Source organism: uncultured Dysosmobacter sp., from assembly GCF_947631165.1.
Classification (GTDB): domain Bacteria; phylum Bacillota; class Clostridia; order Oscillospirales; family Oscillospiraceae; genus Oscillibacter.
Map to the genome: position 1 here is coordinate 1 of NZ_CANRKH010000008.1, position 55740 is coordinate 55740.

A 55740-nucleotide genomic window follows, 5' to 3' on the forward strand; every position below is an offset into this window, starting at 1 on the left:
TCCGGCCGCTTGCTGGTGACCTGGATGGCGCCCTGGACCTCGATGTCCAGGATCACGTCCTTCCCCTGCTCCATGGCCTCGTCCACATAGCGCTTCGGGGTGCCGTAGAAGTTGCCCACATACTCGGCGTACTCCAAAAACTGCTCCATGGCAATCCACTTGCGGAAGGACTCCACATTCATAAAGTGGTAATGGATACCGTCCAGCTCGCCGGGACGGGGTTCCCGCGTGGTGGCGGAGACGGAAAAATACAAATTTTTCCGCTTCTCCAGCAGCGCGTTCAGCACCGTGCTCTTTCCGACGCCGGAAGGGCCGGAAACAATAAAGGTCTTGCCTTTTCTCATGCCTGTTCTCTCTCCTCTGTATGTTCCCCGAACCGCTCCGGCGGCAGGGCGGACAGGATCACATGGTCGCTGTCCATGATAAAAATGGAGGCGGTCTTGCGGCCATAGGTGGCGTCGATCAGCATTCCCCGCTCCCGGGTCTCCTGGACCATGCGCTTGATGGGCGCGGAATCCGGACTGACGATGGCCACCAGCCGCTCCTGAGACACCAGGTTCCCAAATCCGATATTGATGAGCTTCATACCGTCACTCCACGTTCTGGACCTGCTCGCGCATCTTCTCCACCTCGGCCTTCAGCCCCACGACCACCTGGGCGATGGCCACGTCGTTGCACTTGGAGCCGATGGTGTTGGACTCCCGATTGACCTCTTGGATCAAAAAATCCATCTTCCGGCCCATAGGCTCGTCGGAGTCCAGCATGGTCCGCAGCTGAGCCACATGGCTCCGCAGGCGGACGGTCTCCTCGTCCACGGCCACCTTGTCGGCGTAGATGGCGGCCTCCATCAGGATGCGCTGGGGGTCGATGGTGGTGCTTTGCAGCATCTCCTCCATCCGGGCGGTCAGCTTTTGGCGGTACTCCGCCACTGTCTCCGGTGAGCGGGCCTCCACCTGACTGGTATAATCCTCGATGTTGGTCAAACGGCTGCCGATATCCTCAGCCAGCTTGGCGCCTTCCACGGCCCGCATGGCATTATACGCCGCCAGGGCCTCGTCCAGCACCTGGCACAGGTCGGCGCTGACGGTCTCCAGATCCTCGTCCGCTTTGGTGACGGACAGCACATCCGGGAACCGGGCCAGCTGATCCGGCGTGACCTTATACGCTGTTGGTCCGCAAAGCTCCGCCAGTTCCTTCAGCGCGGCGGCGTACTGGGCCGCCAGCTCCCGGTTCACCGTGACCTTTGCCACATCAGCGGCAGAAGCGTCTACGGTGATGAACACATCCACTTTTCCCCGGGAGACTGCCCTCTGGACCCGCTGCTTGACCGCGTCCTCCGCAAAGGCATACATCCGGGGCATCTTCACCGCGCAGTCCAGATAGCGGTTATTGACGGAACGGACCTCCACGGTGATATCGCGCCTGTGCAGTTCCTCCCTCGCCCGGCCATAGCCGGTCATACTCTTGATCACGATTTACCCTCCCTTACATCTCATGCCCTCAGCAGGCAAAGAACACCCAACAGCCCTGCCTCCAGGGCTGCTCACGCCAAAAGGGTCCATCAGCAGCAGAACCAGTATCCGCCGCCGTTGCACAGCGACCACAGGCAGCACAGAGGCAGGCAGAGGTTGCCGCCGCACAGCTCCGTGCCGAACTGCCCATCGCCTGGGTGATAGGCGGTCCTGGTGCCGTTTTCCATAAATTCCAGGGCCTGCCGGTACTCCGGATTGCCCGGGTCCATCTGACAGGCCGTCTGATAATACCGTTTGGCTTCGTCCAGCCAGCCCCGGCGGTAGCACACGGCGCCCTTCAGGAAATTCCACTCGGCGTTATGGTCGCCGTAATTGTTCAGCAGGGCCTCCGCCCGGCTGATGTTGCCGGTCTGGATGGCAATGCGGACCTGCTGCAGCACAGACGAGGAACTCTGCCCATACTGCTGCCGGTAGGCGCCGCCATACCCGCCGTATCCGCCGGAGGCCCCAGAGGCTCCGGAGTGCCCGCCGCTGCGCTGCTTGTTGATCTGCTCGTAAGCGGCGTTGATCTCCTTCATTTTCTCCTGGGCCAGGTCCGCCAAGGGATTGTCGTGGTAATTGTCCGGATGATACTTGCGGGCCAGCTCCCGATATGCTTTTTTGATCTCTTCGTCAGTGGCGCTCTCCGGCACACCGAGAATTTGATAGGGATCGTTCATGGGCTTTCCTCAACATTCTTGCTTTTCTTTATATCCTTCCCGCGCGGTCTTGCCCGAAATGTTCCATCCAGCACGGCTTTGCCTACGCGGAAAAGGCCGGTGTAAAGGGTCGTCTCCAAAAGGGGCTGCCAAACGCCGAAGTCCCACAGCTCAAAGGCCGTGGTCATCATGTGGATGGAGTGATCCAGCGTTGCCGCGAATTCCCGGCGGGCCTCCGCCGTCCACACTCCATCCGTCAATCCGAACCGCAGAGCCACCGGATTGTAGTTTCCGGAGGCGGCGTCCTTCTTCAGATCGTCCGCCGCGTCCACGAGATAGACCCAGCGGCCCAGGTGGTACAGCAGCTGCGACAAGACCCGGCGGCGGATGGGATCCTCCACCTCCTGGGCTGCGCTGCCAAGCAGCGCCGCAAAGGCGTCGGCAGCCCGGTCCATGGAATCGCAGCCCGTCTGCTCCAGCTCTCCCAGCGCCGCCAGCTGGCGGCGCACCGCCTGGTCAAAACCGGGACGCCGGGCTGCCGCCTTTCGGCAGGCAGGCTCCAGGACTGCGGAAACGCCCCGGTATTTCAGCCCGTGGAGCCAGTCGTGGTCCGATACGCCGTCCCTGGCCTGCCAATAGGCCAGGATCACGCTCTCGTCCGCCGCCAGCTCCATGGCTTCATCCGGTTCCTGATACGCCCGCTTCCGCAGGGGACTGGCAAAGCACCTTGCCTCCCGGATCTCTTCGGGCTTTCCCTCCGAGAGCAGGATCGCCAGATAGGTGAAGTCATAATTCAGGATGAACCGGGCGGCAGAGCCATACCGTCTGCCCAATGTGTGGCACAGACCACAGTAGGCCCGGCGAAATCGCTCCGTCTCCTCCTCCGGCAGGTCCTGGACCGGCGGCCTCACATAGCCAAACACAGCTCAGAACAGTCGGACGATTGTGAAGGTCAGCCCGCCCTTGTCCCGCAGCTTCCGGTCATAGCGGATGGCAAACAGGATGCCCAGCAGAAAGCCAAGGACGGCGGCCGTGTATTCCACAGCCACGCTGCGGGTCAGTGCGAAAGCCACTGCGTAGCCCAGAATGAACAAAACCACGGGGATCAGGTACACCAGCGCTACGATGCCCAGCATTTTCTGGGTGCTGCTCTCCACCACCACCTTCTGCCCGGGACGGGCGCCGATGGTGTTGACGGCCCTGGCGTGGACCGCTGCGCCGGAAACGCCGCAGCCGGCGCATTCCTCGCAGTCGTGGCCGCAGGCGGATTTCCGGGGAACGGATATCTCGGCGTATTTTCCATCGAGGATACGCTCAACAGTTGCGATCTGGGTCATAAGCTCAATTCTCCTGTATGGGGGCCGCGCGGGGGCCCCGGTCTTTATTCTTCAGGCGTCTCCTCCTGGATCGTGACCCGCACCTGATAGCTGCCGGAAACGCCCACGTCGCCGGAGGCAATCTTCACGGTGGCCGGTACCGTATAGGTGCCGGAGGCGGCGGCATAATCGCTGAGGTCCACCTGTACGGTGACGTCCTCCGCCGTCACGCCCTCCACATCTCCCGAGGCGCCGAAGATATTCACCGGCAGCTCCTCTGTCAGAATGGTGACGGTCTTGCCCTCCGGAATGTTGACAGACTCAAACTGATCGGCAGTCACCTCCATGCGGACCATGTCCTTGAAGGAGACCTGTAAAGTAGCCCGGGTCACACCGCTGAGATTCTGGCAGCCGTCCGGGATGATGATGGAATAGGTGTGATTGGGCACGCCGGTATCCAGAAATTCCATCAGGTCGAAGGTACCCAGGATGATACTGTCCACATTTTTCAGCTGGGCGGCGTCGCCGGAGACCGTGATGGCGGGCGGGTTGACACTGACATTCAGATTCTCCCGCCGCAGGCCGGGATATTCTTTGAAGTTGACGGCAAGCTGCAGCTCCTTGGTCACAAAGACCGGCAGTGTAGCCTGAATGGTATCCACCGTAGGATGGATGCCAGCGCTGTCCAGCAGCTGATCGTTCTGGTCATAGAACTGGATGTCCAGCGCCTCGGAGACAGTCTCCGTGGCGGCCTCGCCCAGATTCAGCGTCACCTTCACATAGCTGACAGGGTCGATGTCCTCCGCCTGGCCGCGGATTTCCAGCACCTCCGCCGACAGCTGCAATTCACCGGCGGAGTAGCCGTCAGCCACATTGCCCTCCAGCTGGCACTTCACGTCCACCACCTTGCTGTACAGCTCGCTGATGTTGACAGTGGCCCGGCTGATGCTTGCCTCCCGCTTGGTAACAGCGTCAGAAAAATCACCCAGGAACCGGATACTATACTGCACTGTCTGGGTCCCGGCGTTTTCAATGTTGGATAGATCAGCGGTCACCTGCACATCATCGGCTGTCATCCTGGCGCCTGTGAGCCGTCCAATGGTGACCTTCAAATCCAAAGAAGCGTCAGTTCCGTCATCCACCAGCATCAAGCCCTTATCCGCCAGGTCTGTGTCCACGCCGGTATAGATGATGGGGATATCGGAGATCAGGTACTCCGTCTGCCGGGGACCGCCTTGATTGCTGGTCTGGTCCGCAGTGAACCAGATGCCCACGGCCACCACGACAGCCAGCAGAAAATATAAAACGCTCCGCTTTCTGGATCTCTCATTCTGCATCATCCGCACCTCCGTTCTTTTTGGCGCGCAGCAGATTCATCAGGCTGGGCTTGTCCTCGTCGGAGCCTTCCTGAGGAAGCAGTTCGTTCCGAAGCAGATTTTCCAGAGTCTCCGGCTTCAGGTGGCGCTTCAGCATACCGCCCACGGCCACGGAGATGGAGCCGGTCTCCTCCGACACGATGACCACCACCGCGTCAGAGTGCTCGCTCATGCCGATACCGGCCCGGTGCCGCATGCCCAGGTCCCGGCTCAGGTTCACATTGTTGCTCAGCGGCAGCATGCACCCTGCGCCCAGGATCCGGCCGTTGCGGATGATGACCGCGCCGTCATGCATGGGCGCCTTGACAAAAAAGATGTTTTTCAGCAGCTCGCTGGAAACAGAGGCATCCAGCACCGTGCCGCTCTGCACCAGATCGTCCAGCAGCATCTCCCGCTCAAACACGATCAAGGCGCCGGTGCGGGTGCGGGACATATCCTCACAGGCCAGCACCGTCTGGCTGATGGTCTGCTCCACAGCGCTGCTGACCTCCGTATGGGTAAACAGGGCAATGATACGCTTGCTCCCCATTTGCTCCAGGACCCGCCGGATCTCAGGCTGGAAGAGGATGATAAGGGCCAGGATGCCCACGTTCACCATGCGGCTCATGAGATAGTTGATGCCATTGAGATGGAAAGCATTGGACAGGACAAGCATCGCCAGGAAAAACAGCAGGCCCTTCAGCAGATTCGCGGCCTTCGTGCTGCGCACCAGGGTCAGCAGCTTGTACAGAACGAATATCATGATGGCGATATCCACGATATCCGTGATCTGAAGGGAAAGCAGATACCGGCCGGCGATGGCGGGCAATTCCACAAAATCAAATTTTGGCATTTTAGCGACATCATCCCTTTCAGGCCATGAATATATTGATTATATAAAATCTGCCAGGTAAATGCAAGGTCAAACCATCTAAAATTCACGTTCTGTTCAGAAAATTGCCGTCCCAGCCGGATCGGAGCGGAGCCTGCGGAAAAATGGGCCGGGCATAGCAGCCCGGCCCACGGTCTCACCGCAGGATCTCCTCCATCACCGCCAAGAGGCGATACACCTCTTCCGGCGTATTGAAATCCGAAAAGCTGAGCCGGACAGTGCCGGTATCCAACGTCCCGGCGCTGCGGTGGGCCAGCGGAGCACAGTGAAGTCCCGTCCGCACGGCGATCCCACGGTCCGCCAGGGCCTCACCCACGGTCTCCACCTCTCTGTTCTCCGGCAGGATGGACAGCACTCCCGCCTGATCCCGCAGGCCCGGCAGGGCAAACACCCGCAGACCGGGCAGTGTCCGCAGCCCCTCCGCCGCCAGCAGCGCCAGCTGACGCTCCCGCAGACAGATATCCCGCAGCCCCCGCTGGCGGACATACCGCACCCCCGCCAGCAGGCCGGCGATGCCGGGCATGTTGTGAGTCCCCGCTTCCAGCCGGTCCGGCAGAAAATCCGGCATCTCCTGCTGGATGGACAGGCTCCCGGTGCCGCCCTCCAGCAGCGTTCTGGTCTCCGCCCCATCACCGCATAGCAGCACGCCGGTGCCTTGGGGGCCATACAGCCCCTTGTGGCCCGGCATGGCGATGAAGGCCGCTCCCAGCGCCTCCATGTCCAGAGGCAGGACTCCAGCGGACTGGGACGCGTCGATCACAAAGGGCACGCCCCTGCTCCTGCAGATGGCAGCGATCTCCTCTACCGGCTGGATGAATCCGAACACATTGGACACATGACTGCACACCACGGCCGCGGTGTCCGGCGTGATCAGCCGCTGAAAAGCCTCGGCCACCGCGGCGCTGTCGAACAGCGGCACTTCCGCCACCGCGATCCGCGCCCCCAGAGCTGTCAGTGGTCGGGTAACGGCGTTGTGCTCATAGCCGGACACCACCACCCGGTCCCCCTCCCTCACCATGCTTTTGACGGCGATGTTCAAACCGTGGGTCGCACTGCTGGTGAACACCACCTGCTCCGGATTTTTCAGGCGGAACAGCTCCGCCAGCTCTTCCCGACAGGCAAATGCCGTGTCCGCCGCCCGCATGGCAGCGGGATGGCCGCCCCGGCCGGGAGAGGACATGGTAGCCAACGCATTCTCCATGGCCTGGGCCACCGTATCGGGCTTTTGAAACGTTGTGGCCGCACTGTCCAGGTAGATCATGGTCCCACCTCCCGGTACATGCCTCTTTGGAACAAAAACACCTGGACCGGGTCCAGGGCTTCCCGGTGCAATGCGATCAAGGCTGGAGACAGGTCATTCACGGCGACCCGCACAGCGTAAGCGCAGCCCAACTCCGTCAGGTCTCTGGGCGCGCGGAATATTTGGCAGCGGATACCCGCCCGGCCCAGCACTCTCTGCATGCGCTGGGCGTAGGTCACAGAGCGGGCAAGGATCAAATAGTGTTCCACAGACACTCCTCCTCTCTATCCATTTTATTGCAGAGAGCGGAGATGGTGAAAGAAAGAGCGAGAAGTGAAAAGTGAGATGTACTGTATTAAGGGTGGTTTCACCATATCAACATTACATTGGCTGGCGGTTCATTTGTGGAAGAATGGCACAGACTGGAAGGGCGGTGATCGGCCAGCAGGAAAGAACCGAAGCGGGAGCGTCCGAGATGAACTGGATGCTCCGTTCTCTTTAATAGGCCCCCAGCTAAGGGCACACATACTCACCACCAGAAAGCTGGCGGTAGTACTGCCTGCGGCAGTCGTGCGCCCTCTGGGGCGGCTCCGCTAGGGGTGTCTGACAGGCTATCAGACGCCACCGGCAGCTTGTGCATCGGGCAGAGCTGCGTCGAAACACTGGGGAGCTTGGGGCCATCGGCCACCAAAAAGCCGCGCCGGATATATAGCGGTGCATTGCTTGCCACCACTATCAAACCTCATAAGAAAGAATTGCTTGTCGGCCTTTAACGTGCTACAATTAATTTTAATTGCGTACAATAAATTATTATTTAAGGATAGAAGGTCAGAAAATGGGTTATCTGGCATATTGGAACCATAACGTAGCGTATTATGACTGGATAAAGAATCGCACAATAGAATGCCGGGACATACTTGATGTTGGATGCGGAGATGGTTCGCTTGTTCGCTACCTAGATGATGGAAGGCGAATGATTATTGGTATTGATGCTGATAAAGAATGTATAAATTACGCTTTAAATAAGTCTGATTCCAACAATGTGCAATTTATTTGCAACCACTTTGAAACTTACAATTTTGAAAAGAAATTTGATGCGGTAATTTTTGTTGCATCAATTCATCATATGGACATGACAGCGGCAGTGCATAAAGCAAAATTCATCCTGAAGCCTGCTGGCGTGATACTAATTGTTGGTCTTGCGAGACCCTCAACACTTATAGACTGGGCGGTAGAAATTTTTCGTGTTATTCCCTGCATAATAATGTCTAAAATTAGGCATATGCAGTCAAACGAAAAAACGAACATGCCAGTATTATATGATTTTCTTACCATGGATGAAATTAGGACTATCGCTGATGTTTTACTGCCTTCTGCTAGGATTAGATATGGATTATATTACCGATACCTTTTATGGTGGAAGAAACAATAGCAAAATTTCGGCCTGTCAGTGAAATTGCCCCTGACAAATACTCTCCTGACAATTTATTTTAAGGAATCTTATCGAATGAAAATATCTCCACTCTTATTCTTATACTAATACTAAAAAAACAGCGGAACGCTTTGCGTCCCGCTATCTTTTTTCGATCAGTACCACCGCGTGGGCCGCCATGCCGGAGCCGTCACCAGTGAAGCCCAATCCTTCTTCAGTGGTGGCCTTCACGTTGACCCGCTCCCGGTCCACGCCCAAGACAGAGGCGATATTTTCCTCCATGGCCTGCTTGTAAGGCCCCACCTTGGGAGCCTGGGCCAACAGCGTGGCGTCGATATTCACCACATCAAAGCCCAGCTCTGTCAGGCGGCGGCCCACCTCCGCCAAAAGAAGCAGGCTGGAAATGCCCTTATAGGCCGGGTCTGTATCCGGGAACAGCCTGCCGATGTCCCCCAGGCCCGCCGCACCGCAGAGGGCGTCCATAACAGCATGGACCAGAACATCAGCGTCAGAGTGGCCCAACAAGCCCTTTTCCCAAGGGATCTCGACTCCACCCAGGACCAGCCTCCGCCCCTCCGCCAGCCGGTGGACGTCATAGCCGTGTCCGATCCGTAAAGCAGTCATTACCGCTCCTTCCTGTCCTGGATGATCGCGTCGGCCAGGATCATATCCATTGGCGTGGTAATCTTGAGATTCTCCTCGTCGCCCTCCACCAGAAAGACCACCTTGCCCAGCCGTTCCACCGCAGAGCAGTCGTCAGTCACCGGTGCGTCCTGCTCCACGGCACTTTGCAGAGCAGCCTTCAGCAGGCTGGCCTCAAAGACCTGGGGCGTCTGCACGGCGCGAAGAACGGTCCTGTCCAGGGTCCGCTCCACAGCGCCGCCGTCCCGGATCTCCTTAACGGTATCTTTCACAGGCACCGCTGGCGCCGCGGCGCCGCAGCGGACAGCGGCGGTGACAACCCGGTCGATCAGTTCCGGCGTCACCAGCGGGCGGGCGCCGTCCTGCACTGCCAGCAGCTCCATATCGGGCGAAGCCTCCAGCGCCGCCAGCAAAACGGAGCGAACGCGGTCCTCGCCGCCCCGGATCACCTTGGAGCACTTGCTGATGTTGTAAGTCCGGCACAGGTGGGAGATCTCCACCAGATCCTCCTCCCGGACGGCGACGACGATCTCGTCTACCTGCCGGGCCAGCTGAAGAGAAGTCAACGTCCGCACCAGCACCGGAACGCCGTCCAAAGGCTCCAGCAGCTTGTTGATACCGCCCATGCGGCTGGAGCTGCCCGCAGCAGCCACCAGCGCAGCGCAGCGGGGCCGCCGGTCCTCCCGAAACTTTTTTAAAAATGGCAGCATAGCGCAGTTCCCCTCTCAAAATAGAATTTGCGGAGAGCCCTGTTCGTAATATTATGACGCGGGGACCTTCAGCATAGCCCGGTCCAGGCTGGCCTCCGCCTCCTGATAGGAGCAGTCCTCCGCCAGCACCATCTCGGAAATGATGATCTGTCTGGCAGTGTGGAGCATCTTCCGCTCTCCTGTGGACAGCCCTCTTTTCAGATCCCGCTGCGTCAGGGCCTTGACAACCCGGGCCACCTCATACAGATCGCCGCTTTTCAGCCGCAGCATGTTTTCCTGATAGCGCTTGTTCCAGTTGGTGTTGGACTCCACTGTCAGCGTGGGGATAGCATCCAGCAGTGTTTGAAGCTCGTCGCAGGACAAAACGGCGCGGATGCCGATCATTTCGGCATTGGCAATGGGAATCTTCAGGACCAGGCCCCCCATGGGCATTTTAAAAACATAATATTCCTTTTTGACCCCTGCGGTCTTTTCCTGAACGATCCCATCAATGATACCAGCGCCGTGCATGGGATGCACGACCAGATCCCCAATGTTGAACATGATCCTACCCTTTCCTATCCGTGCGGTTCCTGGCCCCGCGATTCCCCCGTCACCTTTCGTTTAATACAAATTTATTATAAATCCTTCTTTTTTCGTTTACAAGCATTTTTTGAAAAAAGTGCACATCTTTTTCAAAAAAATAGGTAAAAAAATGACGGACGACCCCAAAAGCCGTCCGCCAGATGAAATTTTCCTGTTATTTACTTCTTGTTGGAACGGCGCCAAATGTGCATTTTTTCCGCCGCGGCGATCAATTCCTCCCGGAACTGGGGATGGGCAATGTTGATGAGGCCCTCGGCCCGTTCCCAGGTAGACTTGCCCTTGGCATTGAACTTGCCGTACTCCGTCACCAGCCAGTGAAGGTTCGTGCGGGTGCAGGTGGCAATGGAGCCTTCCAGCAGGGTCGGCCGGATGCGGGACTTCAGCTGGCCGGTCTTTTTATCCAGGAAGGAGGAAGAGCAGCAGATGAAGCTCTTGCCGCCCCTGGCCAGATACGCGCCCATGACGAAGTCCTGCTGGCCGCCGGCGCCGGAGATGTGGTTGGTACCGGAGGATTCGGAGGACACCTGGCCGTACAGGTCGATATCCACCGCGCCGTTGATGGAGATGAAGTTGTCGATCTGGGACACCCGGGCGATATCGTTCACATAGCTGACGGGCGCGGCCATGCACTCGGGATTGTTGTTGATGAAGTCATACAGCTTCTGGGTCCCGGCCGCGAAGGCGTAGGTCTGGCGGCCCCGGTCAAAGGGCTTGCAGGCGCCGGTGATGCGGCCCGCCTTGGACATATCCACAAAGGCATCCACATACATCTCGGTGTGCACGCCCAGGTCCTTCAGATCGGACTCAGCGATCATCTTGCCAATAGTGTTGGGCATGGAGCCGATGCCCAGCTGCAGGCAGGCGCCGTTGGGGATCTCAGGCACCACCAGGTTGGCCACGGCCAGATCCACCTCGCTGGGTTCGCTGGCCCCGCCCAGAGTCTCCATGGGGGGATTCTCGCCTTCCACGATCATGGTCACGTCGCTGATGTGGACGCAGTTCTCAAAGCCGCCCAGGCAGACGGGCATATTTTTGTTGACCTCCACGATGATGGTTTTGGCACACTCGCAGACGGCCTTCAGGTGAGAACCGCCGGGGCCGAAGTTGAACCAGCCGTGCTCGTCCATGGGCGCCACCTGGAACATCGCCACATCCAGGGTCTTGATGCAGTTCCGATAATAGCCGGGCAGCTCAGAATAGCGCAGAGGGATGTAATAGGCAAAGCCCTCCTTGATGGCTTTCCGCTCGATGCCGGACATGTGCCAGGAGTTCCAGGCAAAGTGGTCCGCGGCGTTGGGAACGTCAAAGATCGCGGGGCGGCGGGTCAGGATGCCGCCGCGGATATTCACGCCGGTCAGCTCCTCCATCCGTTTTGCCAGGGCCTTATCCAAAGAATTGGCAGAGCAGATGCTCCAGCCGTAGTCCAGCCAGTCGCCGGACTTGACGACTTTGACAGCCTCCTCGGCGGAGGTCAGTTTCTGCTGGTATTCATCCCGATAGCTCATAGTAGTTTCCTCCTGTTAAACCTCTGTTTTGTGGTATGACATCGGTGTGCCGTTGTATGCTCGCATATCGTTAGAATTATAACATGCCATTTAGACGATTGCAACGGAAACGTGAAAAAAATCACAAGTTTTTTCAAAACAGGAATATCCTGCCTTCTTCCCCGTCCTTCATAGCTCTGCATACACCATAGGCTCCCTTGTTTGAACGAGCGGCACGCAAAGACAACCGTCCGTGTCAAAAAAGGAAAGCCGCTGAAAAGCCTAAAAGACTCTTCAGCGGCCAAAGAGATACTTATTCCTCCACAGGAGCCTCTTCAGCTTCCTCGACAACAGGAGCCAGCAGCGCACGGATGGACAGGGAGATCTTTTTCTTCTCCTCGTCAACAGCGGTGATCTTGGCATCCACCATCTGTCCCTCGGACAGCACGTCCTCCGGCTTATCGATGCGGCGGTCAGCGATCTGAGAGATGTGGATCAGGCCGTCCACGCCGGGAACCACCTCGGCAAAAGCGCCGAAGGTCATCAGCTTGACGATGCGGACATTGGCCACATCGCCCACGCTGTAGGTATTCATGAAGTTGGTCCAGGGATCCACGCTGTGGTCCTTCACACCCAGAGAGATCTTGCGCTTCTCGGGATCGAAGGAAATGACGTACACCTCCAGCGTGTCGCCCACCTTGCAGACCTCAGAGGGGGTCTTGATGCGGCTCCAGCTCAGCTCGGAGATATGTACCATGCCGTCCACGCCGCCGATGTCCACAAACACGCCGTAGCTGGTCATAGACTTGACGGTGCCGGTATAGTGCTTGCCCACTTCGATGTTGGCCCAGACCTGCTCCTGCGCGGCCTTGCGGGCCTCGTCGGCCACGGAGCGGATGGAGCCCACCACGCGGCGGCGGGCACGATTGACCTCTGTGATCCGCAGCTGGACCTTCTGGCCCTTCATCTCAGACAGATCGGCGCCCCGGGGCATACCGCTCTGGGAAGCAGGCACGAACACCCGCACGCCCTTGACGGAGACCACGATGCCGCCCTTGTTCTCCTCGGTGACGGTGCCTTCCAGCACGGTCTTTTCCTCAACAGCGGTCTCGATATTCTCCCACACCTTCACAGCGTCCAGACGCTTTTTGGACAGCTCGGCATAGCCCTCCACGTCGTTGACGCGGACGATGTAAGTCTCGATCTCATCGCCCACCTTCACGATATCCTCGGGCTTGGCGCTGGGATCGTCGCTCAGCTCGCTGAGCTTGATGTAGGCAGCCTGCTTTGCACCCACATCCACCTGGACCTCAGTGGGGGTGATGGCCGTTACAATACCGGTGACCTTCTCTCCTGTATTTAAAGTTTTGAAAGACTGATTCAGTAATTCCTCGAAGGACTCCTCTTTGCCCTCGGCCGCTTTGATTTCTTCGCTCATCGTTGCATATACCTCCTTAATAATGCCCGCAGGTGTGGAGGCACCAGCCGTAAGGCCCGCAACAGAACAACCATTGAAAAAATCCAGCGAGAGCTCGTCCGCGTTTTCGATCTGGATCACGCGTGAGCATTTCTTCGTGCAAATTTCCGTCAGATGTTTGGTATTGGCACTTTTACGGTCTCCCACCACGACCATCACGTCCACCTGAGCGGCGATAGCGGCCGCTTCAGTTTGGCGCTTATGCGTAGCATTGCATATTGTATCAAATTTTTTTACGTTTGTACACTCTTTTTTTAGGATTTTCCAAGAAGTTTCAAAAAGTTCACGAATACAGGTGGTCTGCGCCACCACAGTCAGCGGTGTTTCCCGGTTTTGGGAGTCCTGTGACAGCCACATCTTTACTGCTTCCGGTCCGTCGAACACCAGTGGCTCCCGGCACCAGCTGGCCACGCCCATGACCTCCGGGTGACGCGGCTCGCCGATGATCACGCAGCGCCGCCCCTCTCTCTCCGCCTGGGCCACTAGATTCTGGATGCGGCACACATTGGGGCAGGTAGCGTTGACACATCGGACTCCCTGGACTTCCAGCGCGTCCAAAACCGTTTTCAGCTCTCCATGGGAGCGGATCACCACGGTGTCCCCCGGGCCAAGCCGGTCGATATCTTGAATCTTTTGTACGCCTGTCCGAGCCAGTTCCTCCACCACATGGGCGTTGTGGATCAGATCTCCCAGCATCCAGCAGCCGCCGGACCGTCCGGCCTCCCGGGCCAGGTCCACGGCCCGCTGGACGCCATAGCAAAAGCCGGCGCTCTTCGCCAGTATCACCTGCACAGCGGCTTCCCCCCCACTTCCTGGCCGCCCAGCGCGTAGGCCTCCGCCAGAATGTCGTCAGCGATCTTCTGCATTTCCTCCGAAGTCCCATGGCGGCCAGAGTACACCGGCGTATAGGGCTTGCCGAAAATGATGCGAGTGCGGTGAAACAGCTTCTTCTCCCCGTCCATGAACACTGGTATCAGCGTAGCTCCCGTGCGGACGCCGATCACGGCGACCCCCGCCTTGGCGTGGGCGGGCAGGCCGTCCACATAGCCGATGCCGTCCCGGATCACGGTGCCCTCCGGAAAAATCAGCAGGTTGTCTCCGTTCTTGATCGTTTGGATGGCAGTCTTGACAGACTGGATATCCGAACCACCCCGGCTGACGGGAAACGCGCCCAGCTGCCGCAGCAGCCAGCCCAGGAGAGGATTTCGAAACAGCTCCTCCTTGGCCATGGCGAACAGCCGGTAATTCACCGGCAGACGGACACCCAGCAGCAGCGGGTCCCAGTTGCTGGAGTGGTTGGGGCAGAGCAGCACGCCGCCCTCCGGCAGATCCTCCAGTCCCTCCACGGTGGTGGGGTGCAGGATGGATACGACCAGCTTGATGAGGTAATACGCCACCGTAAAAAGGGGCGTAGTAGGCTTTTTCATAGACGCACCTTCCCCTTGACGATCTCCAGCAGCGCTGCCTCGCTCTCCTGGAAGGTCAGCTCCGTGGTATCCAGCAGAGCGGCGTCCGCCGCCTGCCGCAGGGGCGCTATGGCCCGGTGGGAATCGTTCCAATCCCGTTCCTGGATATCCGCCAGGATCTTTTCAAACGGCTCCGGGGTCCCCCGCTGTTCCAGCTCCAGCATCCGGCGACGGGCGCGGACTTCTGGAGAAGCGGTGAGAAACACCTTCACCGCCGCATCCGGCAAAACCACGGTGCCGATATCCCGTCCATCCATGATGACATTGTTTTTTCGGGCCAGCTCACGCTGCGTCTCCAGCAGATAGGTCCGCACCGTCGGATGGGCGGAAACAGCAGAGGCGTACATGGAGATCTCCGGCAGGCGGATCTCCCGGGTCACGTCCCGGCCGTTCAGCAGCATGTGCTGCAGTCCGTCCGTCCCGTATGTCAGTTCGACCCGAATGTCTGGCAGCGCTGCGGACACGGCGGCCTCGTCCTTGGGGTCCAGACCGTTGGAAAAGACATAATAGCCGATGGTCCGATAAATGGCCCCGGTATCCACATATAAGAAGCCCAGCTTGGCGGCAAGGCTACGGGCCAGCGTGCTCTTTCCCGCGCCGGAGGGACCGTCGATGGCGATGCTGATGGTCTGCATTTCACTCTCTCCTGTTCTCATTCTTGTCGTGCCGCCGCGATCCCGGCGGCACTGCCTGTGGCCCAGGCGATCTGCAAATTGAAACCGCCGGTATAGGCGTCCACGTCGATCAGCTCCCCCGGCAAAGTACAGTCCCCTGACCAGCTTCGACTCCATGGTGGCCGGGTCGATCTCCCGTACCGCCACGCCGCCGGAGGTGACGATGGCTTCCTCCACCGGGCGAGGGCCGGTGATCTCCACTGGGAAATGCTTCAGCAGGGCCAGCAGGTCCCGCCGCTGCTCCCGGGTTATCTCGTGGACCTTCTGCCGGGCAGGGATGTGGGACAGCGTTACCGCTGCGTCGATCAGTTTTTTTGGCAGCAGCTCGTCCAGGGCATTACAGAAATCGCTGTTGGCATGCTTTTCAAAATCAGACAACAGCCGCCTATCCAGGGTCTGGTCGTCCAGCGCCGGCTTCAGGTCGATCTCCATCCGATAGTTCTTTTTGTCAAAATGCCGCATATGAGCCGAAGCTGACAGCACCAGCGGCCCGCTGACGCCGAAGTGGGTAAACAACAGCTCGCCGAAGTCGGTATAGATCTTTTTGTTGTTTTCAAACACCGTCAGGCCCACATTCCGAAGGCTCAGGCCCTGCAGCCGTCCGCAGGGCAGTCCCGGGCCTAGAATGCCTTCCAGCGGCACCAAGGAGCCTTGCAGGGGCGTGACCGTATGGCCGGCCTGGGCCGCCATGCGGTGGCCGTCGCCAGTGGAGCCGGTGGCGGGATAGGAGACGCCGCCGCTAGCCAGAATGACGGCATCGCCGTCATAATGCCCCCATTCCCCTACAGCGCCGCGAACCGCGCCGTCTGTGATATCCAGGGATACGGCCCGGTCCCGCGCCAGTGTGACCCGCAGCGCCTTCAGCCGACGCTCCAGGGCGGCACTGACATCAAAGGCCCGGTCGGACACCGGGAACACCCGGCTGCCCCGCTCCGTTTTCAAGGGAACTCCCAGACGCTCGAAAAAGGCCATGGCATCCCGCCCGTCAAAGCGGGAAAAGGCGCTGTACAGAAACTTTCCGTTTCTGGGCGTGTTGGCCAGCAGCGTTTCCAAATCGGCATTATTGGTCACATTGCACCGGCCCTTGCCGGTGATGTTCAGTTTTTTCCCCAACCGCTCATTGGGCTCCAGCAGCGTGACGGCGGCGCCCTGCTCCGCCGCCCGGATGGCGGCCATCATACCGGCCGCGCCGCCGCCTACCACAATGACCCGCTTATTCATCGTCCACCTTTCCAAATACACCGTACTTGTTCCAGATATCCTCCAGTTCTGAAAAGGTGGCGGACACGTCCGTTCCCAGCCGATAGGCCAAGGCCACCAGCAGGGCATTGATGATGGACAGGGGCGCCACCATGGAATCCACGAAGGAGATCATTTCACAGGGGGCCAGCAACGCCGCATTGGACATCTGATACACCGGAGACAGCTCGTTGTCCGTCACCGCTACGATGGTTGCCCCCCGGTCCTTGGCAAACTGCACGGTGTTCAGGGTCACCGTGGAATACCGGGGAAAGCTGATGGCGATCATCGCATCCCCGGGACCGATGCGGAGCAGCTGGTCGAAGATCTCGCCCGCCGCGTTGGACTGCACCAGCGTCACATTTTCAAACAGCATATGCATGTAAAAGTTCAAATATCCCGCTACGAAAGAGGATGACCGGACGCCCAGGATGTAGATATGCCTGGCGTTCATCAGCAGCCCCGTCACATCGGCAAAGGCGGCGCGGTCGGCCTCGTTCACCACCTCCCGCAGCTTCTCGATGTCCGATTGCAGCACAGCTCCCAGCACGTCCTGGCCGGAGAGCCGGTCCCCCGCCTGCTGGATCCGCTGGGTGGAGGTCAGGCGGCTGCGGATCATCTCCTGCAGCGCCCTCTGCATACTGGGATAACCGTCGTAGCCCAGCTCCGAGGCAAACCGGACCACCGTGGACTCGCTGACATCCACCAGTTTGCCCAGCTTGCTGGCAGTCATGAAGGCCGCCTTGTCGTAGTTTTCCAAAATATAGTTGGCGATGCGCTTCTGCCCTTTGGAGAAGCCGCTCATACCGCTTTCGATCACATATAGAATATTCTTCGCCACGGTCCTATCCTCCGCGCTTTTCTCATTTGATGCCGCCGTTTTCCAGCAGCGGCTCCATTGTAGCACAAAACCAAGCGGAAGCAAATGCTTTTTGCAGGATTTTTTCCCTGGCTTGCAAAAAATGACCGCGGTGTACGCGGTCATTTGATATCTTCTTTTAACGCCCAGACCTCTTCCTCCGTCAGATACCGCCACTTTCCCGGTGGCAGGTCTCCCAGCTCCAGTGTGTGCTCCCGGACCCGCCGCAGCCGCTTGACGGTAAGGCCGCAGGCGGCGCACATCCGGCGGACTTGCCGGTTTTTCCCCTCGTGGATGGTCACTGACAGCTCTGCGGTCTGCCCGGTCTGCCGCAGCATCTCCACCTGGGCAGGGCAGATAGCCTCCCCCTCCAGGTCCCGCAGGGCGGAAAGCCGCTCCGCCGCCCCCGCCACCGGACCGAAAACAGATACGTGATAGGTCTTGGAGACCTCATGGCTGGGGTGCAACAGCTTTTGGGTCAGGTCTCCGTCGTTGGTCATCAGCAGCAAACCTTCCGAATCCAGATCCAGCCGTCCCACGGGGTAAACCCGCGCGCCGCAGTCCGCCACCAGCTCCGCCGCCGTCCGGCGGCCCCGCTCGTCAGAGAGAGTCGTTACATAGCCCCGGGGCTTGTTCAAAAGCAGATAAACAGGCTCCGTCCTGGAGGCCAGGGGCTTTCCGTCCACCTGGATCACGTCCCGGTCCGGGTCGGCCCGCTGCCCCAATTCCGCCGGGACGCCGTTGACCATGACCCGTCCGGCGGTGATGTAAACCTCCGCCGCCCGGCGGGAACAGATCCCGGCGGCAGAGAGAAGTTTTTGCAGTCGTTCTTCCATGTTTATTCCATTCCGATCCCCAGCTTCAAGCTCCTGAAGGCGTCTTCTACCTTCGGCATCACCGGTGCGCCGCACAACAGGCCGATCCGCCCTACTTCCCTGCCATTCAAGGTAAATACCGCCTGTCCCACTGGAGTCCCGGCGGTCAGGGGCGCTGTCAGCGGTTTGTCCAGCTCTATGCGGCTCTGAAGCGTCTCCCCTTCGGCCACCGGCCAGGCAAAGCTCTCCGCCGCCACCAGCGGGACCGTGTCAGACAAGCCTCCCTGGACCTCCGCGCTGCCAAATACCTTGCCCAGGGACGCCATCCGCTGGGCCGGGTAGGTGGAAAAGCCGTATTCATACAGGGCCTGGTGATCCGCCCAGTCGTTGCCGTCCTGAAGCGTCACCGCCACCAAGCGCTGGCCGTTCCGCTCCGCGCAACTCACCAGCGTCCGTCCTGCCGCCCGGGTATATCCGGTCTTGAGGCCGATACATCCTGTCTGATAGGACAGCAGCTTGTTGTGGTTGCTCATAGTCCGCCCGCCTATGGTGATCGTACGGGTCGACGCGATGCGGACCAGCGTCTCATTTTCCATAGCCGCCCGGGCCAGCACCGCCATGTCCCTGGCAGTGGAATAGTGTCCCTCCGCGTCCAGCCCGTTGGGATTCGCGAAGGAGGACGAATCCATGCCCAATTCCCGGGCCGTCTCGTTCATCATCGCCGCGAAACCCGCCTGGCTGCCGCCCACATGGTCCGCGATGGCCACGGCGGCGTCATTGCCAGAGCAGAGCATCAGGCCATAGAGCAGCGTCTCCAGCGTCAGCTGCTCTCCCTCCTTCAAATACATGGAGGAGCCTTCCGTCAGCGCCGCCTCCCGCTTCACTGTCACCACGTCCGACGGGTCGCCCTTCCGGATAGCCACCAGTGCCGTCATGATCTTGGTGGTGCTGGCGATCAGCATCCGCTTATCGGCGTTCTGTTCATACAAGACCCGCCCGCTGTCGGCGTCCACCAGAATGGCTGATGTGGCCGACGTGCTGACAGCCAACGCCTGACAAGGTAAAATACTATATAATATCAGCAAAGAAAACGCCCAGCAGCACAGCCGCTTCGGCATACTACCATCACCTCACGATGCTGGTAGTATACCCCGGTCAGAGAGTTTCTTTTGCTTCCTTCTTGTCGAAAAATTTTTCCACTTTATCCACCACATCGGGGACCATATCCACGATGCGGTCCACCGTGGAGGCGGGCGGGACCGCTACCGGCAGGACCCGGGTGATGCCGTCCTTGATGACCAAAAAGGCCACAGGGTCGATCTTCACGCCCGCGCCTGCGCCGCCTCCGAAATTCTCCTTAGGTGTCTTGCCATAGTCGCCGCCCCCACCGCCAAAGCCGAAGCTGACTTTGGAAATAGGGATCAGGGTCACACCATCCGGCGTATTGATGGGCTGTCCCACGATGGTGTTGGTATCCACCATCTCACGCACCTTTTCCATGGTGGAACGCATCAGATCGTTCAGCTTGTTGTCCATAGTATCCTTCCTTTCTCACGCAGCCGCGTGCTCCGGCGCCTGAGCCGGTTTTTCTTGTTTCTTCCGATATCGCAGGAACCACCGCAGCGCCGGGACACCAACGCCCAGTGCGGCCGCCAGCAGTGTGCCGACCCGGGCGGTGAGGCCCGCCTCTCCCTCCAAGGCGGTGGCCTCCGCCGTAAAATCGACGCCGATGTGGATAGCGGGATCCGGGATATCCATCAGCTTTTCCAGGACCGGCATGGCCGTCCAGACACCGGCATGCAGGTAGCCGTACAGCTGGGCCGCGGCCGCCGGATCCTCCCCGCCGCCCACAGTCAGGCTCAACCGCAGAGGGTCTATCCGGATGTCCCGGCCGATCCGGCCCAGGGCGCGTTTCAGAGGCGGTGCCAGCGTGCGGACCGCATCCTGAATATCCGCCAGCGTAGGCTTGGGGAAAGCGGGTTTCTTTTTCTCCGGCTTTTCCGCCGTCTGCTTTTTTTCTTTTTTGGATCTTTTCGTTCTTTTCTGTTTGGCCGGCAAGACCTGGAACTGGAACAGGCCGATCTTCACATCCAGGGTGAGCGCGTCTCCAAATGCCGCGTATACGCCGACCCGTGTCCAGCACAGCAGTCCAATCAGCACTGCTAATATGCCCAATATCCATAGCCAGAGCAACGACAACACCCCCTTTTATGGTCTGCCCGTCCCGGTCATTCCTCCGGCGTGTCCGCACCGGTGATCTCCGCCTGCTCGGCAGGGTCCACGATCTCGCCGTTCTCTGTCAGCCGCATCTGGCCCTCGCCGCCCAGATCCGGCATCTCCGGCAAGTCCTCCAGGCTGGTCAGGTGGAAGGCCCGCAGGAATTGCTTGGTGGTGCGATACAGCCGGGGGCGGCCTGGCACCTGTAACCGGCCGCACTCCTCGATCAGCTTCCGCTCCTGCAAAAGGCCCATGGTATAGGAGCTGTCCACGCCCCGGATCTGGTCCACATAGGCCCGGGTGGTGGGCTGGTAATAAGCGATGATCGTCAGTACCTCCAAGGCAGGCTGGCTCAGCTTCGCCGGCTTGCGGATCTCAAAGGCCCGCCGGATCACGTCGGCATGGTCCGGTGCGGAGCAAAGCTGCCAGCTATCCTCGATATGCAGCAGGCGGACGCCCCGGCGCTCATAGGCATAATAATCCATCAGCCGCTGCAGCACCTGCTCCACCGTGGGGCGGTCCATCTCCATGGCCATACAGATACGGTCGATATGAACCGGCTCGCCGGAGGCGAACAGGATGCTCTCAATGGCAGCTTCAATTTCTTTCATCTCCATGGTCTCCATGGCGGAAATCTCCTTACAAAGTCATATTCTCCGGCAGCTCGCCCTCCTGGCGGACCGTGCAGTCTGTCTCCGATCCGGCCAGATGCAGCACATGAGCGCGGCATAGCTCCAGCACGGCCAGGAAGGTTGCCACGATCTCGCTGCGGCTGCGGTTGCCTCGGAACAGCAGCCGGAAGCGGGTTATCCCGTGCTCCTTGAGCTGGCGGATGATTTCCCGCGCCTTGCTCTCCACTGGATACGGCTCATGCCGCACGATCTCCTGAAAGGCGGCCTTGGGAGGCGGCAGCGACCGCTCCGCCCGGCTTTGGATCTCAGCCATAGCCAGCACCAGGTCGGCCTTCTCCTGGTCATACTCATAGATCTTGCCCCGCTGGACAGGCTCCGGAGCACGGGTTACGATGTTCCGGCCAAATTCCCCCATGGGACCCAGCTTCAGGGCCACCGCCTTCACCAGAAGGTATTTTTCACTGCGGCGGCGCTCTTCCAGAGATTGGATCAGGGCCTCCATCTCACTCTGGGCCTCCTCATCCTCGATAGACAGCAGCATCCTAGTCTTGATATACACCAGATGAGAGGCCATCGCCACAAACTCGCTGGCCACCTCCAGGTCCATCCGCTGCCTCTGCTCCAGCCAGGCGAGGTACTGATCGCAGATCAGTGAGATGGAAATGTCCTGGATCTCCATCTTATTTTTGCCCAGCAAAAACAGGATCAGGTCCAGAGGGCCTTCAAAGTCCTGCATCTCCTCCGCCTTGGAGCGGACCACCTTTTCCAGTTTGAATACGGGATTTTCCAAAGGATCACACCTCAATAGATCAAGTTCAAAAGCGTGCTGTAAACACCCATAATAGCGCCGCTGATCCAGCTCCCCGTCAATCCAAAATAGCTGAGGGCCAGCAGCGCCAACAAGCCGTACCGCTCATAGCGCATCAGCCGCACATAGGCCTGGTCCGGCAGAAGCACCGCCAGGACCTTGGAGCCGTCCAGCGGAGGGATGGGCAGCAGATTGAACAGCCCCAGACCGATAGACAGCGGTGCCAGGGTATACAGACAAAACACGAAAGCCGTCTCAGCCCAAGGGGAATCAGCGCAGTAAAGCAAAATACCCTTACTGATAACAATTGTCACCAGAGCCAGCAAAAAATTAGACGCCGGGCCTGCCAAAGCGGTAAGGGCCATCCCCTGCTTGGGCTTTTTGAAATACCTGGGGTCCACCGGCACCGGCTTCGCCCAGCCAAAGCCCGCCATGAACATCATGAGCAGACCGAACCAGTCGATGTGCCGCAGTGGGTTCAGAGACAGCCGGTGCATGGACTTGGCGGTGGGATCTCCCAGCGCGTAAGCCGCCAGACCGTGGCAGGTCTCATGGATTGTCAGGCAGATGAACACAGCAGCGACTCGCAGTGCGGCATCCCGCAGAGAGTTCACGTCCAACGCCTGGAATAGGGCTTGTAAATAATGCAGCATGATCTTCTCCAGTCATAATGCTCCAATATACTGGATGATTATATCAGATTTTTCCGTAAAACACAAGGGAAATCCCCTGACGTTCTGCCTACGAGAGAAAATCGGCGAAAGCTCGGCACGCCTGCGCCCAGATCTCCCTCGTTTCTTCCAGTCCTGGGCAAGTGCAAATACACGGGCAAAAAAGAGCGGACGCAAATGCGTCCGCTCTTTGGATGTTCAGGGGATCAGCCCTTCACCAGAGAGGCGATCTCATCGGCGAAGTTCTCCTGCTTCTTCTCGATGCCCTCGCCCTTCTCGAAACGCACAGCGTCCTTGAAAGTGATGGTGCCGCCCTGCGCCTTGGCCACAGAAGCGATATACTTCTCCACGCTCATGGAGTTGTCCTTGACAAACTCCTGCTGCATCAGGCAGTTCTCCACATAGAACTTGTTCAGCTTGCCCAGCACGATCTTCTCCCGGACAGCCTCGGGCTTCCCGGCCATTTTTGGATCATTCTCCATCTGGACCATCATGATCTTCTTCTCTTCGGCCAGAACGTCCTCAGTCACCTGAGACTTGTCCCAGAAGCGGGGATTCAGCGCAGCGATCTGCATGGCGGCGTCCTTGCCGGCCTCTTCCACCTTCTCGGCGGGCAGGTCGGTCTCCAGGTTCACCAGAACGCCGATCTTGCCGCCGGCGTGGACGTAGGCCACAGACACGCCCTGATCAAAGCGGGCGAAGCGGCGGACTCTGATGTTCTCACCGATGACCAGCACCATTTCCTGCTGCTGTTCCAGAACAGTCAGCTCACCGCCGTCATACTTACAGGCCATCAGAGCATCCAGGTCGGCGGGAGCCTCCTTGGCGACGGTGGCGGCCACGCCCTTGACAAAGTTCACGAACTTCTCGTTCTTGCCCACGAAGTCGGTCTCGGCGTTGACCTCGACCACCACGCCCACGCCGTCGATCACAGCGGCATAAGCCATACCCTCGGCGGCAATACGGCTGGCCTTCTTGGCAGAGGCAGCCATGCCCTTCTCGCGCAGCCACTCCACGGCCTTATCCATATCGCCGTCAGAAGCAGACAGCGCCTTCTTGCAATCCATCATGCCCACGCCGGTCATTTCGCGCAGGGTCTTTACATCAGCTGCGGTAAAAGCCATTTTCGTTTTCCTCCAATATTGTTGAATTCAAAGCACAGCGTGCCTGAAATACCGAATCACTCGGCATCCTCGGTCTTTTCGGCCTCGGCGGTCTGCTCACCCTGCTTTCCCTCCAGCATAGCGTTGGCCATAATGGAAGAGATCAGCTTGATGGCGCGGATGGCGTCGTCGTTGCCGGGGATCACATAATCGATCTCGTCAGGGTCACAGTTGGTATCGGCGATGGCCACCACAGGGATGCCCAGCTTATGGGCCTCAGCGATGGCGTTGCGCTCCTTCCGGGTATCCACGATAAACAGGGCGCCGGGAAGCTTCTTCATATCCTTTACGCCGCCCAGATACTTTTCCAGCTTGGCGATCTCGCCCAGGTGCTTCATGACTTCCTTTTTGGGCAGCATGTCGAAGGTGCCGTCCTCCTGCATGGTCTTGAGCTGGTTCAGCCGGTCCACGCGGGTGCGCATGGTCTTGAAGTTGGTCATCATACCGCCCAGCCAGCGGGCGTTGACATAGTACTGACCGCAGCGGGTAGCCTCCTCGCGGATGGCCTCCTGCGCCTGCTTCTTGGTGCCGACGAACAGCAGGGACTGGCCGCTCTCGCTCAGCTCACGGACAAAGCTGTAAGCCTCCTCCAGCTTGCGGACGGTCTTCTGCAGGTCCACAATATAGATGCCGTTGCGCTCGGTATAGATATAGGGAGCCATCTTGGGGTTCCAGCGGCGGGTCTGGTGACCGAAGTGGACGCCTGCCTCCAGCAGGGCTTTCATGGATACGACGTTAGAATTAGCCATGTGTTTGAGTTCCTCCAAATCAATTTCGTTTTTTACCTCCGGCGGCTTCATCCCTTCCGCTGACCCATTTTGACCTGGGCACGAACGGAAAGTCGACGCACCGTGCGGAATGCTGAAATATAATACCACAGCAACTGGGACTATGCAAGTAGTTTTTCCAAAAAAACTGGTAAAAAGCCGGCATTCTCCCGGCTTTTCCCCTTCTATCAAAATTTCCGCCGCCGTTTTCGCTCCAGCTCCGCATCCCGGCGCTGGAAGGGCTTGTCGATAAGGATGATGTCATCCCCGACCCGCTGAATACAGTCCCAGGGGATGTAGTATTCCTCCCCCCTGCCGAACAGGCCGAAAAACCGGCAGGGACCATTGACCACGATGGCGATTACCTGCCCCTCTGGTATCCGGATGTCCGCGTCGGAGACAAAGCCAAGGCGGCAGCCGTCGCAGATATTGATAACCTCCTTGCGCCGCAGATCCCTGATCCTGCACTGCATAAGCATCCCTCCCTTCCGACCCTATGCGAAAGGGTGGCTGTCCTATGCGCCCACAAAGCGACAAAACCTCTCAGTATAGGAAAAATCGCCGAGGGAAATACTGTCCTCATCAGAGAGAGCAGGGGGCGCATTCATGCAGGGAAAAGTAGAGATCTCTGGGGTCAACACGGCGAAGCTGAAGGTCTTGAAGAACGACGAGACCATGGAGCTGCTGCGCCGCACCAAGGAGGGGGACCAGGAGGCCCGCCGCCAGCTGATTGAGGGCAACCTCCGGCTGGTGCTGTCTGTGATCCAGCGCTTTGCCAGCCGGGGAGAAAACGCCGACGACCTGTTTCAGGTGGGCTGCGTGGGGCTGATCAAGGCCATCGACAATTTCGATATCTCCCAGCCGGTCCGCTTCTCCACCTATGGCGTTCCTATGATCATCGGCGAGATCCGCCGCTATCTCCGGGACAACAGCGCCATCCGTGTGTCCCGCAGCATGCGGGATACCGCTTACCGGGTCCTTCAGGTCCGGGACCGCCTGGTAGCCGAGACCCAGCGAGAGCCTACTGTGGAACAGATCGCCCAGGAACTGGGCATCCCCCGGGAGGAGGTGGTGTTCGCCATGGACGCCATCGTGGACCCGGTCTCCCTCTATGAGCCGGTGTACTCTGACGGCGGAGACGCCATCTGTGTCATGGACCAGGTCAGCGACATGAAAAACACTGACGAGCAGTGGACAGACCGCATTGCCCTAAAGGATGCCCTGAAGCGGCTGGACGAGCGGGAGCGGCGCATCCTCTCCCTCCGGTTTTACGAGGGCAAAACACAGATGGAGGTTTCCGCCGAGGTGGGCATCTCCCAGGCCCAGGTGTCCCGCCTGGAAAAGGGGGCCATCAACACCATCAAAAAGAACCTGTGACAGCGGCAGATTGATGAAACAGGCGCAAAGGCTTCTCCCTCAGAGCTTTCCAAGAAAAAATTGACCTTTTCGTGGAAAAAGCGTACAATATCCTTAATGTCTGATTTCATCGGAAGCACGCCTTGCACTCTTTTCGGCCACGCTGACGATGCAACGGCCAGACCGAATAAGGAGATGCCGCCATGAACTTTCAGAAGATGCTGGAATTCCGCAACGCCAACAATCCCGCCGTGACCCGGCTGGGGATCTTTGTCCGGGAGCTGTCCTCCGGCTACGCGCGGGTCACCAAGACCGTGGAAGCGGAGGACATGAATCCCCTTGGGGTCCCCCACGGAGGCATCTACTTCTCCATGGCCGACACGGCCTGCGGCTCCGCTGTCGCCGCCACCTATGGCCGTATGGCCGTGACCATGAGCGCCAACTACAATTTCTTCCGCAGCAGCGCCTTGGGTGACGCCTTGACCGCCGAGGCCCGGGAGGTCAAGGCCGGCAAGACCATCTGCGTCTACGAAGCCCGGATCACCGACCAACACGGAACGCTGCTGGGGTCCGGGACCTTCACCTTTTACTTACTGGAAAAAGAGATCGTATTGTGAGTCTGCCATGGGGATAAAAAACCTGGCGCTGGAAGCAGCGCCAGGTTTTTGTTATTTTTTGAAGCTGTCCTTCAAGGACACGCTGCGGTTGAACACCAGATGGCCTGGCTTGGAGTCCTTGCTGTCCAGGCAGAAGTAGCCCAGGCGCATGAACTGGAAGCTGGCGGGAGCCGCGGCGTCCTTCAGGCCCGCCTCCACCTTGCAGCCAGTGAGGACCTCCAGAGAGTTGGGATTCAGACACTCCAGAAAGTCCTTGTCCGCCGCGTCAGGCGCCGCATCCAGAAACAGATCGTCATACAGCCGCACCTCGGCGTCCACGGCGGTGGCGGCGTCGACCCAATGGATGGTGGCGCCCTTCACCTTCCGGCCGTCGGCAGGGTCGCCGCCCCGGCTGTCAGGGTCGTACTCGGCGGCGATCTCCGTCACATGTCCCGCCTCGTCGGTCTCGTAGCCCACGCATTTGATGAGATACGCGCCCTTCAAACGGCACTCCGGACCATTGGGATACAGCCGCTTGTACTTGGGGACCGGCTCCGGCAGGAAGTCGTCGGCTTCCACCCACAGCTCTCGGGAGAAGCTGACCTCCCGGGTCCCGGCAGCGGGGTCCAGGGGATTGTTCTCCACAGTCAGGGTCTCGTGCTTGTCCGCCGGATAGTTGGTGATGACCAGCTTCACGGGCCGGGTGACGGCCATGATACGGGGAGCCGTCTCGTTCAGGTCCTCCCGCAGGCAGTGCTCCAGGAAGCCGTATTCCACCACATTGGCGGATTTAGCCACGCCGATCCGCTCGCAGAAGTTCCGGATGGACTTGGGGGTATAGCCACGGCGGCGCAGGCCGCAGAGAGTCGGCATCCGGGGATCGTCCCAGCCGGAGACTTTGCCGCCCTCCACCAATGCCCGCAGCTTCCGCTTGCTCATGACGGTGTGGTCGATGCCCAGGCGGGCAAACTCGATCTGCCGGGGCTTGGCAGGCAGGTCACAGTGCTCCACGACCCAGTTGTACAGGGGCCGGTGGGCCTCAAACTCCAGGGAGCACAGGCTGTGGGTGATGCCCTCCAGCGCGTCCTGGATAGGGTGGGCAAAGTCGTACATGGGATAGATGCACCACTGGTTCCCATAGCGGTGGTGGGGCATATGGTTAATGCGGTAGATCACCGGGTCCCGCATGTTGAAGTTGCCGCTGGCCAGGTCGATCTTGGCCCGCAGGGTCATGGCGCCGTTGGGGAACTCCCCTGCCCGCATCCGGGCGAAGAGGTCCAAACTCTCCTCGATGGGACGGTCCCGGTAAGGAGAGGTGGCAGGCACGCCGATATCGCCCCGGTGGGCCTTGAACTCCTCGGGGCTCAGCTCGCAGACATAGGCCAGCCCCTTCTTGATGAGGCCCACCGCCTGGCGGTAGTCTTCCTCAAAATAGTCGGAGCCGTAGAAGAACCGGTCCCCCCAGTCGAAGCCCAGCCAGTGGATGTCCTCCTTGATGGCCTCCACGAACTCCTCGTCCTCCTTGGTGGGGTTGGTGTCGTCCATCCGCAGGTTGCACAGGCCGCCGTACTTCTCAGCCGTGCCGAAGTCGATGGTCAGGGCCTTGCAGTGGCCAATATGCAGATAGCCGTTTGGCTCCGGGGGAAACCGGGTATGGACCGTCATGCCCTCGAACTGTCCGCCAGGGGCGAAGTCCTCTTCGATAAACGCATGGATAAAGTTCCGGCTCTCCGCCGGTTCCTCCTGCATAGTCTTGATCTCATCTGCCATGGGTATTTGTCCTCCCTGTGCAAGTTTTCAGCATAGAATCATATTATACAGAATTCCGCTGTAAATTGCAAGGAAAATCCCCCGGCATTACGCCGAAAGCCAGTCCTCCACCACATCCCGCGCCGCCGCAGGCGTCACCCGGCCCCGGATCATCCGGTTCAGCAGCGTCTGGACGCCGTTTCGGGAGGGCGCGATGGCAGGCACCTCCTCCCGCTCCCCGGCACGCTCCACCATAACGCCGTACTCCCACCTGCCACGCATGTCCTGTTCTGTCAGCAGATAATAGCGCACCGCCGCGCCGCGGCACCAGATCCTTCCCATCAATCGTCTCCGCAACTCTCTTACCTCCCAATATGATCCTCTCCGCAAGGCGATCAGCGGCCGCAGCCGCCGGAATTGGATGCAGTATATCATCTCTTGTCCGTAAAATTTGTCGAATCCTGTCGAATCATCCGGGAAAGCATCATCAGCGCCTCTCTGTTTCTCTTTCAGCCGGAAAGCCGCTTTTTTGGAAAAAGAAAAAACCGGCATAGCCTGAGCGATGCCGGCCCTTTGTGTTTTGATGATACCCGCGCCCCACAAGCGGCGATTATGGAATGGTCTCCATCTCCCGCCGCAGCGTCTCCAGATCGTACAGCAGGTTCAGTGCCTCCAGCATCCCATTGACGGTGAGATGCTCCGGCAGCTCCAGCCGCTTCAGCAGCGCGCGGCGGCGGGCGGCACTGTCCTGACCGCCTGTAAGGCCCAGGTCGAATAGATCCGCCTTGGTAATGGGGATTTTTTCCGGGGCCTGCGCTTCCGCCTCGTCCAAAAACGTAGCCCCCGCCCGGCGCAGGACCTCCAGCAAAACGTCGGGCCGCATGCCCTCCACGCCCAGCTTCCCCTCTTTGCCCCCATGGCGCTTGCGGCGCTCCTTGCCCTGGATGTCCGGGATGTACGCCTGCTTCACCTGTTCCTTCGGCAGGGCGCCTTTCAGATAATTGCGGATGACAAAGCCCGCGCCATCGCTGTCCGTCAGGACGATGAGGCCCCGGGCCTCCGCCAGCCGCCGGAGAAAAGCCAGCTTTTCTCGATCATTGAATACGGAAAAGCCCCCTAACGTGACGACGGTGGCGTCTACCACCTGAGAGAGGGTGTTTTTATCGTAGCGGCCCTCCACCACGATGACTTCCTTGATCCGCCTCACTTCCGCCGCGCCCCCAGCCGCACCAGCAGCAGCTTCAATTCGCCCACGCTGTCGATGCCCTTTTCGCTCTTCATCCGGCGGTCCAGGGTCTGGCACATCTTCACCGCGTCGGCACACCAATCGGCAGTGGTCCGCCTGGCGGCGCTCAGCAGGAGCTTTGCCGGGTAGTCAGACTTCATGTCCCACAGCTCCATGAGCCAGTATTTGTCGTGACCGCTGTCAATGGCCAGCCGGGCGGTGTAGATGCGCCGGAGCTGGCTGCCCAGGGCCGCCAGGATCATGATCGGCTCCGTCTGCATTTTCAGCAGGTCCCCAAGGATAGACGCCGCCAGATCGTAATTGCCCTGCAAGACCGCGTCGGACAGCTTGAACACCTCCGCCGACAGCACCGGGTCTGCCACTGCGTCGATGTCCTTCTGCGTGATGGCCTTCCCCTTGGCGTAGGCGCCGATCTTGGCGATCTCCGGCACCAGGCCCGTCATCAAACCGCCGCAGGTAAAGATGAGATACTCCGCCGTCTGGCGGTCGATCTCCTTCCCCAACGCCTTGAAGCGCCGGGCGATCCAGGCCACCAGATCACTGCTGTCCGCTGCCCGGAACTCCACCGTTTCCACGTAGTCCGTGATAGCCTTGCACAGCTTTTTCATGGTCTTGTTGGGCTTGTACTCCACCGTATCATAGACGAACACCACACAGGCGTAAGGCGGCACGTCCTCCAAAAAGGCGATCAGCTTTGCCCTCTGCTCCTCGTTCAGCTTGAAAATATCGAAGTCCGTCACCACGATGAGGGTCCGCTCCGTCATCATGGGCATGGCCTCCGCCATCTCCGCCAGACTCTGGACCGTCAGGTCCTTCCCCTCCAGCCTGTGGTAGTTGAATTCTTCAAATCCCGGCGGAATCAGCTTTTTCCGCAGGTCCCCCAGATAATACTCCCGGAGATAGCTCTCCTCCCCGTAAAAAATATAGGCGCAGCCAGGCGTTCCGGCGGACAGGTCCGCCTTCAGCTTTTGAAACGCCGCGCTGCTCTTGGGCGCTTTCTTCCCGTATGCCATGTCAGTCTCCTCGCTTTAATGATAGGTGGATGGTCCCCTGCAGATCCGTACGGTAAACAGCGCAGCCGTGGTCCGCCAGCCGCCGCAGCGTCTCCTCCGCCGGATGTCCATAGCTGTTGCTGCCCACGCTGACGCAGGCCGTCTCCGGCGTCAGGGCTTCCAGCAGCTCGCCGGAGGTAGAGGACTTGGAGCCATGGTGGCCCGCCACCAGCACCTCGATATCCGGCAGCTCGTAAGCCTCCAGCAGCTTTCGCTCCGTAGATGTTTTCATGTCGCCGGTGATGAAGGCGTCCGTCTCTCCGACGGAAGCCAGCAGAGCCAGTCCCCGCTCATTGTCCTCCCCGCCGCCCAGCGGCGGATACGCCGTCAACACCGCCTGGCCCAGCGGCAGTTCCCGCACCTCTGAGAGGACCCATACCTCCGTCCCCCGCGCCTCTGCCGCCGCCAGCACGCCGGCGCCCATGCTCCCCGGCTCCGGGGCCTCCGGCACCACCAGCGCCGTCACCGGGAGCTGTTCCAGGACCCTGGCCGCGCCGCTGATATGGTCGCTGTCATAGTGGGTCAGAATCAGATAGTCCAGCGTCCGGCAGCCCATGGTCCGCAGCTGGTACAGCGCCTTTTTAGCGGGATCGTTCCAGTTGTTGGCGCTGCCGCAGTCCGTCAGGGCATAGTGTCCGCCGGAGGCCAGCAGCACGCTCTGTCCCTGGCCCACATCCAGTACCAGCATATCCAGCGGGTTTTGATACCTGGCCCGGCCCAGATATACCGTCAGCGCCAGCGCCGCCCCGCAGCAGCCGAAAGCCACCGCGAATTTCCGGCGGCTCTTGGGCTTGCAGAGATAAGCCAGCGCAAACAGCAGATAAACGAACAGGAGCCAGTATTTCAAGTAGGGATTGGCTGTGTAGACCGCGTGATAGGGCAGCTTCGCCAGCAGGTGCGCTATGGTCAGGATATACCGGGCGAACACCGCCGGGACGATCCCCAGCAGCCGCCCCAGGGGCGGACAGAGAAAGCTCAGAAACACCGCGATCAATCCGGTGATGAACACCACGCTGGCCGCCCACAGGCACAGCAGATTGCTGATGGGCGACACCAGCACCACCAGGTCAAAATAGTAGGCCGTCAGGGGAATGGTGAACACCAGCGCGCCAGCAGTAGTGGCGATACCAATAGCTATAAAGTGAAACACCTTGCCATGCTTTTCCTGGCACAGCAGGATCTTTCTCAGCTTCGGCGTCAGCCAGAAGATGCCCGCCACGGCGCCGAATGACAATTGCAGGCCGATGGAGGCGGCGGCAAAGGGATTGACCAGCAAAATGAGAAACAGCGCCGTCAGCAGCGATGTGGGGGCGTCGCTCTCCCGCCGGAACAGCGGCGCCGCCAGCAGCAGCACCAGCATCACGCAGGCCCGCACCATGGATGGCCGCGCCCCTGCCAGAAGGGCGTAGCCCGCCAGCAGCACCGCCGTGGTCCCCGCCAGCAGCACCGCCGTGGTCCCCGCCAGCAGGCGGCGGCGGTGGCGGCCGATCAGCCCCCGGAGGAGCAGCAGCAAAAAGCCGCAGTGCATCCCGGACACCGCCAGGATGTGATACATCCCGGCCTCCGAAAGATCCCAGGCGGCCCCGTCGGACAGGACCGTGGTATCCCCTGTCAGGATGGCGGTGAGAAATCCCGCCGCGTCGCCGCCCATCATCCCGGCGATCCGCTCCCGCATGGCCCGGCCCAGCCGGACCGGCCACCACCGGGGCGAGTCCATGTTCCCCCGGCCAAAGGTCAGCTGGTCCCGCGCATAGGCCAGCAGGAACACGCCCTTGGAGGTAAAGACCGACACGCCCTCATCCCGGATGCGGGCGGAGGTCTGGAGCCGCACCGTGCCTCGTATCGTCTGCCCGGGCTGGAGCACCAGCAGCGTTTCGTCGCCGTAGCAGACGGCCTTTCCCGGCAGACCCTGGAGCCTGACCGTGGCCTTGGTGCCGTAAGCAGCCGGCTCGGCGTAGTCCAGCAGCGTCATGGTGACGGCGGTCTCTGCGCCCGCCATGGCCTCCATGGGCCGCTGGACCTGCCGGGCGTAGAGCCAGTTGTAGCCCAGGCCCAGAGCCAGCGCCGCGCCGATCAGCACGCAGCGGCGGCGCTTCTCCCAGGGCAGCCGCAGGGACAGGCAGCCCAGAAGCAGGCACAGGACCGCCGCCGCCAGCTGCCAGCCGCCGGGCAGGAGATACTGGGCCAGAAAAACGCCCAGCGAAAATCCCCCGGCAAAAACCGCCAGCTTTCTCATTTTCCCCTGGGCGGCGTGGGGTCGTCGGTGCGGCCCAGCAGGTAATCCGTGCTGACCTTGTAAAAGTCGGCCAGCTTAATAACTGCTTCTACCGGAATCGCACGTGTTCCCTTTTCGTAGCGGCGATACACAGTCGGGTCCATGCCCAGATATTCAGCAACCACTTTCTGCTTGATGTCATGATCTTCACGCAATTCATAAATTCTGCGAAAATACAACCCGATCACCTCAAGTTGAGGTTACCATTTGGTTGCTTTTATATGCGGAAAGCAAACTATTTGGTTTGCTTTCTGTCATGATACCACATGAAAAGCAAAAAATCCAGCGTTTCAGCCGGATTTTTAAAACCACCTATACAGTACAGATTTGTGGGTCCGGGCGTTACCGCTTCATCTATTCATCAGGACGGATGATACCCCCAGTGGACAAAGGGCAACACCCCTGCGCCCTCTTTTTCCAACGGGGTCCATACCGCCAATTTACTTTCTTTACGCCTTCTCTGCTTGACGCGGTACCGCGCTTGGATTATGATAGAAAAAACGGCGATCCGCCGTCATTTTGAAAGGAGCAATCTTATGAAGCGTTTTCTGACCCTCCTGTTCACCGCACTGCTGCTGAGCGCTGCGCTGTGCGTGACCGCTTCCGCCTCCGATTTTGATGGGGCGGCGGAGGACCTGTCCGCCATCGGCATGTTCCGGGGCACCGCCAGCGGCTTCGAGCTGGACCGCGCTCCGACCCGCAGCGAGGCCGCCATCATGCTGGTGCGGCTCTATGGCGCTGAAGAGGAAGCCAAGGCCGCCTTTGAGGCCGGAGAGATCAAGCACCCCTTCACCGACGTCAGCGAGTTCACCTCCCCCTATGTGGCGTGGCTCTATACCAAGGGCATCGCCAACGGCACCACTGCCGATACCTTCGGCTCCGCGGGCAAGTGCAGCCTCCAGAACTACGCCGTTTTCCTGCTGCGCGCTCTGGGCTACAAGGACGGCACAGACTTCCAGTACGCCGACGCTCTGACCTTTGCCCAGGAAAAGGGCTTCTGTGATCCCACGATGTTCCCCGGCGAGTTCCTGCGGGACGACCTGGCGGGCCTCACCTATCAGGCCCTGGCCGCCGACATGTCGGATGGCAAGACATACCTGCTGGACAGCCTGGTGAAGGCCGGCGCCATCGACGCCAAGGCCGCCCAGCCCATGACCGACAAAATCACCGCTTACCGGGCCATGCAGGACGCCATGGCTGAGATGGACCAGAACGCCATGGATGTGGATATCGACATGAACATGGACATGACCATGGCCGGTGTGAAGGTCCCCTCCAAGACTGCCGGCAGCATGAAGGTGCTGGTGGAGGACAAGGATATCCAGATGGCCTGCACCATGAATACCGCCGTGGAGGGCGAGACCATGGACATCGGCATGTGGCTGAAGGACGGCTGGATGTATATGTCCATGGGCAGCGGTGAAGAGTCCACCAGCGTCAAATATCCCGTGGAGGACCAATTGGCTGCTGTGGACGAGATCCAGATCGTGGATGTGGACGCCATGAATGTCAGCGGCCTTGCCATGATCGACTCCATCACCGCCAAGAAATCCGGCAGCGACACCGTGTACACCGTAGTCATCGGGGACGGCATGGGCGGCATGATGGACAGCCTGGCCTCCGCTGTGACGGCGGAGGAGGATACCGCCAGCGTGGCCCTGGACATCGGCAAGATCACCGCCGACTATACCGTCGGCTCCAACGGCAAGCTGAAGTCCGTCGCCATGGTGTTCTCCGCTTCCATGAAAATGACGGTGCCCGGCGAGGACGGCAAGCCCGTCTCTATGGACGTGGCATACGACTACGACATGACCATGAAGGTCAACGCCCTGGGCAAGGACGTGAAGATCACCTATCCCGACTTCTCCAAGTTCCAGGAGGTCGATCCCAACAGCTTGAACGCTGCCTGATTCGTTTCCACAAAAAACAGCGCCTCGACTGAGGCGCTGTTTTTTGTGCACGTATGTCTTTCCCGCCCCCCACTCGCGGCAAAACCCAGCAAAGCGGATTTGCCGCGAAAGCGAGGCGCAAGGAAGCGAACGCAGTTTTCACCACCGGGCAAAAACGAAGGGACTCTGCGGCGAGCTCAGCCCGGGGGCCAGGTCATATCCCGGCCGGACAGGACGTGGAAGTGCAGGTGCGGCACGCTCTGGCCCGCCTGTTCGCCGATGTTGGACACCACACGGTAGCTCTCGATGCCCATCTCGGCGGTGATCTTGGCGATGACCTCAAAGATGTGGGCCACCACGGCGCTGTTCCCGGCGTTGACGCCGGAGACAGAGGCGATGTGCTCCTTGGGGATCACCAGGAAGTGGGTCGGAGCCTGGGGGGCGATGTCATTGAAGGCATAGCACAGCTCGTCCTCGTAGACCTTGCTGCTGGGGATCTCCCCGGCGATGATCTTGCAGAATAAGCAATCAGACATGGTTCAAACCTCCTTTTTTATAAAGTATTTTTCCTTTACAGATATTGATGCTGCTGGCAAGTATGCTTCTGTGCTCTGGGAACAGGCTCAGGATCCCCGCTCCAGTCCCAGCACGTCATAGTACTCGTCGGAAAAGGTCAGACAGGCGGGATCAAAGGCCCTTTGCAGTGTCTTGACCTTCTCGTAGGGGTCGGCTGGCTCCAGGCCAAAGGCGGCGGACACCGCCTCCAGCGCCGCTGCCTTCTGCGCAAGGAACGCCTCACAGCCGTCCCAATGGGCCCCGGCGTCCTCCCGCAGGAGCTGGCGGAACCGCTCTTCAGTCATCCAGTAGATCTGCGACAGGGGATTGGCGTCCCGGCAGAACAGCACAAAGGACAGGAACTGCCGGAAGCTCTCCGCCACTGGAAGGACATAACGCCCTTCTTCCATAGCCATGGGGTCCACGCAGAATACCCGCTCGTCCCCCGGCAGGAGGACGAAGTGCACGCCGTCACAGCCGATCCAGCCGATATACTCTGCCCCCACCGGAGTACAGAAATAGGCCGCGTTCTCCACCTGTGCCAGACCAATGGCGGAAAAGTCGATATCCAGCGCAAAAAAGCGCTTCAGATCCTCCCGGCCGGCCATTTCAGCTCAGTTTGGACGCCACGAAATCGTCCACGCTGGCCAGCGCGTCGTCCAGCTTCAAAAGGTCGCTGCCGCCGCCCATGGCGCTGTCGGGCTTGCCGCCGCCTTTGCCGCCGCAGATGGCGCAGACATTCTTCACCAGCTCGCCGGCCTTGACGCCCTTCTTCACAGCCTCGGGGCCGCAGACGGCCAGGAAGGTGATCTTCCCGCCGTTGACGGAGGCCAGCACCGCCACGGCGGCAGGCTCCTTGTCCCGCAGGAAGTCGCCCATCTGCCGCAGGGCATTTGCGTCCATGCCGTTCCTGGTGGCGGTGAGGACCTTCAAGCCGCCCAGGTCCTTGGCGCTCATCAGGAACTGCCGGGCCTCGCCCAGGGAGGCCTCCGCCTTGAACTTGTCCAGGGCGTGACGCAGCTCCTTCATCTCATTCATCTGCTGCTCGATGCGGTTTTCCAGCTCACCGGGATTGGTCTTGAGCATCTGTGCCGCATGGAACAGCACCTGCTGGTTGCGGTTCACGGTCTCCAGTGTCAGTCTGCCCACGGTGGCCTCGATGCGGCGCACGCCGGAGGCCACGGAGGCCTCGCTCTTGATGCGGAAGGGACCGGCCTTGGCGGTGTTGTCCAGGTGAGTTCCGCCGCAGAACTCCATAGAGAAGTCGCCCATCTCCACCACACGGACGACGTCGCCGTACTTCTCGCCGAACATGGCCACAGCGCCTTTCTTCTTGGCCTCCTCGATGGGCAGGACCTCCGTCACCACAGGCATGCCCTCCAGGATAGCGTCGTTGACGATGCGGTCGATCTCGCTGAGCTGGTCCGGGGTGATAGCCTCGAAGTGGGTAAAGTCAAAGCGCAGGCGGTCCGGCTCCACCAGAGAGCCAGCCTGATGAACGTGGCCGCCCAGGACCTTCTTCAGGGCGGCGTCCAGCAGATGGGTCGCGCTGTGGGCGCGCATGATGGCCCTGCGGCGCTCCATGTCGATGGCAGCGGTGACGGTATCGCCCACCTTCAGTTCACCGGAGACCACCTTGCCGTAGTGCATGAACTTTCCGCCCTTGTTCTTCTGGACGTTGGTCACTTCAAACTTTGCGCCGCTCTTGGCGGTGATGATACCGTGGTCGGCCACCTGGCCGCCCATCTCGGCATAGAAGGGGGTCTGGTCCAGCACCAGAATAGCGTCGGCGCCGGAGACTACCTCGTCCCGCAGTTCCTCTTCCGCCACGATGGCCAAGATCCTGCCCTGGGCCTCGCTGTGGTCGTAGCCCACAAACTCCGTGGCAGGCATCTCGCTGCCGAACTCAATGCCGGCCCAGCCCAGGTCGCCCAGGGCCTCCCGGGCCTTCCGGGCGCGGACGCGCTGGGCCTCCATCTCCCTGTCGAAGCCCTCCCGGTCCAATGTCATGCCCTCGTCGTCCACCATCTCGGCGGTCAGGTCGATGGGGAAACCGTAGGTGTCATACAGCTTGAAGGCGTCGGCGCCGGAGAACTGGGTCTCGCCCTTGGCCTTGTGGGCCGCCAGCAGGTCGGAGAAGATCTTCATGCCGCCGTCGATGGTCTTGGCGAAGTTCTCTTCCTCGGTGCGGACCACCTTGGTGATATAGCCCTGCTTCTCCCGCAGGTCGGGATAGGCGCACTCGTTCTCATGGATGACGGTGTCCACCACCTCGAACAGGAAGGGCTTGTCGATCCCCAGCAGCTTTCCGTGGCGGGCGGCCCGGCGCAGCAGGCGGCGCAGGACGTAGCCCCGGCCCTCGTTGCTGGGCAGAACGCCGTCGCAGATCATCATGACGGAGGAACGGATATGGTCGGTGATGACCCGCAGGCTCACGTCGGTCTTGTGGCTCTCGCCATAGTGGGCGCCGGTGATCTCACTGACCTTATTGGTGATATTCATCACAGTGTCCACATCGAACAGGGAGTTCACGTTCTGGCACACACAGGCCAGCCGCTCCAGACCCATGCCGGTGTCGATGTTCTTGTTTTTCATCTCCTCATAATGGCCCTCGCCATCGTTGACAAACTGGGAGAAAACGTTGTTCCAGACCTCGATATAGCGGTCACAGTCGCAGCCCACAGTACAGCCGGGCTTGCCGCAGCCATGCTCGGGGCCGCGGTCATAGTACACCTCAGAGCAGGGTCCGCAGGGACCGGCGCCGTGCTCCCAGAAGTTGTCCTCCTTGCCGAAGCGGAAAATGCGCTCGGCGGGGATGCCGATGTCCTTGTTCCAGATCTCGAAGGCCTCGTCGTCATCCAGGTAGATGGAGGGATACAGGCGGTCGGCCTCCAGACCCACCACCTTGGTCAAAAATTCCCAGCAGAAGGGGATGGCCTCCTTCTTGAAGTAGTCGCCGAAAGAGAAGTTGCCCAGCATCTCAAAATAGGTGCCGTGGCGGTCGGTCTTGCCGATGTTCTCGATGTCGCCGGTGCGGATGCACTTCTGGCAGGTGGTGACGCGGTTGCGGGGAGGCTCTTCCTCCCGGGTGAACCAGGTCTTCATGGGAGCCATGCCGCTGTTGATCAGCAGCAGGGATTTGTCGTTCTGGGGGATCAGCGAGAAGCTGGGCAGCCGCAGGTGGCCCTTGCTCTCGAAGTAGCTGAGGAACATCTCCCGAAGTTCGTTCAGCCCGTAATAGGGATGTGCCATGGTGTTTCTCCTCCTATGTTGTCATAGATTTATTTGGTCATATCAAAAAAGCCTCCGCCCCGGATTTAGGGGCGAAGGCTTGCTTCACGGTACCACCCTAATTATCTTTCCCAAGGAAAGCATCTTAGTCATCCTGTAACGGGGATGGGCCGTTCCGCTCGTCACGGACTGCTCCAAAGCGGCTGCTGGGCGGCGTGGACAAGGGGCTTGCACCGTCTCCCCTCTCGCTTCCGTCTGTTTCGCCAAGCTGACTTTTTCACAGCGTTTACTTATTGAACGAAAATATTATATCCTTTTTGTGCCGTTTGTCAAGACGGGTCCTGCTTTTTTTCGCTCTTTTTCCGCCGGGACTTCTTTTTCAGCACACACTCTCCGGTCTTGGCGCACTCCCCGCATCCAATGCAGGAGGTCGCGCCGCTTTCGTGGTTCTGGATCTTATAGACGAACACGATGGCGGCTCCCAATCCCAGCGCCAGAATGATCCATGTATACCAGGCCATATTCCCGTCCTCCCTTTTTTAGTTATTATAATATTACCAGAAAAAGGTCCCGTCTGTCAGTGGCATCTGCAACAGGCGCAGTCCCAGCAGCGGCAGCAGTTCCTCCGCCTGTCCCGGCAGGTCCGGCAGCGGGAATTCCTGTGGCTCCACCACTGCCCCATCGGGTCTTGGCAGCGTCCGCTGAACGCATAGCACGGGTTCCCGGAGACTGGACAGAGTGATGCTGTCCCGGGCTGAGAGGCCATAGGTCACCACTCGCTCCGCCGCCAGCAGGGACAGCATCTCCCGGGGACAATCTCCCGGCACCAGCAGGACCTGGCACCGGACCGGCTCCGCCAGCAGACGCCGGACGCCGGAGACTGTCAGGGCCAACAGAGGCCATTCTCGCCCGCTCAGCTCCGCCGGCTCCGTCAGCCGGAGAATGCCCTCCGGCAGCGGCCATTCCGCCGGACAGGCAAAGATCGCGCCCTCCATATGCAACACCTCCCGGCTAGTTTCTGCCGTCCGGGGATTTCCATGCAAATTTCCACTCGTCTTTTTTCCGCCGGCGTGTTATACTGTTTCTCAGAATCAAAGGATCCGAGGTGAAGCGCCTTGCATATCTGGGCACATTTCAAAACCGTACACCGCCATCGGACATTGGTGCGGAAATACTGCTTCCGTCTGGGCCTTTACTGGCAGGGACTGACCCACGACCTGTCCAAATACGCCCCGGTGGAGTTTCTGGCGGGAGCAAAATACTTTCAGGGCGACCACAGCCCCAACGACGCGCAGCGGAAGGAATTTGGATACAGCGCTTCCTGGATGCACCACAAGGGCCGCAACCGCCACCACTTCGAATTTTGGACGGATTACGGCGCCAACGGCGAGGGCATCATCGGCGTGGAGATGCCGAAAAAATATGTGGCGGAAATGTTCTGTGACCGTCTGGCGGCCAGCAAAGTATACCGGGGCAAGGATTTCGACCCCGGAGACCCCTACAAATTCTTTCTGCGGGGCAAGAGCAAGCGGCTGCTGATCCACCCCAACACCTCCGATCTGCTGGAAAGCATCCTCATCAAGCTCCGTGACGAGGGCGAGGACGCCGCGTTTGAATATGTGCGGCATGAGGTTCTGGGAAAATGATATGGCCATACGCGGCGCATCACCAGCTCCAAGGCGGGCCGGGGGGGCGCCGCGTATATTTTTTCTATTTCCTTGCAGCAATTCCGCCTTCTGGACAGTATTCCCCATAGAAGGATGTGATCACATGACTGACACCACCGGCGCGGTGGACCGCTGCGGCCAGGCGGTCTACCGGCTGGCCTACGCCCTAACCCGGTCACGGCACGACGCCGACGATGTATTTCAGGAGACCTTTCTCCGCTATCACCGCTCCGCCCCAGCCTTCGCGTCAGCGGAGCACGAGCGGGCCTGGCTGCTGAAGGTCGCCGCCAACTGCGCACGGTCGTCTCTCTCCTCTCCCTGGCGGCGGCGGACCGTGGCGCTGGAGGACGTATACGCCTACCAGGACCCGGAAGCCTCCGCTGTGGACGAGGCACTGGGGCGGCTATCCGCCAAGTACCGGGCCGTTATCCACCTGTTCTATTACGAAGGCTATCAGACGGAGGAGATCGCCCGAATTCTGGGCCGCTCCCCCTCCACAGTCCGGGCGCAGCTGACACGGGCGCGCCAGCAACTGAAAGAATTGCTGAAGGAGGAACTTTGATGTTTTCCGAGACCTACCAAAAAATGAACGAGTCCGTCACTCCCTCTCCGGAGCTGATCCAGCGGACCTTGCAACATGCCCAAAAGCGCCGTCAGCCGCCCCTGCGCCGGACCGCTGCCATTGCCGCCGCCCTGACAGTGCTGCTGGCGACTCCCGCTCTGGCGGCCCGAACGGAGATCGGCTATCAGGCCCTGTACCTGATCGCTCCCGCCGCCGCTCAGTTCTTCCAGCCGGTGCGGATGTCCTGCACGGACAACGGCCTCACCATGGAAGTGGAAGCGGTCCGGGTGGAGGGCGACACCGCCCAAGCCTATATCACGCTCTCCGGCGATGCTGTGGACAAGACCTGCGACCTGTACGACAGCTATGATTTCCACCTCCCCTTTGATCAGGAAGGCCACTGCGAGCAAGTCGCCTATGACGACGCTTCCCATTCCGCCACCTTCCTCTGTACCGTCAAGACCATGAGCGGGCAGGCCATCCCCACCGGCGGGAAAATGACCTTCTCCGTCCGGGAATTTCTCTCCGGAAAGACGGTGCTGAAGGACGCCGTTGTGGACCTGGACCTGGCGGACTATGATGCCGAGGCGGCGACAGCCCCCACCTGGAGCCGTCCCAGCGAAAAAAAGCCCAATGCCTTCTACTGCACCGGCGGAGGCGGCACAGGCGGGCTGGAGAACATCCCCATGCTGCTCCCCGGTGATCCTCTGGCGAATCCGATCCCCAGCATCTCCGTCTCTGCCGCTGGGTATGCGGACGGCCTGTTCCACATTCAGGTCCAGCTGAAAAACCGCATGGAGACCGACGCCCACTGCTTTTTATGGCTGGAGGACAGCGACGGGAACCGTCTGGCCCCCCTGAACGATGTGTATCACACCCGGGGCCAGGGCGCGGAGCAGGAGGATTATCTGGACGCCGTGTTTGACATCTCTCCCGCTGAACTGGAGCACTACACCCTCCACGGCGATTTCATCGCTTCCTCCAAACTGACCCGGGGAAACTGGCGGGTCACCTTCCTGTTGGAAAACACCTTCACGGAGGAAGCGCTGACGGAGATCAGCCAGGGCCACCGCACCGGCAGCTTTGACCGGCAGGATACACTGCTGACCTTCGTCTCCCAGTTGGAACAGCAGGAACAACGGACTATCCGTGGGCCGGAGGGCTACGACTACGCCTTCCAAGAGGACACCGGAGACGCCGCTCTGGCGGTATTCACCTGTCCCGACGGTGCGCAGCTCCAGGTGCGGCTAGAAAAAATCCCCTACGAGGACACAACTGGCCTCTGGCAGGTGACCGCCTACGGCTGGCAGGAAAAAGCAATTGCGTAACATGTGGATGAGAACGCCACGGCCGCTGGCCGTGGCGTTCTGTGTGTCTGTTTACTGGATATGTGCGCCGAGTGTGCTCAGAAGCCTCATCAAAGGCGGCCACAGCCCTGAATCGTGGACTGTCAAAAAAGCTTCTACCTCTTCCCTGCTCAGTCCGCTGCCCCACAGCAGCACATGGATTCCGGAGGCTTCCCTGCCCACCGCCACCGGAGCCGCCGCTGTCACGCCCACAGCCACTCTGGCTCCGGTGGCCGCCACGCCGCCGGCACAGACCCCCACGGCAGAGATCCCCAGGGCCGCATATCCCAAAGCCGTCAGGCCGACGGCCCCAACGCCCAGGGCCACACCTCCCAGGGCCAGCAATCCAAAGGCGATGATCCCCAAAGAAACCACACCCAGCGAGATCAGTCCGACACTGAAAACGCCCACGGAGAAGTTTCCCACAGCAACGATCCCCACGGCGGTGTTGTTCCGGGTGGGGTGCCGGTCATGGCCGAAGCAGACGCTGACCAGGGGCAGACCGAACAGCCTTGCCCGGCTGGTGTAGCGAAACACGTTGCCGAAGCTCCGGCGGTAATCCAGGGTCAGCTGATCCACTTTCCGTTCCAGCCGATCTGCCTGATGGGAGGAGACCTCCTCCACGCCGCTGGGAAACTCCGGTTCCTCCAGCCGGTCCTTTACCAGATAGTCCACGCTGACGCCGAACAGTTCTGATAAGGATATCAGCTTTACAAGCTCTGGCATAGCTGTGCCGCTCTCCCATTTGCTGACAGACTGCCGGGTGACGCCCAATCGGTCTGCCAGCTGCTCCTGGGACAGGCCCTCCCGGCGGCGGAGGTTCATCAGCTTCTCTGAAAATTCCATGGTCCAAGCTCCCGCTTTCCTATTTGATGGATACAGCATAAACCACCCGCCGCGTTTTTGCAAGAACGCGGCGGGTGGAAGTTTGTCAACCCTGGGTTGCTGGCCTTGCGCCCCAAGGGGTACGGCGTTTTCAGTCAATTCCCGGTATACAGCAGTTCCTCCGGGACGCGGAACGCTCGCCCCCAGGTGCCGCCGTTTTCATCCCGGTAAACGGCAAGAACACAGGTCTCGTCATCATGGCTCCAATAGGATACCCTGGCATACCCATCCTCCGCGAAGGTCAGGTAGTCGATTCCAAAGCACCTTTCCCCATAAACATTTTGATAGACAAACTGATCTGTGACCGGCTCGTTGTGGATCATCTCACAGTCCGACAGGGAGAGCGTTTTGAGATAGTAGTCATCCCGCCGCTGCTGGAGGTCTGTCAGTTCCCCGCCGCCCGATTCGGCAGTGAAAGTCATACCGGTGTCGGTAAATCTGAATTCTGTTTTCCCGCCTGTCTCCGGCTGTTCAGGAGCCGGGGCGGGATCGCTGTCCGCCCCAGGGCCAGCATCCTTCTCCAGCTGGGCGGCTGGCAGGTCTACGAACGGCGGCTCATCGCTGATGGCAGGGATATTCTCGTCCGCCTTTGGCTCTCCCCGGCCATCCAGGGGGATCTCCGCGTTGCCCCAGTACAGGGCGGCGGCCTGGCTGAGATCCACGGGCTTCGCGAAGGAAACCGTGGCGGTCTCGTTGCCGCCGGGATGGCCCAGGATCATCTGACCGGGCGCAGGCTCCACAAGGCTTCCGTCCTTCATTTTCAGCGCCGCATAGATGACCGGCTCGTTCGTGCCGTCGAAGCGGTACTGCCACCAGAGGCCCAGGGGCGAAACACTGATAGCGTCCAGGGTAAAGGTCCCCTGCTCCGTCTCCACAGTCACGCCCTCCGCCTGGGGCTCCAGCGTATGGTTCCCGGTCAGGTCCTCCGGCAGTGGGATCGTCCACTCCCCCTCAAAGATCCACTCATCCTGGCCCCGTTCCTTCCAAAGGCTGAGGCCCATGATCGTCAATGTTCCGCCCCCCAGGTCGCAGGAAGAAGTGACCTCGTAAACGCCGGTGAGCACATTGGGGGCCTCTGTGCCCGCCTCCAGCACCGTGAAGCGGCTGGTATAGGAAGCCATCTCTGTTACTTCCTTCGGCTTCGTAGAGGCCAAGAGGACATACCGGCCCCTCTCCGCTGAAAAGGTCGTGCCCTCCGGCGCCCGGATCTCCAGCGTGATGTAGAGCCGGTTGCCGGACCCCAGGATGCTCAGGGGCGTGATGGTCACGCCCTCTGCCTCCGCCGCCGCGGGCAGGCTGTCCTTGCCGGTCTGCATGGCGTCCACCACCGCCTGCTGCTGTTCATCCAGGCCGCCGAAGAACCGCATCCACAGCGGTGTGGCGGCGGCTGCGGCTGCCGTCACCAGCAGCGCCGCCGCCAGAACGGCCACCAGTCCTCTGCGGCCCCAGCGTCTCCGCTGCCTGGGCTGCTCCGCAGTCCGTGCCTCCATCAGCGCCTCTACCAGCGCTGTCCGGCCCGCATCCGTATAGCGGACTTCATTCAATTCGTCTTTATACGCAGTCGGTTTCATAAGCGCCTCCCAGCATCGTTTTCAGCTTTGCTCTCCCCCGGCAGAGATAGGTGCTGACCTGCGGGACCTTGACCCCCATCAGCTCCGCGATCTCTCCCAGCTCGTATTCCTCGTAATACCGCAAGTAGACGGCCTGCCGGTACTTCTCCGGCAGCGCCTGCACCGCCTGCAATACCGGGCTGTCCTCCAGATCCGGCATGTGGACCGCCGCTTCCGGAGCATTCTCCAACGGGACCCGCCGCCGGTTCCAAGCGGATCGTTTCCAGTCCTTGCAGCAATTGACCGCAACCCGGATGACCCAGGCCCGCTCCTCGCCCGGCACGGTGAAGCGGCGGGGCGAGGTCAGCAGCTTCAGAAGGACCGTCTGGCTGATGTCCTGGGCGTCCTGCGCGCTGCCTGTCCAGGTGTAGCCGATGCGCAGTACAGTGTCCGACCAGCGGGCCACCAGGGCCTCCGCTTCCTGGCGGGTATATGTGATCTCTTCCGTAGGTATCATCTCCTTTTTGATCGGCGCCTTCTACCCATAAAACGAATCTGCGGCCGCAAATCTGGCACTTTCATAAAAAAAGCCGCCGAAAATTTTTCGGCGGCTTTTAATGTGTGCGGGTCAGCCCTCTTCCGCGATCTTGCGGCCCATGAGAACGCCCATGATGGAGGCCATCATCAAGCCCCGCGTCCAGCCGGAGCTGTCGCCCAGGCAGTGGAGGCCCTGGAGGCTGGTGTTGAAGTCCGTGTCCATCTTAACCCGGTTGGAGTAAAACTTCAGCTCGGGAGAATACAGCAGCGTCTCATAGGCAGCAAAGCCAGGGACCACATAATCCATGGCCTGGATGAAGTTGATGATGTTGATCATGGCCCGGTAGGGCATGGCGGCGGTGATGTCGCCGGCCACGGCGTCCGGCAGGGTCGGCTTGATGTTGGACTGGGCCAGCTCCTTCTGCCAGGTACGTTTGCCGTCCAGAATGTCGCCGAAGCGCTGGACCAGGATGTGGCCCGCGCCCAGCATGTTGGTCAGCTCGCCCACCTTCTGGGCATAGGCGATGGGCTGGTTGAAGGGGACGCTGAAATTGTGGGAGCAGAGGATGGAGAGATTGGTGTTGTCGCTCTTCAGGTCCTTGTAGGAGTGGCCGTTGACCACCGCCAGGTTATTGTCGTAATTCTCCTGGCTGACGAAGCCGCCGGGATTCTGGCAGAAGGTGCGGACCTTGTTCTTGAAGGGCCGGGGATAGCCCACCAGCTTAGATTCATAGAGGACCCGGTTCACCATCTCCATGACCTCGTTGCGGACCTCGACCCGGACGCCGATATCCACGGTGCCGGGGGCGTGGGCGATGTTGTGCTCGGCGCACAGCTTTTCCAGCCAGTCGGCGCCCCGGCGGCCGGTGGCCACCACGGTGTGCCTGGCGTAGATCTCCAGGTCCGTCTTTCCGTTGGAGATGGAAACGCCCTTGCAGATCTCATTTTCCAGGATCAGGTTGCTGCACTCATAGCCGAAATAGATCTCCACGCCGTTTTCCAGCAGGTACTTTTCAATGGCCAGATAGATATCCTGGGCCTTTTCCGTACCCATGTGGCGGATGGGGCAGTCCACCAGCTTGAGGCCCGCGTGGATGGCCCGCTTGCGGATCTCCTTCCGCTCCTCCTCATGCTCCAGGCCCTCAATGTGGGTATCCGCGCCGAATTCCAGGTAGATCCGGTCGGCGTAATGGATGGTCTCCTGGGCCAGGTCCTCGCCGATCAGGCTGGGCAGGTCGCCGCCCACCTCATAGCTGAGGGACAGCTTGCCGTCGGAGAAAGCCCCCGCGCCGGAGAAGCCGGTGGTGATATGGCAGTAGGGCCTGCAGTTCACGCACTTGCGGGTCTTGTCCTTGGGGCAGTGGCGGTTTTCAATGGGCTGTCCCTTCTCCACCATGACGATCTTCTGTTTGCTGCCCTTTTTCAGCATCTCCAGCGCGGTAAAAATACCGGCCGGGCCGGCACCGACGATCACAACATCTGCGTTCATACTCTGTCTCTCCTTATTTGGCTGATAGTTCTACCGCGCGGCGCACCAGCGTGCAGGGCGGCACCGCCCGCGGCAATTTCATATGGAAGGTCATCTGCGGGGTCCGGGGCTCCTCCAGCGGAGCGCCCTCCCCGTCTGTCATCTCCGGCACGGTCATGACAAAGGGCCGCAGATCCGGGCCGACCAGCTCGATCTCGTCTCCGACACGGAATTTGTTTCGCAGGGACAGTACGGCGTTTCCCTCCCCATCACAGTCGGTGACAAGGGCTGCCACCTGCCACTCCCTGATATAGCGGGAGTTGGCGTAATACTGGCCGGGCTGGCCGTAATAGAAGCCGGTGGAATAGGGCCGGTGGCTGACATGCTCCACCTCATCCCGCCAGACGGGGTCGATGGGCCGTCCCGCCGCCGCGTCGTCCAGGCAGTGGCGGTAAGCCCCGGTGACGATGGCGGCATAGTAGGCGGACTTGGCCCGGCCTTCGATCTTCAGACTGCTGAGGCCCGCGTCCATCAGATCGTCCAGATGGTCGATCATGCACATGTCCCGGGAATTCAAAATGTACGTACCCCCCGCGTCCTCCTCGATGGGAAAATACTCCCCGGGGCGCTTTTCCTCCATTAGGGCGTATTGGTAGCGGCAGGGCTGGGCACAGGCCCCCCGGCTGGAATCCCGGCCGGTCATGTAGTTGCTGAGGAGGCACCGTCCGGAATAGCTGACGCACATGGCACCGTGGACAAACGCCTCGATCTCCAGGTCCGCCGGCGTCTTTTCCCGGATAGTCCGGATCTCCTCCAGCCCCACCTCCCGGGCCAGGATCACACGAGACGCGCCCAGGTCGTACCAGGCCCGGGCGGTCTCGTAGTTGCAGATACTGGCTTGGGTCGAGATGTGCCGCTGGCAGCGGGGAGCATATTTGCCCGCCAGGGCAAAGGCTCCCAGGTCCGCCACGATCAGAGCGTCCACTCCGGCGTCGTTCAGCAGCTCCAAATGCTCCGGCAGGTGGGCGATCTCGTCATTCCGGGGCATAGTGTTGATGGCGCAATGGACCCGAACACCATGGTCATGGGCAAAGTCCACCGCCTGACGCAGCTCCTCCGGGGTAAAATTCCCGGCGAAGGCCCGCATCCCGAAAGCAGTTCCCGCCAGATATACGGCGTCGGCGCCGTACAGCACGGCCATCCTTAGCCGCTCCATATCCCCCGCCGGAGCCAGCAGCTCTGGCCTCATGCGCTTATCCGCCATACTGACTGCTGTTGATAAAGGCGGTATGGCTGGCATAGTCAGTGAAGAAGTGATGGCGCTTATCCGTGCCCAGGGCGTAGTAATAGTAATCCGTCTCTTCCGGCTCCAGCGCGGCCTGGATGGCGTTCATGCCCGGATTAGCGATGGGCGTGGGCGGCAGCCCGGCGTACTTATAGAGATTGTACTTGGAATCCGTCCCCTTATCCTCATTGGTGATGGCTCCCTCGTGATCCGGCAGACCGTACAGCAGCGAGGCGTCGATCTGCAGCATCCCATAGGTACCGCCCTTGTCGCCGGGGCCTTCCAGACGGTTGTAGATGACGGAGGCGATCTTGCCCTGATCTGTACCGTCCGTCTCCTTCTCGATGAGGGACGCAATGGTGACGATCTTCTTCAGGTCGTAGCCCCTGGCTTCCGCCTGCGCCAGCAGATCGTCCTCCAAACGGCTGTTGAATGTGGAGATCAGCTTGCCGAACGCCTCCTTGCCCACCTGGTCTGCGCTGGTGATATTGGCGTAAAACTCATAGGTGTCTGGGAACAGGTATCCCTCCAGGCGGCTGATGTCCTCTGTGGTATTGTCGATGAAATCATAGTCGAAGTCATAGGTCTTGGCCGCTTCCAGCAGAAGCTCTTCCGAGGCCACGCCCTTCTCCGCCAGCAGCTTGATGATCTGCGCCACGGTGAAACCCTCGGGGATGGTCACCGTCACGGTCTCGGCGGTCATATTGCCAGAGCCGCTCCGCATCCCCCGGATCAGGGACTTGTAATCCATATCCGTGTTCAGCTCATAGGTACCCATGCCGATCTTTTCCTCGGCATGGTCGATCTTCGCAAAGATGCGGAAGAACCACTTATATTTGATGAGGCCAGCATCCTGCAGCTTGTCTGCCACCGTCCGCACCGTGTCATCCGCCGTTACCTGTACGGTGGCCTTTTCGATGGCGCCCCGATTGAAGGCGCAGAGGTCCGTCATCAGCAGCCAGCCGACCCCCGCCAGCATGGCCGAGACGATCAGTACGAACAGGATATACAGCAGCGGATTCATCCGCTTTTTCCGGCGGCGCTTCCGGACTGTGGTCTGGCGGGGACGCCGCTCCGCCTCGCCGCGGCGGACCTGCTCCGCATCCCAGCTGGCAGTATCTCCCTTTTTGAAATCAGACATTGAAACCTCCAAATTCTCCGGCCACATAAAACGGCGCGGTGCTTCTGCGCTTGTGCAGAAAATTTTCACGCGGTCAGGCCCTCCTGGGGCGCCTTCCGCATAGAATGTGTCAAAGCGAGGTGACAATCATGTGGTTCAACAATGGAAACAGCGACTGTTCCTGCCTGTGGCTCATCATCATCGTCATCCTGATCGTCTGCTGCTGCGGAAACAGCGGCAACTGTGGCTGCAATTGCAACTGTAACTGCGGCAGCGGCGAAAGCTGCTGCTGAGACAAAGTGGGGCGAAATGCCCCATTTTGTCTGACCGGCGGCGGGACAGGCTCACAACAGCCCCTCCACGATCTCCGCCACCTGCCGGTGGATATCCTCCGGCGTGCGAGGCATACCTCCCTTTGCGCAATGGATCACGGTCCAGCCGCATCCCTCCGCCACTGTCCTGGCACCGACGCGGCACCGTTTCAGATACTCCACATCTTGTTCGTGGATGTCGGCATGCGTTCCAGAGCCCTTCTCCCGCTGGCGCATCATCCGCTCCGTGATTTCCGTGGGCATGTCCAGATAGAGCACCAGATCCGGCTTGGGCAACCCTAGCAGCCGGTATTCCAGATCGAACAACCAGTCCAAATAAGGCTTCCGCTCCGCCTCCGGCAGCTTGGACGCCTGATGGACGGCGTTGGATGTGGTATAGCGGTCCGCCACGATCAGGCCCCCGGCCTCGTAAAAGCCGCCCCAGTCCTGCTTATAGGAGGCGTAGCGGTCCATGGCGTAAAACAGCGAGGCGGCATAGGCGTTCACATCGCCGGGCCGCTTGCCCAGGTTTCCGTTCAAGTACTCCTCCACCATGGCGGCGGAGGGCTCGCCGTACCGGGGAAAGTCGATCTCCCGGTGGTCTATCCCTCTCTGGGACAGATATTTGCACAGCAGCCGGGCCTGGGTCGCCTTGCCGGAGCCGTCCGTTCCTTCAAATACAATCAGTTTTCCACTCATTTTTTCCGTTTCTCCTGTTTTACATGCACCAAAAACAGCGGCAGCTTCATCATGCGGCCAATGCGCTTCGGCTCCCTGCACAGGCGGTAAAACCACTCCAGCCCATGGTCGGACCAGAACTTCGGAGCGCGCTCCACCACGCCGGCGAACACGTCCAGGCTGCCGCCCAGGCCGCACAGCAGCCGGGCGCCGGTGGCTGCGCCGTTTTTGGCCATCCACTTTTCCTGCTTCGGCGCCCCCAGGCACACGAACACCACGTCCGCTCCGCTCCGGCGGATGGCCTCCACAACAGGACCGTCCTCCTTAAAATAACCGTCGTGGGTACCGGCGACGGCCAGACCGGGATACTGGTCCGCCAGATGCTTCGCCGCCTGCTCCGCGATGCCGGGCTTGGCCCCCAGCAGGTACAGGGACTTTCCCTCGCCTGCCATTTTCTCCATCAGATGGGCCGCAAATTCGATGCCGGGGGTCTTTTCCTTCAGCGGAGTACCCAGCATGGCCGCCCCCTTTACGATACCGATGCCGTCAGGCAGCACCAGGTCCGCGCCGTTGACGGCGGCTTTCGCCTCCGGGTCCTCCCGGCAGACCTCCACGATCTCCGGATTGGGCGTCACCACATAATGGGTACCCTGGCTTTGCAGCAGGACCATGCCCCGCTCCACAGCCTCGTCCATCGTTACATTGTCAAAACCCACGCCCAGCACGTCGATCCGCATGATACCACCTCGCAACATACTCATACAGTTTTGCATTATAGCATACAGGACGGCCTTTGTCCAATCCCAAATAAAACGGGGATGTAAATTTTACATCCCCGTTTTATGTTCAGGTCATCGCAAAGCCGCTTCTCCCCGCTTGTCCGGCAGCTGCGCCAGGATGACTGCCGCAAACATCAAAAGACAGCCGAAATACTCTTTCCCACTCATCCGGTCCCCCAGGATAATAGCGCCTGACAGCGTGGCAAACACAGATTCCAGGCTCAGCAGCAGAGACACCACCGTGGGGTCCGAGTCCTTTTGGGCTAGGATCTGCAGCGTATAGGCTACACCGCTGGACAAAATCCCCGCGTACAGGATAGGCCCGATGCACAACCACAACGCCTCCCAGTCAGGGGATTCCCAAAGCAGCATACCAATGCAGGACAGCACCGCCGCCACCAGGAACTGCACGCAGGACATCTCCACGCCGTCCACCTTTTGGCTGAAATGATCGATGATCAGGATATGGCCGGAAAAACAGAAGGCGCACAGCAGAATATAGAAGTCGCCTGTCGTGATGCGGAATTCCTCGGTGATGCAGAGGCAGTAGAGGCCCGCCACCGCCAGGGCCACGCCCAGCCAGATGGTCCTGGGTGCTTTCTTCTTTAAAAAGACGCCCACAATGGGTACAATGACGATGTACAACGCGGTGATGAAGCCCGCTTTGCCGGATGTGGTGGTCTCCAGCCCCTTCTGCTGAAAGTAGGAGGCTACGGTCAGCGCCGCACCGCAGCAGACGCCGGCGGTGATCAGCTCCCGCCGGGAAGCCGTCTGCGCCGCAGGCGCACCGCTCCCCTTCCGCACGGCCCGCAGGATCAGGCACAGCACCAGCAGGAACAAAAACGCCACCGCCGAGCGGGCAGCATTAAAGGTAAAAGGCTCCACATAGTCGGCGCCCACGCTCTGGGCCACAAAGGCTGTGCCCCAAATAAACGCCGCCAGCAGCGGCAATACATTCTGACGGATCCGATTGGTTTTCATATGACTTGCTCCATGTTCTCTTCTATGATATACTAAATAAAAATATCGCTTCCCGCGGAATGATCCGCAGCGGTCATTTATTGTAGCACTGAGGTGAAAAAATGGCAACCCTTTCCCGACAATTCTATGAGGGAGATACTGTGGAGACCGCCCAAAGGCTGCTGGGCAAGTATCTGGTCCGCAGACTGAACGGCGGGCTGCTGGCGGGCCGCATCACAGAGACGGAGGCCTATGTGGGCCGGTGCGACAAGGCCTGCCACGCCTATGGCCTCCGCCGAACGGCCCGGACCGAGACGCTGTTCATGGCCCCCGGCCACGCCTATATCTACCTGATCTATGGGATGTACAACTGTTTGAATTTCGTAACGGAGCCGGAGGGCGAGCCTGCCGCCGTGCTGATCCGGGCGGTGGAGCCTGTGGCCGGGATCGAAACCATGCTTCATCTGCGGTATGGGGACAAGCCCCTGACCTCCTATCGCCGCAGGAACTTCATGAATGGGCCGGGCAAGGTCTGTAAAGGGCTTTCCCTGTCCAGATCTGAAAACGGCTTGGATCTGACCGGCAATGTCCTGTTTGTCTGCGACTCTCCGGTGGATCTGGGGCTTCCCTGTTCCCCGCCCTTCCAAGAGCGGATCTGCGCCGGTCCCCGGATCGGCATCGACTATGCGGAGGAGGCCAGAGACTTCCCTTGGCGCTTCTGGCTGGAAAAGGAGGAATAGACCGTGTTTTTATTCGATATGGATGGGACCCTGATCGACTCCAACGGCATCTGGAAAAAGGTGGACCGGGAATTTCTGGCCCGGCGGGGCCTGCCATATACCCACGCCTATTACGAGGGCGTGGCCCACACCATCTTCCCCCTGGCGGCCAAGTTCACCAAGGAGTTCTGCGGCCTGCCGGAGAGCTGCGAGGAGATCATGGCGGAGTGGATGGAGCTGGCAAAGGACCTGTACGCCCATGTGAACGTCAAGCCCGGCGTCCGGGCCTATCTCAAGCAGTGCAAAGCGGAGGGACGGAAAATGGCGGTGGTGACCTCCAGCGTGCCGGAGCACTGCCGCACCGCCCTGGGGAAGCTGGGCTTGGAAAAGTATTTCGACGGCATCACCTTTGCCCACGACCTTGGCCTGGAAAAGAAAAAGCCGGACATCTGGCTGCTGGCGGCCAAGGAGCACGGCGCCCGGCCGGAGGACTGCACTGTGTTTGACGACAGCCTGGCCGCCTGCTGGGGCGCCCGGGCCGCGAAGATGCGGGTCGTGGGCGTATACGACGGCTTCTTTGCCCAGGATGAGCGGGAGATGCGGAGCTTCTGCGATGTGTATATCAAGAGCTTTGAGGAGCTTCTGTGGCTGCCGGAGCAGAAAGCGCGGCGGAAATGACGCCTTTGGAAGCCGCTCTGCTGGACGCCCGGGAGCAGGACGCTCCCCTGCGGCTCCTGACCTTTGACCGGGAGGCCGTGGAAGGTCTGGATTTTTCGGAGACTGAATGGGGCCAGGCCGTCTTTCGCGGCTGTCAGTTTACCGCCTGCGATTTTTCAAAGGCCGCCTTTTACGACTGTGTGCTGGATGCCTGCCAGTTCACCGCCTGCCGTTTTGCCGCCAGCTATTGGAAAAACAGCCGCCTGAACAGCTGCAAGGCCGATGGAGCGGACCTCCGCAGGAGCCGCTTCAAGGGCTGTACACTGCATGAAACACTGCTGCGCTATGCCAACCTCACCGGGAGCGTGTGGGAGAAGTGTACTGTCACAAGCTGCAATCTCACAGAGGCCGCCTTCTCCGAAGCCCGCATCCAGAAAACGGTCTTTGAAAAAGTGGCCCTCACCGGCGCGGAGCTGTTTCGCACCAGCTTGAAAGGCATGGACCTGTCCTCCTGCACTCTGGACCGTATCTCCCTGTCAGAGACCTGTGCCGAGCTGCGGGGTGCGAAGATCGACGCCAGTCAGGCCGCTGTGGTGGCCCGTATTCTGGGGATCGAGGTCCTGCTGTAGACTGCGTCCAACTTTTGAATATGGCAGGAGCGCTGAAGGATCTTACCTTCAGCGCTCCTATCGTATTTACCACTTGTTTATCTCAATTTTCAACGTCTCTGCATCTGCAAGATCATCTGCACCGCCTGCTCCAGCTGCCTTCCCCGAGCGGAGAAAAACGACTGATATGCCTCACAGTAGAAATTGCGGTCCACCAGTCCGTCCTCCAGCACCACCCGGTCTCTCCGGCAGCCATTCCGACAGATCCCATATAAATGGCAGACCCGGCACTTTTCGGGCACTCTGAAAGACGCCTCGACGAACTTCCGGGCCGCTTCGCTCTCCTGCATCTCCGCAAAGGTCGTCTCCCCTACCGTTCCCATCCGCCATTGGTCCAGCACATAAAAGTCGCAGGGATATACGCCGCCGTCTCCCTCCACTACAAATTGCACGGAACAACGTCCCATCATATTACAGGCTTCCGGGCACTCCCCCAGCAAAATGCTCATCCAGTTATCCAAGTGACGAATGCTGATGTATTCGCCCTGCCGCAGATCTGCGAACCACAGGTCAAATATCCGAATCAGGAACTCCCCATAGGCCTGACTGGAAAGGTGGTATTTCTCTTTGCCCCGTTCCTGTTCCAGCGGCTCCAGGCAGGGAATAAACTGCAGCCAACGAAAGCCCTGTTTTTTATAGAAGCTGTAAATCTGCCCGATCGAACGGGCATTTTTCCCTGTGACCACGCAGAGGATGTTGTAATCCACATGATACCGGTCAAACAGCTTCGCCGCGTGCAGAACACGGTTGAATGTTCCCTTTCCCTGGTGATCCCTTCGGTTCAGATTATGCAGGTCTGCCGGTCCATCCAGAGAAAGCCCCACCAAAAAATGATTCTCTGCGAGAAATGCCGCCCACTCTTCATCTATGCAATAGCCGTTCGTCTGGATCGCGTTATGTATCTGCACTCCAGGACGGGCATATCTTTTCTGAATCTCCACAACGCTCCGATAAAAGTCCAGTCCTGCCAGGGTGGGTTCTCCTCCCTGAAATGCGAAGGAACATATCCCCTCCGCATATTCCATGCCGGAGGAGATCACCTTCTCCATGCGCTCCAACGAGAGCATCCCCTCAAACGCCATTTCCCGATTGGCCGCCACATCCTGATAAAAGCAGTATGCGCACTGCATGTTGCAGGCAGATGAAGCCGGCTTTATGAGAATATTGACAGCGGGCATAAAACGCTCCTTTCACAGTCGATATGTCAAAATTTATATTTATTTTCATGTTTCCAGTACCTTTTGATTCGAAGCAGATGAATATTTATAAATTTCCACCTCTAAAACAACTTATAGATCATTTTTGCAAGCTGGAATTTGAACATCTCAATCATCAATTCGTTCAAGACATTTTTTCAGCGCGTCCTCATTTTCTGGCAGAACGATATGGAATGTGATTTTATCTCCATTCAGAGTCACAGCACCTACGTTGTGGCTCTGATTTGATTTGGATTTTGCAGGCGCCGACTATGTGCAACACGCACATTGGGCGCAGCCCGTTTGAAAAATCGCTTGCAATTTTTCAAGTTAATTGACTAGATAAGGGCCGCAAACCGACATGCGTTATAGATACAGATCAAAATAATGACACACATCAAGCCCGCAAACAGTTTATCCACCACCGCCGCAGAAAGTTTCTTGTTGACCCGTGTTCCAAGCAGTCCGCCCAGAACACCCGCAGTTACCATGACGATCAGATACCCCCAGCTGAATTCCGGGATCGTCCCACGAACACAGGACGTGCAGAAACTGGCGATCTGGGAAAACATGATGATGTACAATGAATTTGCCGCCGCTTTTTTTGTATCCATGGAAAATATGAAATACAGCACCGCCAAATTGATCGGCCCGCCTCCAATTCCCAGGAACGAGGACAATATCCCCATGATGCCGCCCACACCAATACACGCCGCCGAATTCGTGACTCTGTAAGATGGCAGGCGGCGGCGGAGAAACACGCTGTACAGCAGCGTCAAAAATGTGACC

At 59.7% G+C, this 55740-nt stretch carries 61 protein-coding genes and 1 pseudogene (1 of these 62 only partly in view); 11 read left to right on the top strand and 51 right to left on the bottom strand.

Annotated features, from left to right (window positions below; all coding sequences use genetic code 11):
• From Q0Z69_RS05540 to Q0Z69_RS05585, 10 genes are all read right to left on the bottom strand, one after another.
• Window positions 1–344: guanylate kinase (locus Q0Z69_RS05540; protein WP_298030571.1), on the bottom strand; the 344-nt coding region annotated here is incomplete at its 3' end.
• Entirely contained in the window at window positions 341–586 is a 246-nt protein-coding gene (locus Q0Z69_RS05545; protein WP_298019679.1) for a DUF370 domain-containing protein, read from the bottom strand. The genes Q0Z69_RS05545 and Q0Z69_RS05540, both read right to left, overlap by 4 nt.
• 4 nt (window positions 587–590) lie before the next feature.
• Window positions 591–1472, bottom strand: coding sequence for a YicC/YloC family endoribonuclease (locus Q0Z69_RS05550; RefSeq protein ID WP_298030574.1), 882 nt, complete (start codon window positions 1470–1472; stop codon window positions 591–593).
• A gap of 89 nt (window positions 1473–1561) precedes the next feature.
• A complete protein-coding gene (locus tag Q0Z69_RS05555; RefSeq protein WP_298030577.1) occupies window positions 1562–2191 on the bottom strand; it encodes a DnaJ domain-containing protein in 630 nt (209 codons plus the stop codon).
• Window positions 2188–3093 (bottom strand): DUF5685 family protein, encoded by a 906-nt coding sequence (locus Q0Z69_RS05560; protein WP_298030582.1) that lies wholly within the window; start codon window positions 3091–3093, stop codon window positions 2188–2190. The genes Q0Z69_RS05555 and Q0Z69_RS05560 overlap by 4 nt, the downstream gene beginning before the upstream one ends.
• Before the next feature lie 3 nt (window positions 3094–3096).
• Window positions 3097–3507: a SoxR reducing system RseC family protein gene (locus Q0Z69_RS05565; protein ID WP_298030585.1), complete on the bottom strand. Its 411-nt coding sequence runs from the start codon at window positions 3505–3507 to the stop codon at window positions 3097–3099.
• Between the two features lie 44 nt (window positions 3508–3551).
• A complete protein-coding gene (locus tag Q0Z69_RS05570) occupies window positions 3552–4823 on the bottom strand; it encodes a YbbR-like domain-containing protein (RefSeq protein WP_298030589.1) in 1272 nt (423 codons plus the stop codon).
• Window positions 4813–5694, bottom strand: coding sequence for a diadenylate cyclase CdaA (cdaA, locus tag Q0Z69_RS05575; protein WP_298030592.1), 882 nt, complete (start codon window positions 5692–5694; stop codon window positions 4813–4815). Before cdaA ends, Q0Z69_RS05570 begins: the two co-directional genes overlap by 11 nt.
• Before the next feature lie 175 nt (window positions 5695–5869).
• The gene (locus tag Q0Z69_RS05580; protein ID WP_298030594.1) at window positions 5870–6994 is read right to left on the bottom strand and encodes an aminotransferase class V-fold PLP-dependent enzyme; all 1125 of its coding nucleotides are present in this window, start codon (window positions 6992–6994) and stop codon (window positions 5870–5872) included.
• Window positions 6991–7242 (bottom strand): DUF3343 domain-containing protein, encoded by a 252-nt coding sequence (locus Q0Z69_RS05585; RefSeq protein ID WP_298030597.1) that lies wholly within the window; start codon window positions 7240–7242, stop codon window positions 6991–6993. The genes Q0Z69_RS05580 and Q0Z69_RS05585 overlap by 4 nt, the downstream gene beginning before the upstream one ends.
• 566 nt (window positions 7243–7808) lie before the next feature.
• Here Q0Z69_RS05585 and Q0Z69_RS05590 point away from each other — a divergent pair.
• Window positions 7809–8405, top strand: a complete 597-nt coding sequence (locus tag Q0Z69_RS05590) for a bifunctional 2-polyprenyl-6-hydroxyphenol methylase/3-demethylubiquinol 3-O-methyltransferase UbiG (RefSeq protein ID WP_298030599.1) — start codon at window positions 7809–7811, stop codon at window positions 8403–8405.
• A gap of 141 nt (window positions 8406–8546) precedes the next feature.
• Here the strand turns inward: Q0Z69_RS05590 and ispF are convergent, their stop codons facing one another.
• The 19 genes and pseudogenes from ispF to Q0Z69_RS05685 form a co-directional block, all read right to left on the bottom strand.
• Window positions 8547–9029 (bottom strand): 2-C-methyl-D-erythritol 2,4-cyclodiphosphate synthase, encoded by a 483-nt coding sequence (gene ispF, locus Q0Z69_RS05595; protein WP_298030603.1) that lies wholly within the window; start codon window positions 9027–9029, stop codon window positions 8547–8549.
• Window positions 9029–9757: a 2-C-methyl-D-erythritol 4-phosphate cytidylyltransferase gene (gene ispD, locus Q0Z69_RS05600; RefSeq protein WP_298030607.1), complete on the bottom strand. Its 729-nt coding sequence runs from the start codon at window positions 9755–9757 to the stop codon at window positions 9029–9031. The genes ispF and ispD overlap by 1 nt, the downstream gene beginning before the upstream one ends.
• Window positions 9758–9808: 51 nt before the next feature.
• Window positions 9809–10300, bottom strand: coding sequence for a CarD family transcriptional regulator (locus tag Q0Z69_RS05605; protein ID WP_298030610.1), 492 nt, complete (start codon window positions 10298–10300; stop codon window positions 9809–9811).
• Window positions 10301–10500: 200 nt separating this feature from the next.
• The gene (locus Q0Z69_RS05610; protein ID WP_298030614.1) at window positions 10501–11847 is read right to left on the bottom strand and encodes a butyryl-CoA:acetate CoA-transferase; all 1347 of its coding nucleotides are present in this window, start codon (window positions 11845–11847) and stop codon (window positions 10501–10503) included.
• Between the two features lie 292 nt (window positions 11848–12139).
• The gene (locus Q0Z69_RS05615; RefSeq protein WP_298030616.1) at window positions 12140–14095 is read right to left on the bottom strand and encodes a bifunctional 4-hydroxy-3-methylbut-2-enyl diphosphate reductase/30S ribosomal protein S1; all 1956 of its coding nucleotides are present in this window, start codon (window positions 14093–14095) and stop codon (window positions 12140–12142) included.
• Entirely contained in the window at window positions 14086–14730 is a 645-nt protein-coding gene (locus Q0Z69_RS05620) for a 1-acyl-sn-glycerol-3-phosphate acyltransferase (protein WP_298030620.1), read from the bottom strand. The genes Q0Z69_RS05615 and Q0Z69_RS05620 overlap by 10 nt, the downstream gene beginning before the upstream one ends.
• Window positions 14727–15425: a (d)CMP kinase gene (gene cmk, locus Q0Z69_RS05625; RefSeq protein ID WP_367272241.1), complete on the bottom strand. Its 699-nt coding sequence runs from the start codon at window positions 15423–15425 to the stop codon at window positions 14727–14729. Before cmk ends, Q0Z69_RS05620 begins: the two co-directional genes overlap by 4 nt.
• A pseudogene (locus Q0Z69_RS05630) lies at window positions 15422–16664 on the bottom strand (NAD(P)/FAD-dependent oxidoreductase). Before Q0Z69_RS05630 ends, cmk begins: the two are co-directional and overlap by 4 nt.
• On the bottom strand, window positions 16657–17523 hold the full coding sequence (locus tag Q0Z69_RS05635; protein WP_298030625.1) for a MurR/RpiR family transcriptional regulator: 867 nt from the start codon (window positions 17521–17523) through the stop codon (window positions 16657–16659). The pseudogene Q0Z69_RS05630 and the gene Q0Z69_RS05635 overlap by 8 nt, the downstream one beginning before the upstream one ends.
• Before the next feature lie 140 nt (window positions 17524–17663).
• Entirely contained in the window at window positions 17664–18377 is a 714-nt protein-coding gene (locus Q0Z69_RS05640) for a pseudouridine synthase (RefSeq protein WP_298030626.1), read from the bottom strand.
• Window positions 18378–18379: 2 nt separating this feature from the next.
• Window positions 18380–19474, bottom strand: coding sequence for a D-alanyl-D-alanine carboxypeptidase family protein (locus tag Q0Z69_RS05645; RefSeq protein WP_298030627.1), 1095 nt, complete (start codon window positions 19472–19474; stop codon window positions 18380–18382).
• Between the two features lie 37 nt (window positions 19475–19511).
• Window positions 19512–19892, bottom strand: coding sequence for a GerW family sporulation protein (gene ytfJ / locus Q0Z69_RS05650; RefSeq protein WP_298030629.1), 381 nt, complete (start codon window positions 19890–19892; stop codon window positions 19512–19514).
• Window positions 19893–19907: 15 nt separating this feature from the next.
• A complete protein-coding gene (locus Q0Z69_RS05655; protein ID WP_298030630.1) occupies window positions 19908–20516 on the bottom strand; it encodes a DUF2953 domain-containing protein in 609 nt (202 codons plus the stop codon).
• Window positions 20517–20584: 68 nt separating this feature from the next.
• The gene (gene scpB / locus Q0Z69_RS05660) at window positions 20585–21199 is read right to left on the bottom strand and encodes an SMC-Scp complex subunit ScpB (protein WP_298030633.1); all 615 of its coding nucleotides are present in this window, start codon (window positions 21197–21199) and stop codon (window positions 20585–20587) included.
• 13 nt (window positions 21200–21212) lie between these two features.
• Entirely contained in the window at window positions 21213–21995 is a 783-nt protein-coding gene (locus tag Q0Z69_RS05665) for a ScpA family protein (RefSeq protein ID WP_298030634.1), read from the bottom strand.
• Window positions 21996–22006: 11 nt separating this feature from the next.
• Window positions 22007–22666, bottom strand: coding sequence for a site-2 protease family protein (locus tag Q0Z69_RS05670; protein ID WP_298030637.1), 660 nt, complete (start codon window positions 22664–22666; stop codon window positions 22007–22009).
• A 224-nt stretch (window positions 22667–22890) separates the two neighbouring features.
• Window positions 22891–23808: a translation elongation factor Ts gene (gene tsf, locus Q0Z69_RS05675; RefSeq protein ID WP_298030640.1), complete on the bottom strand. Its 918-nt coding sequence runs from the start codon at window positions 23806–23808 to the stop codon at window positions 22891–22893.
• 56 nt (window positions 23809–23864) lie between these two features.
• Window positions 23865–24596 (bottom strand): 30S ribosomal protein S2, encoded by a 732-nt coding sequence (rpsB, locus tag Q0Z69_RS05680; protein ID WP_298030643.1) that lies wholly within the window; start codon window positions 24594–24596, stop codon window positions 23865–23867.
• Between the two features lie 206 nt (window positions 24597–24802).
• Window positions 24803–25087, bottom strand: a complete 285-nt coding sequence (locus Q0Z69_RS05685) for a YlmC/YmxH family sporulation protein (RefSeq protein WP_298030646.1) — start codon at window positions 25085–25087, stop codon at window positions 24803–24805.
• A 133-nt stretch (window positions 25088–25220) separates the two neighbouring features.
• Here Q0Z69_RS05685 and sigG point away from each other — a divergent pair, with 133 nt between their 5' ends.
• Both sigG and Q0Z69_RS05695 read left to right on the top strand, forming a co-directional pair.
• On the top strand, window positions 25221–25991 hold the full coding sequence (sigG, locus tag Q0Z69_RS05690) for an RNA polymerase sporulation sigma factor SigG (RefSeq protein ID WP_298030648.1): 771 nt from the start codon (window positions 25221–25223) through the stop codon (window positions 25989–25991).
• Window positions 25992–26173: 182 nt separating this feature from the next.
• Window positions 26174–26587, top strand: coding sequence for a PaaI family thioesterase (locus Q0Z69_RS05695; protein ID WP_298030651.1), 414 nt, complete (start codon window positions 26174–26176; stop codon window positions 26585–26587).
• Window positions 26588–26638: 51 nt separating this feature from the next.
• On the opposite strand, the gene Q0Z69_RS05700 is transcribed toward Q0Z69_RS05695, so the two are convergent.
• The 6 genes from Q0Z69_RS05700 to Q0Z69_RS05725 form a co-directional block, all read right to left on the bottom strand.
• Entirely contained in the window at window positions 26639–28336 is a 1698-nt protein-coding gene (locus tag Q0Z69_RS05700) for a glutamine--tRNA ligase/YqeY domain fusion protein (RefSeq protein ID WP_298030654.1), read from the bottom strand.
• Window positions 28337–28423: 87 nt separating this feature from the next.
• The gene (locus Q0Z69_RS05705) at window positions 28424–28672 is read right to left on the bottom strand and encodes a DUF6514 family protein (RefSeq protein WP_298030657.1); all 249 of its coding nucleotides are present in this window, start codon (window positions 28670–28672) and stop codon (window positions 28424–28426) included.
• 253 nt (window positions 28673–28925) lie between these two features.
• The gene (locus tag Q0Z69_RS05710) at window positions 28926–29522 is read right to left on the bottom strand and encodes a toprim domain-containing protein (protein ID WP_298030660.1); all 597 of its coding nucleotides are present in this window, start codon (window positions 29520–29522) and stop codon (window positions 28926–28928) included.
• The gene (holA, locus tag Q0Z69_RS05715; RefSeq protein ID WP_298030662.1) at window positions 29519–30574 is read right to left on the bottom strand and encodes a DNA polymerase III subunit delta; all 1056 of its coding nucleotides are present in this window, start codon (window positions 30572–30574) and stop codon (window positions 29519–29521) included. The genes Q0Z69_RS05710 and holA overlap by 4 nt, the downstream gene beginning before the upstream one ends.
• A gap of 1 nt (window position 30575) precedes the next feature.
• Window positions 30576–32849, bottom strand: coding sequence for a DNA internalization-related competence protein ComEC/Rec2 (locus Q0Z69_RS05720; RefSeq protein WP_298030664.1), 2274 nt, complete (start codon window positions 32847–32849; stop codon window positions 30576–30578).
• Entirely contained in the window at window positions 32846–33067 is a 222-nt protein-coding gene (locus tag Q0Z69_RS05725; protein ID WP_298030666.1) for a helix-turn-helix domain-containing protein, read from the bottom strand. The genes Q0Z69_RS05720 and Q0Z69_RS05725 overlap by 4 nt, the downstream gene beginning before the upstream one ends.
• Before the next feature lie 357 nt (window positions 33068–33424).
• Here Q0Z69_RS05725 and Q0Z69_RS05730 point away from each other — a divergent pair, with 357 nt between their 5' ends.
• A complete protein-coding gene (locus Q0Z69_RS05730; protein ID WP_298030668.1) occupies window positions 33425–34798 on the top strand; it encodes an S-layer homology domain-containing protein in 1374 nt (457 codons plus the stop codon).
• A 176-nt stretch (window positions 34799–34974) separates the two neighbouring features.
• Here Q0Z69_RS05730 and Q0Z69_RS05735 read toward each other — a convergent pair whose 3' ends face one another.
• The 5 genes from Q0Z69_RS05735 to Q0Z69_RS05755 form a co-directional block, all read right to left on the bottom strand.
• A complete protein-coding gene (locus Q0Z69_RS05735; RefSeq protein ID WP_298030671.1) occupies window positions 34975–35313 on the bottom strand; it encodes a histidine triad nucleotide-binding protein in 339 nt (112 codons plus the stop codon).
• Between the two features lie 87 nt (window positions 35314–35400).
• Window positions 35401–35940, bottom strand: coding sequence for a hypothetical protein (locus tag Q0Z69_RS05740; RefSeq protein WP_298030674.1), 540 nt, complete (start codon window positions 35938–35940; stop codon window positions 35401–35403).
• A 1-nt stretch (window position 35941) separates the two neighbouring features.
• Window positions 35942–38584: an alanine--tRNA ligase gene (alaS, locus tag Q0Z69_RS05745; protein ID WP_298030676.1), complete on the bottom strand. Its 2643-nt coding sequence runs from the start codon at window positions 38582–38584 to the stop codon at window positions 35942–35944.
• A gap of 308 nt (window positions 38585–38892) precedes the next feature.
• Window positions 38893–39084, bottom strand: a complete 192-nt coding sequence (locus Q0Z69_RS05750; protein WP_298030680.1) for a hypothetical protein — start codon at window positions 39082–39084, stop codon at window positions 38893–38895.
• A 33-nt stretch (window positions 39085–39117) separates the two neighbouring features.
• Window positions 39118–39558: a hypothetical protein gene (locus Q0Z69_RS05755; RefSeq protein ID WP_298030683.1), complete on the bottom strand. Its 441-nt coding sequence runs from the start codon at window positions 39556–39558 to the stop codon at window positions 39118–39120.
• 120 nt (window positions 39559–39678) lie between these two features.
• On the opposite strand from Q0Z69_RS05755, the gene Q0Z69_RS05760 reads away from it, so the two are divergent.
• The 3 genes from Q0Z69_RS05760 (at window position 39679) to Q0Z69_RS05770 (ending at window position 42120) form a co-directional block, all read left to right on the top strand.
• Window positions 39679–40209, top strand: coding sequence for a DUF5662 family protein (locus tag Q0Z69_RS05760; protein WP_298030686.1), 531 nt, complete (start codon window positions 39679–39681; stop codon window positions 40207–40209).
• Between the two features lie 124 nt (window positions 40210–40333).
• On the top strand, window positions 40334–40792 hold the full coding sequence (locus tag Q0Z69_RS05765) for an RNA polymerase sigma factor (protein ID WP_298030689.1): 459 nt from the start codon (window positions 40334–40336) through the stop codon (window positions 40790–40792).
• Entirely contained in the window at window positions 40792–42120 is a 1329-nt protein-coding gene (locus Q0Z69_RS05770; RefSeq protein WP_298030692.1) for a DUF4179 domain-containing protein, read from the top strand. The genes Q0Z69_RS05765 and Q0Z69_RS05770 overlap by 1 nt, the downstream gene beginning before the upstream one ends.
• A 51-nt stretch (window positions 42121–42171) precedes the next feature.
• On the opposite strand, the gene Q0Z69_RS05775 is transcribed toward Q0Z69_RS05770, so the two are convergent.
• The 6 genes from Q0Z69_RS05775 to mltG form a co-directional block, all read right to left on the bottom strand.
• A complete protein-coding gene (locus Q0Z69_RS05775) occupies window positions 42172–42984 on the bottom strand; it encodes a helix-turn-helix domain-containing protein (RefSeq protein ID WP_298030694.1) in 813 nt (270 codons plus the stop codon).
• Between the two features lie 134 nt (window positions 42985–43118).
• The gene (locus Q0Z69_RS05780) at window positions 43119–44594 is read right to left on the bottom strand and encodes a hypothetical protein (RefSeq protein WP_298030697.1); all 1476 of its coding nucleotides are present in this window, start codon (window positions 44592–44594) and stop codon (window positions 43119–43121) included.
• On the bottom strand, window positions 44575–45090 hold the full coding sequence (locus Q0Z69_RS05785; RefSeq protein WP_298030698.1) for an RNA polymerase sigma factor: 516 nt from the start codon (window positions 45088–45090) through the stop codon (window positions 44575–44577). Before Q0Z69_RS05785 ends, Q0Z69_RS05780 begins: the two co-directional genes overlap by 20 nt.
• A gap of 111 nt (window positions 45091–45201) precedes the next feature.
• Window positions 45202–46599, bottom strand: coding sequence for an NAD(P)/FAD-dependent oxidoreductase (locus Q0Z69_RS05790; RefSeq protein ID WP_298030701.1), 1398 nt, complete (start codon window positions 46597–46599; stop codon window positions 45202–45204).
• A 13-nt stretch (window positions 46600–46612) separates the two neighbouring features.
• Window positions 46613–47842, bottom strand: a complete 1230-nt coding sequence (locus tag Q0Z69_RS05795) for a U32 family peptidase (protein WP_298030703.1) — start codon at window positions 47840–47842, stop codon at window positions 46613–46615.
• Window positions 47832–49004 carry an endolytic transglycosylase MltG gene (gene mltG / locus Q0Z69_RS05800; RefSeq protein WP_298030705.1) on the bottom strand — a complete coding sequence of 391 codons (1173 nt, stop codon included), beginning with the start codon at window positions 49002–49004 and terminating at the stop codon, window positions 47832–47834. Before mltG ends, Q0Z69_RS05795 begins: the two co-directional genes overlap by 11 nt.
• Window positions 49005–49132: 128 nt before the next feature.
• On the opposite strand from mltG, the gene Q0Z69_RS05805 reads away from it, so the two are divergent.
• Window positions 49133–49276 (top strand): hypothetical protein, encoded by a 144-nt coding sequence (locus Q0Z69_RS05805; protein ID WP_298030706.1) that lies wholly within the window; start codon window positions 49133–49135, stop codon window positions 49274–49276.
• A 51-nt stretch (window positions 49277–49327) separates the two neighbouring features.
• On the opposite strand, the gene Q0Z69_RS05810 is transcribed toward Q0Z69_RS05805, so the two are convergent.
• The 3 genes from Q0Z69_RS05810 to Q0Z69_RS05820 all read right to left on the bottom strand — a co-directional run bounded on the left by Q0Z69_RS05810 (window position 49328) and on the right by Q0Z69_RS05820 (window position 51732).
• A complete protein-coding gene (locus Q0Z69_RS05810; protein ID WP_298030708.1) occupies window positions 49328–49993 on the bottom strand; it encodes a thymidylate kinase in 666 nt (221 codons plus the stop codon).
• Entirely contained in the window at window positions 49990–50709 is a 720-nt protein-coding gene (locus Q0Z69_RS05815) for a WecB/TagA/CpsF family glycosyltransferase (protein WP_298030711.1), read from the bottom strand. Before Q0Z69_RS05815 ends, Q0Z69_RS05810 begins: the two co-directional genes overlap by 4 nt.
• A gap of 114 nt (window positions 50710–50823) precedes the next feature.
• Complete coding sequence (locus tag Q0Z69_RS05820; RefSeq protein WP_298030713.1) at window positions 50824–51732, bottom strand: DMT family transporter; 909 nt, start codon at window positions 51730–51732, stop codon at window positions 50824–50826.
• A 101-nt stretch (window positions 51733–51833) separates the two neighbouring features.
• Between Q0Z69_RS05820 and Q0Z69_RS05825 the strand changes: the two genes are divergently transcribed.
• The 3 genes from Q0Z69_RS05825 to Q0Z69_RS05835 are packed head-to-tail and all read left to right on the top strand — an operon-like array spanning window position 51834 to window position 53716.
• Window positions 51834–52451: a DNA-3-methyladenine glycosylase gene (locus tag Q0Z69_RS05825; RefSeq protein ID WP_298030716.1), complete on the top strand. Its 618-nt coding sequence runs from the start codon at window positions 51834–51836 to the stop codon at window positions 52449–52451.
• A gap of 3 nt (window positions 52452–52454) precedes the next feature.
• On the top strand, window positions 52455–53108 hold the full coding sequence (locus Q0Z69_RS05830; RefSeq protein ID WP_298030718.1) for an HAD family phosphatase: 654 nt from the start codon (window positions 52455–52457) through the stop codon (window positions 53106–53108).
• Window positions 53105–53716 carry a pentapeptide repeat-containing protein gene (locus Q0Z69_RS05835; RefSeq protein WP_298030720.1) on the top strand — a complete coding sequence of 204 codons (612 nt, stop codon included), beginning with the start codon at window positions 53105–53107 and terminating at the stop codon, window positions 53714–53716. The genes Q0Z69_RS05830 and Q0Z69_RS05835 overlap by 4 nt, the downstream gene beginning before the upstream one ends.
• An 89-nt stretch (window positions 53717–53805) precedes the next feature.
• On the opposite strand, the gene Q0Z69_RS05840 is transcribed toward Q0Z69_RS05835, so the two are convergent.
• Window positions 53806–54933, bottom strand: a complete 1128-nt coding sequence (locus tag Q0Z69_RS05840) for an anaerobic sulfatase maturase (protein WP_298030722.1) — start codon at window positions 54931–54933, stop codon at window positions 53806–53808.
• Between the two features lie 356 nt (window positions 54934–55289).
• Window positions 55290–55740 carry the 3' portion of a sulfite exporter TauE/SafE family protein gene (locus Q0Z69_RS05845; RefSeq protein WP_298030723.1) on the bottom strand. It continues 338 nt past the right edge of the window, so 451 of the gene's 789 nt are visible here — the last part of the coding sequence; its start codon lies beyond the right edge, outside the window — the gene reads right to left on this strand; the stop codon is at window positions 55290–55292.

Bases quoted from the DNA above. Each gene is read 5' to 3' on its own strand.
- Q0Z69_RS05545 (WP_298019679.1), bottom strand. From the start codon at position 586: ATGAAGCTCATCAATATCGGATTTGGGAACCTGGTGTCTCAGGAGCGG.
- Q0Z69_RS05555 (WP_298030577.1), bottom strand. From the start codon at position 2,191: ATGAACGATCCCTATCAAATTCTCGGTGTGCCGGAGAGCGCCACTGAC.
- Q0Z69_RS05565 (WP_298030585.1), bottom strand. From the start codon at position 3,507: ATGACCCAGATCGCAACTGTTGAGCGTATCCTCGATGGAAAATACGCC.
- Q0Z69_RS05570 (WP_298030589.1), bottom strand. From the start codon at position 4,823: ATGCAGAATGAGAGATCCAGAAAGCGGAGCGTTTTATATTTTCTGCTG.
- cdaA (WP_298030592.1), bottom strand. From the start codon at position 5,694: ATGCCAAAATTTGATTTTGTGGAATTGCCCGCCATCGCCGGCCGGTAT.
- Q0Z69_RS05580 (WP_298030594.1), bottom strand. From the start codon at position 6,994: ATGATCTACCTGGACAGTGCGGCCACAACGTTTCAAAAGCCCGATACG.
- Q0Z69_RS05590 (WP_298030599.1), top strand. From the start codon at position 7,809: ATGGGTTATCTGGCATATTGGAACCATAACGTAGCGTATTATGACTGG.
- ispF (WP_298030603.1), bottom strand. From the start codon at position 9,029: ATGACTGCTTTACGGATCGGACACGGCTATGACGTCCACCGGCTGGCG.
- ispD (WP_298030607.1), bottom strand. From the start codon at position 9,757: ATGCTGCCATTTTTAAAAAAGTTTCGGGAGGACCGGCGGCCCCGCTGC.
- Q0Z69_RS05605 (WP_298030610.1), bottom strand. From the start codon at position 10,300: ATGTTCAACATTGGGGATCTGGTCGTGCATCCCATGCACGGCGCTGGT.
- Q0Z69_RS05610 (WP_298030614.1), bottom strand. From the start codon at position 11,847: ATGAGCTATCGGGATGAATACCAGCAGAAACTGACCTCCGCCGAGGAG.
- Q0Z69_RS05620 (WP_298030620.1), bottom strand. From the start codon at position 14,730: ATGAAAAAGCCTACTACGCCCCTTTTTACGGTGGCGTATTACCTCATC.
- cmk (WP_367272241.1), bottom strand. From the start codon at position 15,425: ATGAGAACAGGAGAGAGTGAAATGCAGACCATCAGCATCGCCATCGAC.
- Q0Z69_RS05640 (WP_298030626.1), bottom strand. From the start codon at position 18,377: ATGGAAGAACGACTGCAAAAACTTCTCTCTGCCGCCGGGATCTGTTCC.
- Q0Z69_RS05645 (WP_298030627.1), bottom strand. From the start codon at position 19,474: ATGCCGAAGCGGCTGTGCTGCTGGGCGTTTTCTTTGCTGATATTATAT.
- ytfJ (WP_298030629.1), bottom strand. From the start codon at position 19,892: ATGGACAACAAGCTGAACGATCTGATGCGTTCCACCATGGAAAAGGTG.
- scpB (WP_298030633.1), bottom strand. From the start codon at position 21,199: ATGGAGACCATGGAGATGAAAGAAATTGAAGCTGCCATTGAGAGCATC.
- Q0Z69_RS05670 (WP_298030637.1), bottom strand. From the start codon at position 22,666: ATGCTGCATTATTTACAAGCCCTATTCCAGGCGTTGGACGTGAACTCT.
- tsf (WP_298030640.1), bottom strand. From the start codon at position 23,808: ATGGCTTTTACCGCAGCTGATGTAAAGACCCTGCGCGAAATGACCGGC.
- rpsB (WP_298030643.1), bottom strand. From the start codon at position 24,596: ATGGCTAATTCTAACGTCGTATCCATGAAAGCCCTGCTGGAGGCAGGC.
- Q0Z69_RS05685 (WP_298030646.1), bottom strand. From the start codon at position 25,087: ATGCAGTGCAGGATCAGGGATCTGCGGCGCAAGGAGGTTATCAATATC.
- sigG (WP_298030648.1), top strand. From the start codon at position 25,221: ATGCAGGGAAAAGTAGAGATCTCTGGGGTCAACACGGCGAAGCTGAAG.
- Q0Z69_RS05695 (WP_298030651.1), top strand. From the start codon at position 26,174: ATGAACTTTCAGAAGATGCTGGAATTCCGCAACGCCAACAATCCCGCC.
- Q0Z69_RS05700 (WP_298030654.1), bottom strand. From the start codon at position 28,336: ATGGCAGATGAGATCAAGACTATGCAGGAGGAACCGGCGGAGAGCCGG.
- holA (WP_298030662.1), bottom strand. From the start codon at position 30,574: ATGGCATACGGGAAGAAAGCGCCCAAGAGCAGCGCGGCGTTTCAAAAG.
- Q0Z69_RS05720 (WP_298030664.1), bottom strand. From the start codon at position 32,849: ATGAGAAAGCTGGCGGTTTTTGCCGGGGGATTTTCGCTGGGCGTTTTT.
- Q0Z69_RS05730 (WP_298030668.1), top strand. From the start codon at position 33,425: ATGAAGCGTTTTCTGACCCTCCTGTTCACCGCACTGCTGCTGAGCGCT.
- Q0Z69_RS05735 (WP_298030671.1), bottom strand. From the start codon at position 35,313: ATGTCTGATTGCTTATTCTGCAAGATCATCGCCGGGGAGATCCCCAGC.
- Q0Z69_RS05740 (WP_298030674.1), bottom strand. From the start codon at position 35,940: ATGGCCGGCCGGGAGGATCTGAAGCGCTTTTTTGCGCTGGATATCGAC.
- alaS (WP_298030676.1), bottom strand. From the start codon at position 38,584: ATGGCACATCCCTATTACGGGCTGAACGAACTTCGGGAGATGTTCCTC.
- Q0Z69_RS05750 (WP_298030680.1), bottom strand. From the start codon at position 39,084: ATGGCCTGGTATACATGGATCATTCTGGCGCTGGGATTGGGAGCCGCC.
- Q0Z69_RS05755 (WP_298030683.1), bottom strand. From the start codon at position 39,558: ATGGAGGGCGCGATCTTTGCCTGTCCGGCGGAATGGCCGCTGCCGGAG.
- Q0Z69_RS05765 (WP_298030689.1), top strand. From the start codon at position 40,334: ATGACTGACACCACCGGCGCGGTGGACCGCTGCGGCCAGGCGGTCTAC.
- Q0Z69_RS05770 (WP_298030692.1), top strand. From the start codon at position 40,792: ATGTTTTCCGAGACCTACCAAAAAATGAACGAGTCCGTCACTCCCTCT.
- Q0Z69_RS05775 (WP_298030694.1), bottom strand. From the start codon at position 42,984: ATGGAATTTTCAGAGAAGCTGATGAACCTCCGCCGCCGGGAGGGCCTG.
- Q0Z69_RS05780 (WP_298030697.1), bottom strand. From the start codon at position 44,594: ATGAAACCGACTGCGTATAAAGACGAATTGAATGAAGTCCGCTATACG.
- Q0Z69_RS05785 (WP_298030698.1), bottom strand. From the start codon at position 45,090: ATGATACCTACGGAAGAGATCACATATACCCGCCAGGAAGCGGAGGCC.
- Q0Z69_RS05790 (WP_298030701.1), bottom strand. From the start codon at position 46,599: ATGAACGCAGATGTTGTGATCGTCGGTGCCGGCCCGGCCGGTATTTTT.
- Q0Z69_RS05795 (WP_298030703.1), bottom strand. From the start codon at position 47,842: ATGGCGGATAAGCGCATGAGGCCAGAGCTGCTGGCTCCGGCGGGGGAT.
- mltG (WP_298030705.1), bottom strand. From the start codon at position 49,004: ATGTCTGATTTCAAAAAGGGAGATACTGCCAGCTGGGATGCGGAGCAG.
- Q0Z69_RS05805 (WP_298030706.1), top strand. From the start codon at position 49,133: ATGTGGTTCAACAATGGAAACAGCGACTGTTCCTGCCTGTGGCTCATC.
- Q0Z69_RS05810 (WP_298030708.1), bottom strand. From the start codon at position 49,993: ATGAGTGGAAAACTGATTGTATTTGAAGGAACGGACGGCTCCGGCAAG.
- Q0Z69_RS05815 (WP_298030711.1), bottom strand. From the start codon at position 50,709: ATGCGGATCGACGTGCTGGGCGTGGGTTTTGACAATGTAACGATGGAC.
- Q0Z69_RS05820 (WP_298030713.1), bottom strand. From the start codon at position 51,732: ATGAAAACCAATCGGATCCGTCAGAATGTATTGCCGCTGCTGGCGGCG.
- Q0Z69_RS05825 (WP_298030716.1), top strand. From the start codon at position 51,834: ATGGCAACCCTTTCCCGACAATTCTATGAGGGAGATACTGTGGAGACC.
- Q0Z69_RS05835 (WP_298030720.1), top strand. From the start codon at position 53,105: ATGACGCCTTTGGAAGCCGCTCTGCTGGACGCCCGGGAGCAGGACGCT.
- Q0Z69_RS05840 (WP_298030722.1), bottom strand. From the start codon at position 54,933: ATGCCCGCTGTCAATATTCTCATAAAGCCGGCTTCATCTGCCTGCAAC.